This is a genomic window from Pseudomonas sp. FYR_7, from assembly GCF_043106155.1.
GTDB classification, from domain to species: domain Bacteria; phylum Pseudomonadota; class Gammaproteobacteria; order Pseudomonadales; family Pseudomonadaceae; genus Aquipseudomonas; species Aquipseudomonas parafulva_B.
Genome location: NZ_JBICMI010000014.1, coordinates 57672 through 105049 on the forward strand (window position 1 = coordinate 57672; position 47378 = coordinate 105049).

The window sequence follows — 47378 nt, forward strand, 5'->3', positions numbered from 1 at the left end:
CAACTTCACCTGCCCGCTGTGCGGGTTCGAAGACGACATCAACGGTTTTTTGTTCCTGCAACCCTGCGCCTTCTCCAACCTGGGCTTCATCTTCAACAACTGGGGCGATGCCGGGTTCACCCAGGCCTTCATCGACAGCTTCGCCGACTGGCTGGACCAACCAGTGGCCGTGGTGCAGGTCCGGCTCGCCTGACGAGGGCTGAGCAGGGCTTTGGTGCGCAGGGCGGCAACGGCCACTTGTAACTTCAGGCTTGATTTACATTGAGTGGCAGGGCACGCATGAGTATAATGGCGCGCTTCCATTTTTCCCGCCCGGGAGCCCCCGCGATGTTGCGTATCAGCCAAGAAGCCCTGACCTTCGACGATATTCTCCTTGTACCTGGTTATTCCGAGGTACTGCCCAATGAAGTCAGTCTCAAGACCCGTTTGACCCGTGGCATCGAGCTGAACATCCCGCTGGTCTCCGCTGCCATGGACACCGTCACCGAAGCGCGCCTGGCCATCGCCATGGCCCAGGAAGGCGGCATCGGCATCATCCACAAGAACATGACCATCGAGCAGCAGGCCGGCGAAGTACGCAAGGTCAAGAAGTTCGAGGCTGGCGTGGTCAAGGACCCGATCACCATCGAGGCCGACGCCACCGTGCGCGACCTGTTCGACCTGACGCGCCTGAACAACATTTCCGGCGTGCCCGTGCTGGAAAACGGTGACCTGGTCGGTATCGTGACCTCCCGCGACGTGCGCTTCGAAAGCCGCCTGGACGCCAAGGTCCGCGAAGTGATGACGCCCAAGGAACGCCTGGTCACCGTCCGCGAGGGCGCGGACAAGAACGAGGTGCGCGAGCTGCTGCACAAGCACCGCCTCGAGAAAGTGCTGATCGTCGACGAGCACTTCAGCCTCAAGGGCATGATGACCGTCAAGGACATCGAGAAGGCCAAGGCCTACCCACTGGCCAGCAAGGACGACCAGGGTCGTCTGCGCGTTGGCGCAGCGGTCGGCACCGGCAAGGACACCGGCGAGCGTGTTGCCGCCCTGGTAGCCGCTGGCGTTGACGTGGTCGTGGTCGACACCGCTCACGGGCACTCCAAAGGCGTGATCGAGCGCGTGCGCTGGGTCAAGCAAACCTACCCGCAGGTGCAGGTGATTGGCGGCAACATCGCCACCGGCGCTGCTGCCAAGGCCTTGGCCGAGGCGGGCGCTGATGCGGTCAAGGTCGGTATCGGCCCTGGCTCGATCTGCACCACCCGTATCGTAGCCGGCGTCGGCGTGCCGCAGATCAGCGCCATCGCCAACGTCGCCGCTGCCCTGGAAGGCACCGGTGTGCCACTGATCGCCGACGGCGGTATCCGCTTCTCTGGTGACCTGTCCAAGGCCATCGTCGCCGGTGCCAGTTGCGTGATGATGGGTTCGATGTTCGCCGGTACCGAAGAAGCCCCGGGCGAAGTCGAACTGTTCCAGGGCCGCTCCTACAAGGCCTACCGTGGCATGGGTTCGCTGGGCGCCATGGCGCAGTCGCAAGGCTCCTCCGACCGTTACTTCCAGGACTCCTCGGCCGGTGCCGAGAAGCTGGTCCCCGAAGGTATCGAAGGCCGTGTGCCGTACAAAGGCGCACTGGCTGCGATCATTCACCAGCTGATGGGCGGCCTGCGTTCGTCCATGGGCTACACCGGCAGTGCCACCATCGACGAGATGCGCACCAAGCCGGAGTTCGTGCGCATCACGGGCGCCGGCATGGCCGAATCCCACGTTCACGACGTGCAAATCACCAAAGAAGCCCCCAACTACCGGGTTGGCTGATAGCTCAGCGGTAAGCTCCAGACGGTGGCTGCGTTCGCGCGGCCACTGCGTTTTCCCCGATCAACTTGCAGCTTGCAGCTTCAAGCTCGCAGCTGAATCAGAGATTCCCCATGGCCCTCGATATTCACGCTCACCGGATCCTCATCCTCGATTTCGGCTCCCAGTACACCCAGCTGATCGCCCGCCGCGTGCGCGAGATCGGCGTGTATTGCGAACTGCACCCGTTCGACATGGACGATGAAGCGATCCGCGAATTCAACCCGCGCGGCATCATCCTCGCCGGTGGCCCCGAGTCGGTTCACGAAGCCAACAGCCCCCGTGCACCCCAGGCCGTGTTCGACCTGAATGTGCCTGTGCTGGGCATCTGCTACGGCATGCAGACCATGTCCGAACAGATGGGCGGCAAGGTCGAAGGGTCTGACCTGCGTGAGTTCGGTTATGCCCGCGTGGACGTGGTCGGCAAGAGCCGCCTGCTCGACGGCATCGAGGACCATATCGACGCCGACGGCGTACTGGGCCTGGACGTGTGGATGAGCCACGGTGACAAGGTCACCCAACTGCCGACCGGTTTCCACGTACTGGCCAGCACCCCGAGCTGCCCGATCGCCGGCATGTTCGATGACACCCGCGGCTACTACGGCGTGCAGTTCCACCCGGAAGTGACCCACACCAAGCAGGGCGGTCGCATCCTGTCCCGTTTCGTGCAGGACATCTGCGGCTGTGAAGCCCTGTGGACCCCGTCCAACATCGTCGAGGACGCCATCGCCCAGGTGCGTGAGCAAGTGGGTTCGGCCAACGTCCTGCTGGGCCTCTCCGGCGGCGTGGACAGCTCGGTGGTCGCGGCCCTCTTGCACCGGGCCATCGGCGACCAGCTGACCTGCGTCTTCGTCGACAACGGCCTGCTGCGCCTGCACGAGGGTGACCAGGTGATGGCCATGTTCAAGGAGAACATGGGCGTTAAGGTGATCCGTGCCGACGCTGAAAAGCAGTTCCTCGACAACCTGGCCGGCGAAGCCGACCCGGAGAAGAAGCGCAAGATCATCGGCCGCACCTTCATCGACATCTTCGATGCCGAGGCCAGCAAGCTGCCGAACATCCAGTTCCTCGCCCAGGGCACCATCTACCCGGACGTGATCGAATCGGCCGGCGCCAAGAGCGGCAAGGCCCACGTGATCAAGTCCCACCACAACGTCGGTGGCCTGCCGGAGGAAATGAACCTCAAGCTGGTCGAACCGCTGCGTGAATTGTTCAAGGACGAAGTGCGCAAGATCGGTCTGGAGCTCGGCCTGCCTTACGACATGGTCTACCGCCACCCGTTCCCAGGCCCGGGCCTGGGTGTGCGCATCCTGGGTGAAGTGAAGAAAGAGTACGCCGACATCCTGCGTCGCGCGGACCACATCTTCATCGAAGAACTGCGCAAGGCTGATTGGTACCACAAGACCAGCCAGGCCTTCGTGGTGTTCCAGCCGGTCAAGTCGGTTGGCGTCGTGGGCGACGGCCGTCGCTATGCATGGGTTGTGGCCCTGCGTGCTGTCGAGACCGTGGACTTCATGACCGCTCGTTGGGCTCATCTGCCTTACGAACTGCTGGAAACCGTCAGTGGCCGGATCATCAACGAGATTGACGGTATCTCGCGGGTGACCTACGACGTGTCGAGCAAGCCGCCGGCAACGATTGAGTGGGAGTGAGCCTACGCCCGCTATGGGGCCTGCGCTAACTAACAGAAACGCCCGCTAAGTTGCGGGCGTTTTGCATTCGTCACCGCCCTAAATTGGCACATGCGTGTAAAGGCTGCCCAACACGGTCGCAGCCTCAAGGCTAAGATGCGAGGCATTTTTTGAATCTATTGGTGAAACCACCAGGTCGGATCAGGCTGGGCTAGCTGATGGGCAAGCGCCGCACACGCAATAGGCAGCTCGGTGTATCTTGCCTTCCAGTGCGCTACCGTAAGGGCAGAAGATAATCGAACCGTTTGGGGTACTAAAGTCATGAGCCACAAGCTGGACATCTATGGCGTATCCATAGTAAAGAGGCCTAAAGTTAAAGCTATCAAGAAGCTGGACTTGGGTGGCGACTTGGGTAAGCAGATCGTTTATTCAGAAACCAAACTCGTTCTCAGGACTCACAAGAAGACCTTTCAGAAGTTGGCTGATATGTAATGGAATTGATCTTCTTTCCATTTGAGCGTGTTATTGAAATAAATACTCAAATCTTGACTGCCGAGCCCGACATGAAGGGGGGCGGTGAATATTCCGATTTTGCAAGGCGCGCTGGCAAGAATCGATAATGCTATCGCTTATAATGGCCTTGACGATGTGTTTGAAATTGCCGCCAAGTACACTGCCAGCATCGCGCAAGGCCACGCACTGCCTGATGCGAACAAGCGCACCGGGCTTGCAGTCGGCTTGGAGTACCTTTCGCTCAACGCTTGGTAGGAGCAAGGACCTCTTCTTCAACGTCTTCGTCGACAGCTTCGGAGGCGTTTTCGGCCTCGTTGAAAAGGGCCAATTGTGGCGTTGCTGGATCAGCTGTTTGCTCGGACTTGCCCAAACAATCACTGGCGCAGCAGCGCGTTTTCCTCCTCGAGAAAACCGACCCGCGACTGCATCTTCGCAAGCATTTGCTTGAGTAGTTGAGGGTCGTCAGGGAGGTTTTCGGGCACGGAATCCATGCCCTGGATTATACCAAATCAGGTCACAAAGCGCGGCGTCAAAACCTGATGAGGACGGTTACGCCAAAGGTCAAAACCGTCGAGCATCCAGTTGAGCTCCTGGACGGTCAGGACAATCGCCTCGTCCGTCACCTCAGGCGATGTTTTGAATCGTTCGGACTCCAGGCGCTTGAGCCAAAGGCAGAAGCCGTTGCGTTCCCAATACAGAATTTTCACGCAATTACGTGACTTGTTGAGGAAGACAAAAAGCACCGGGTCGAATACTGCAACCTTGATGTCCAGCTCAACCAGTGCAGCCAGGCCGTCAATGGATTTTCGGAAGTCGACAGGCTTGGGGTACAGATACACTTTTTCGACTTTTGCGTCGGGTCGCATCATGACTACTGGGCTCCTGAGAAATCGGGAGCACAGCATCGGGCATCAGTTGGGCGCTTTGAATGGGGGCTTCATGGAGCGCTTACGGTCAAGCAATGCTGGATTGGCGTCAGTACGAGATTGCGAATTACGTGCCAAATTGCCAAGGCTTTTCGATCAGCAAGGATTATGATGGAAACTCTGGGAGCTCGGTCGGTGAAGGATCATTGATGGATCACCTCAGAGGATTTTCTGTCGACTTTCTGTTAACTGGGCCTGCCCCGTGAAAACGGACGACAAGAAGCGATACTTACATCGCTCTCATGGAGGTTGTCAGGTACGGGCTTTAATTTCCGGGTATTGGACAAGTATCTGAACTGAGAGTACGTCCTCATGAGCTAATGCGAGCGCCTTTGCTTCGATTGTGACTGCTCAAAAAAAGCCCGCCTAACGGCGGGCTCAAAACGAAGAGGACAATTGGGCTGGCATAGTTGCTGGCCTTGATGGCTCAGAGCTTCAGCTCATCAAGGACGCTGAGCACAGCTTCGTGTGCGATGCTGATGATGCGATCCACTTCCTGCTCGGTCGTGACCAGGGGAGGAGCAAAGCCCAGGATCTCACCGTGAGGCATGGCACGAGCAATCAGGTTGCGATCACGGGCTGCTTTCGAAATCCGTGCACCAACCTTGAGGGCTGGGTCGAATCGCTTCTTGGTAGCTGGATCAGCTACGAATTCAATGGCGGCCATCATGCCTACACCGCGCACTTCGCCGACGATTGGCAGCGAGGAGAAGGTTTCCTGCATCGACTTTTGGAAATACTGACCAACCTTGTCGACGTGAGCTGGAATGTTTTCGCCCTCGACGATATCGAGCACCGCGTTTGCTGCCGCGACACCGATAGGGTGGCCAGAGTAGGTGTAACCGTGGGAGAACGCACCTACACGATCAGCGCCTTCTTCCATCACTTTGTACACCTTCTCACCAACAATCGAAGCCGACAGCGGTGCGTAGGCAGAAGTCAGCCCTTTCGCTACAGTAATCAGGTCAGGCTCGATACCGTACTTGTCGCAGCCAAACATGGCACCAGTACGACCAAATCCGGTAATTACTTCGTCAGCGATCAGCAGGATGTCGTACTTTTTCAGCACAGGCTGAACAGCAGCCCAGTAGCCTTCTGGCGGAGGGGTAATACCGCCGGTTCCGAGCACAGGCTCAGCAATGAATGCGCCGATGGTGTCTGGGCCTTCGCGCAGGATGAGCTCTTCGAGTTCACGTGCACGGCGGGCAGAGAATTCCAGCTCAGTCTCACCTAGCTCGGCGCCCCAGTAGTAGTGAGGAGCACCAGTACGCAGGATCCCTGCAATCGGCAGATCCATGTGGTCATGGTAGAAGGACATGCCGGTCATGGAACCAGAAACTACCGAGCAACCGTGATAGCCGCGCTCACGAGCAATGATTTTCTTCTTGTTCGGCTTACCGCGCAGATTGTTGTAGTACCAGACCAGTTTGGCTTGGGTCTCGTTGGCATCCGAACCGGACATGCCGTAGAAGACCTTGCTCATGTTGCCCGGAGCCATCTTCACCAGGCGGTCAGAAAGGCGAGCGAGCTCTTCCGTGGTATGCGCAGCGTAGGTGTGATAGTACGCCAGCTTGTGGGCTTGTTTGGAGATCGCCTCGGCGACTTCGGTACGGCCATAGCCGACGTTCATGCAGTACAGGCCAGCGAAACCATCGATGTACTCACGGCCAGTCGCGTCGGTGATAGTGATCCCTTTCGCGGTTTCGATGATTGTTGGATCACCTGCCTTGCCAGAGGCAAAGTCTTTAAGCTGGGTGAATGGGTGAAGCACTGCACCGCGATCTTGTTGGGAGATCAAATCTTGCTTTTGCTTATCCATGTTTCAATCCTCTTGTGATATTTACAGACCGCCGATGCAGACGTATTTCAGTTCCATGTACTCAGCCAATCCGTGCTTCGAGCCTTCACGGCCCAAGCCCGATTGCTTCCAACCGCCAAACGGAATTGGCGCGCCTGTGAACTTCGGAGTGTTGAGTGCGACCATGCCGTACTCGAGTCGGTCAGAAACTCGGCAGGCACGACGAAGGTCGTTGGTGTACACGTAGGCAGCGAGGCCGAACTCGGTGTTGTTGGCCCTGGTCACTACTTCATCTTCGGAATCGAAGGGCAGGATTGCCGCCACGGGGCCGAAGGTCTCTTCGAAAGCGATGTCCATTTTGTCCGTGACGTCAGCCAGAACAGTCGGAAGGACGAAGCTGCTACCCAAGTGATTGTCGATACCGCCGCAGGTGAGTTTTGCACCCAGCGAGAGAGCATTCGAAATCTGCTCTCGGCACTTGTTGGCAACCGTTACCCTAGTCATTGGGCCGATATCGACGCCCTCTTCAAGGCCATGGCCAACGCGTAACTTCTCGGTGGCCTTGGTGAATTCCTCTACGAATTGACCGTAGATGTTGCGATGCACATAGATGCGATTCGCGCCCAGGCAATCTTGACCTGAGGTTGCGAACTTGGCGCCAATGCAGCCTTCGACAGCCTCAGCAATCGAGGCATCATCGAAGACAATGAACGGAGCATGGCCACCCAGTTCAAGGGATACTTTCTTGACCGTATCCGCAGACTGACGCAGCAGAATCCGACCAACCTCTGTGGAACCGGTGAAACTGAACGCACGGACTGCGGAGGCGGCCAAGAGACGAGCCGACATCTTCGGTGCACCCCCGGTCAGCACCTGGAACACACCACCAGGAATACCAGCATCTTCAGCCAACCGGGCGAGAGCCAGGGCGGACAGCGGAGTTTCAGGCGCCGGCTTGACGATCATCGGGCATCCAGCCGCCAGTGCTGCAGCAGCCTTGCGGGTGATCATGGCGCTGGGGAAGTTCCAGGGCGTGATGGCCACGGTTACACCAATCGGCTGCAGCTTAGTGACCAACTGGCTGTTCGGGAGATGACTTGGAATTGTCTCGCCGTAGCAACGCTCACCTTCTGCCGCAAACCACTCGACAAAGTTCGCGCCGTAATTGATCTCTCCGCGTGATTCGCTGAGCGGCTTACCTTGCTCGCAGGTCATGATGACCGCCAAATCTTCTTGGTTCTCACGCATCAGTGCTGCCCATTTACGAAGGACTGCACCACGCTGTGCCGGCAAGGTGTTCCGCCAACCATCGAAGGCACGCGAAGCGGCTTCGACGGCCAGATCTACCCAGGACTCGTCGCAATGGGCTACCTGCGCGATCACCTGGTCATTAGCTGGATCCGTGACGTCGAGCGAGCCCTCGCCAGTAACCCAGCGCCCATCAATGTAAGCCCGAGTTTCAAGCAGGTCATTTCGACGAAGCTTATTGAGGGCGGAGGGCGCAAGATCTTTCATTTTTATATGCCTCGAAGAGATAAAGCTGATGTTCGATGAGGATCATTCTATGTCTGGCTTGACGCTGGAAATATGAGTAATCCAGCCCGCGTGCGCAGTAATACTGTGATGTTTTCACAGTTGCGCAGCTTTCCTGCGTCATTTATCAGAGATGCGATTTCAGGTCTGTAGGTGCATAAGAAATGATTGGAACAAAACCAATTAGGTGTAGAAAAACAAAAAAGGCTGCACTTGGCAGCCTTGTTGAAGGGGCAGATGTTTAAGAGATTTTCTCAGCCAGAACTGCGATTGTGTCACCGCACTGCACAAGCCCCGGGAAGTGACGGCAGGCAAGAAGGCCGTCACGTTGGGCCTTGTATTCGGTAGGTGCCACACCTGTTCTTGTGACGTCGTACACTCGAGCAATCACATCGCCTTTGGAGACCTGATCGCCCAGATTGAAGCAGTATTCAATGAGCCCGGCATGCTCGCTTGCAATGAAGCAATTGTCGTCAGGCATATCCAAGAAGATGCTGTCCTGTGCAATATCAAGATCACCCATGACCGCCCCTGCATGAACCAGGAAATTTCGTACCCCGCGCTCTGCAATTTTAATAGTGGTGGAGCTGGCTGTACCCCCACCACCAAGCTCGGTAGTCACAAAGATTTTGCCGGCTTCTTCGACAGCCGTATCAAACATGCCCACGCTATCGATTTCCAGCATTTTCATGCTGTAGGGAGCCGCGAAAGCATCCATTGCCCGTTCGCCTTTCTGCTGTTGCAGCTTGTCCGGCAGAATATGAACAGCGGCAAATGGAATGAAGTCCAGAGTCTTGCCGCCAGAGTGGATATCAAGGACGTAATCCGCCAATGGCAACAAGTGTCGCTGGATATAATCAGCAATTTTTTCCGTAACTGTCCCGTCAGCCTTACCTGGGAAGGTACGATTCATATTCCCGCGATCAATCGGAGAGGTTCTGGAGGCGTTTTTAAAAGCAGGATAGTTCATGAAGGGCAAAATAATGATTCGCCCTCTGACTGTTTCGATGTCCAGTTGATTGGCCAGCTTGGTGAGTGCAATCGGGCCTTCATACTCGTCGCCATGATTGCCGCCAGTGAGGAGCACAGTCGGGCCGATCCCGTTTTTCATGACGGTGATAGGAATCATGATCGCACCCCACGCAGAGTCATCACGTGAGTAAGGCAGCTTCAAGAACCCGTGTGACACCCCTTGTTGGTCGAAATCGATAGTTGGCTTGATGGGACTAGGTTTCATTGCATATTCCTTATTTGTTTGTCGTTCAAGTAGGCTAAGGCTCAGCGCAGCGGCTATGACTCGACCCAACAGGTGTAACCAGTGCGTAGGGGTGGTGCACTACTAGCATTGGCATTTAGCTTTGTTGGCTGACGTATCTGATGTACACTCAGCTAACGCAACTGACACATTTTCATCAGGTATTAGTAGGGGTGAGAAACTCATGGAGCTTGATAGGATTGACTTACGAATTTTAAGTGCCTTGCAAGTCAACAATAGGCTCACCTCTGAAGAGCTTGGTGATTTGGTCGGTTTATCTTCCACGGCGTGCCAGCGCAGGCTTAAGCGCCTGCGCAGTGAAGGGGTCATCGAGAGCGACGTCTCCATTATCAACCCTAAAGCGGTTGGAAGACATGTCACCATGCTGGTGCTGGTCACTTTGGAACGAGAGCGCTCAGACATTATCGATAAGTTCAAGCAGGCCATTAAAAATACTCCTGAGGTCATGAGCGGATCCTATGTCACGGGTGATGCTGACTTTGTACTCCTCGTAACCTCAAAGGATATGGAGGACTACGAGAACTTCACCCGAAGGTTCTTCTACGAAAACAATGACATCAAGAGTTTCAAAACAATGGTCGTGATGGATCGGGTAAAGGCCGGATTCACACTTCCAATTGATGATGCTTAGCACCTCTTGGCTCTTCAGGAGGGCTACTCCTGAAGAGCTAGCAGAAATCCTTAATTTGCCTCTCTAACGGCGCTCAGAAAACTGCGGGTACGCTCTTCCTGGGGGGTCTCGAACAGTTGGCCTGGAGCACCTTGTTCATGAATTCGACCCTTGTAGAAGAAGCAAACGCGATCCGCAAACTCCCGAGCAAAGCCCATTTGGTGAGTAACCATAAGCATGGTCAGCTTATGCTCGCTTCCAAGTCGACGGATGACGTTAAGGACTTCACCGCAGAGTTCCGGGTCGAGCGCCGAGGTGACCTCGTCGAAAAGCATGACCTTTGGTCTCATAGCTAGGGCCCGTGCTATCGCGACCCGCTGCTGCTGGCCACCAGACAGTTGCGAAGGGTAATGATCGAGCTTGGCACCCAGTCCAACCATTTCCAGCAACTGCACGGCGCGATCCCTGGCTTCGGCTGGTTTTACACCCAGGACATGGACGGGGGCCTCAGTGACATTTTGCAGCGCAGTACGGTGGGGAAAGAGGTTGAACCCTTGGAATACCATTCCTATTTTGCCCCGGACAGCACGCACGTGCTTCGCGTCGGCTGGAACCAGCTTTCCATTCCTTCCTTGCATGTGAGTCAGCGACTCGCCTTCGACCAGAATGCTCCCCTCATCGATTCCCTCGAGGGTCATCAGCACTCGGAGCAACGTCGATTTACCTGATCCGCTGGGGCCAATGATGGCGACTTTTTCGCCTGCCGAAACATCCAGTTCCAGGCCGTCCAAAACAGTGAAGTTGCCATATCGCTTAGTTACGCTGCGGAAGCTAACCATGGGCTTGCCAATGGCCGGGGACGAAATGGCGCCTGAACTGACACCTGTCAAAATTTCGCTTGGAGCTATCTGAATGTTGGAAACTGGAGAGGTGGTCATTATTTTTGCTCCAAGCGCGCTTCAACGCGGCGTACCAAATAAGCCAGAACAATACTCAGAACAAGGAAGAACACGCCTACCATGGTGATGGGCTCAAGATATCGGAACGTCTCAGAGCCGATGTTCTTTGCTTGCTGCATGATCTCAACGACAGTGATAGCTGAAAGCACAGGTGTATCTTTCAGCATCGCAACCAGGTAGTTCCCAACCGGTGGCAAAATCGGACGGAGAGCTTGGGGTAAAATGATGTTTCGATAGGCAAGCGAAGGACTCATGTTGAGTGCTGTCACTGCTTCCCATTGGCCTCGCGGAACCGCATCAAGGCCGCTTCGATATACCTCTGCCAGATAGCAGGCGTAGTGTAGACCAATGCCTAACACGCCTACTTGCATTGCTGTCAGGCTAACGCCGTAGTTAGGCAGAACGTAATAAAGAAAATAAACTTGGATCAGTAAAGGTGTACTGCGGATAAATTCGATCACCCCACCTATTGGCCAAGAGATCCATATTCTTGCGCTGCGTCTGCCAATGGCGAGGAACAGTCCAAGAACGATAGCGATTGCAAAGCCCAGCAACGTGACGCCGATTGTGTTAAGAGCTGCCCGGAACAATTCGGGCATGAGCTGTATCGCATAGTTCCAGTCGAAGAAATTCATCACAGGCTCCCTTGGACACGACCACGGGCCAGATGTCGCTCTAAACGCCGCATTGCCATGTTAATCGCTTGGGCCATTACGAAGTACACGAGCAGCGCTAGGGCGAAGACCTTGAGAGTCTCGAATGTAGCCTGATCGAGTTGGCGCGCCCTGAAGCTCAAATCTGCAAGCGTTATAAGGGAAACAAGGGATGTGTTTTTCAACAGCTCGATCAGCAGATTAGTTCCAGGCCCCATCGCTGCGAGCAGGGCTTGCGGCAAAATGATGCGACGAAAGCGTGTGAATGGGCCAAAGTTAAGTGCTGTGCAAGCTTCATATTGACCTTTAGCTACCGAATTAATCGCGCCGCGCATTATCTCTGCACCATAAGCGCCAATATGTAGCCCAAGGCCAACGATTGCGACGGTGTAGGGGCTCAGCTCGAGATTGAATGGAGGAAGCGGAAGGACGAAGAAGAGCCAGAACAATTGAACGAGCAGCGACGTACCCCGAAAGATCTCAATGTAGACGACGCAAAACCAGCGGAGCGGTCTCCATGTCGACATTTTGCCGAGTGCCGCCAGGGTCGCTGCAACGATGGCCAGGAGAGATCCGAAGAAGGTGACCTGCAGGGTAACCCATGCGCCCTGGAGCATAAGTGGTAGTAAATCTGCCATTTGACTCTACCTCACGTTAAATCAGCCAAGGGCGCGGCAGTGGGTTTGACGCGCCGATTTGGATGCAGTGTTACTGCCCGCAGAGCTCCGCAGCTGTTTTCGTAGTGAGGTTGCTCTTGTCGAATCCGAATGGCGCCACTGTTTTCAGGTGTTCTTCACTACCGAGCCATTTCTTGAGCTGGGCATTGACCTGGTCACGAAGCTCCTTGTCTTCCGGTCTGAAGGCCAAGGCACCGTAGCCGATATGGGAAGGGTCATCTTTGAAGTCGGTCATGGCCTCTACCGAATCACCGCCTTTGGCCGCGAGCCCTTTCATCGTGAGCTGTGTGCCTACAGCAGCATCTGCCCGCTTGGCACGAACTGCCTGCAGCTGAGCCGTGGTATCTGGAACCTGGAGGATTTGTTCGTCTTTCACGCCAGAGTCACGGGCGTACTGGAGCTCCACGGTGCCCGCCATAATGGCCAGCTTCACTTCTGGGTTCTTTGCGACATCTTCGTAGCTGAACAGCTCCTTGGGATTGCCTTTCGGCACCAGGAGCGCGTCAGGGAGCTGGTAGTGAGGGTCGGTGAACAAGACCTGCTTGCAGCGGGCTGGAGTGATGTACATGCCGGCTGCGATAGCATCGAAACGACCAGCTCGCAGGCCAGGAATCAGCGATCCCCATTCGGTGAGTACACCATTGACGTCCTTGATCCCCAACTGCTTGAAAATCGCGGTGGCGATTTCAGGCGACTCGCCCGTGACTTTTCCATCGGTTCCGGTATAGGCGAAAGGCGTTTCGTTGGCATAGCCAATCCGAACACTGCCCTGCTCTTTGAGAGAGTCGAGGGTTGTAGCTGCGTGTGCGGATACGGCGATGCTCGCAATGGCACACGCCAGGGTCAGGCGTTGAGCGACTGTGGAAAGCGAAGTGACCAAGTTCATCAAAAATCTCCCTCTATTGTAATTGGCCCGCGTGGCGCGGAGTTTTGGGCAGATAGAAGATCACGCTGCAGCGCCGCTATTTTTGGAATTGATAGCGGTAGCTTGAAGAAGACCCAAGCCTTCCTCGGAAGCGTGAGATGAGCATACAAAAGGCTTTCCGTGACGAGCATTGCACTAGGACAATTGATCTCGATATGTTGTAACGTCCATGCTGTAGGCCGTGGCTTAGGAGCAAGCATTGCGATGATGGAAAAATGGCGGGAAGCGGTTGAGCACGCCCGTGGCGGCGAGTCCAAGTACAAGATTCTTGTCCAAGCGATCAGCTCGGACATCGAGCAGCATAAGCTGGCGGATGATCAGCGCCTGCCACCTCAACGGCAGGTTGCCGATGCCTTGGGGATCAGTGTCCAAACCGTGACAAACGCCTACAAGGAACTCGAGCGCCAAGGGCTAGTAAGGTGCGAAGTGGGTCGCGGGAGTTTCGTTTCTCGGCGAATGAGTGACCGTGTAGCAAGCTACATTCTCGATGCTCCCGAGCGCGCACTCGTCGATCTATCCACCGCCCGAATCATTCACACCCCAGAGCATGACAGGTACTGGCGAGAAACATGCGCCGAGCTTGCTAATGAGGTCGATCAAAGCTGGATCCGACTGTGCCGACCTGTAGCGGGCTTCGATGCTCATCGTGATGCCGCCTGCCATTGGCTTGGGCGTCTTGGCTTGCCAGGGCTGGCTCGAGAAGATGTGTTGATCACAAATGGGGCGGCCCACGGGCTATTCCTGGCGCTGGCCTCCCTTGCAGGCCCTGATGACCTGGTGCTCTGTGAAGGCATGACCGATCACGGTGTCATTGGGAACTCTCAAGTCCTCGGCTTCAATCTGAAAGGCCTAGACACTGATCGTGACGGGATTGATCCCGAGCACTTTGAGGACATCTGCGGCAACGAGCGCGTTACGGCCCTGGTATGCACGCCGAACCTTAATAACCCGACCAGCGCGTTGATGCCCAATAGCCGTAGGAAAGAGATAGCCTCCATCGCTCGTCGCTTCGGTGTCCACATTATTGAGGATGACGTCTACGGCCCCCTGCTTAACCAATACGAAGGCCCTCCAATCAGCTCATATGCCCCCGAGCTCTCGTTTTACTGCACCAGCATGACGAAGTCAGTTCTGACTGGGCTACGAATCGGGTTCCTTAAAGTACCTAAACGACTGGCGCTGCGAACAGAAAGCATCCTTCGCGTGACGAGCTGGATGGCAGCCCCCATGCTTGCCGAGGTTGCCGCACGGTGGATTATGGATGGGAGGGCCGACACATTGATCCAACTGCAGCGAAGGCTCCTAGAGACACGCCAGAAGCTGGTAGCAGACGAGATGGGGGACTACCTCTATTGCCATCGCCCTCATTCGTTAAACGCTTGGCTGAATGTGCCAACACATTGGGATGTTTCCAGCCTGGTGCGCACACTACGACAACAGCATATTGCGGTTACGTCACCGGAGCCGTTCACCGTTCGGGGGGTGACCCCAGCACGCGGCATCCGGCTTTGCATCGGCGCTGAAACGAGTGAAAGCGAGCTATCCCAGGCCCTGAAAACCATGCGGATGACTTTTGAACAATACCCAGGAGTCCATGACTTCTGACCGTTTGACGCAAATCTGAAAAAACGCCACCGGATTGACCTAGTACATTCATTATGACAATCAGCGGCTCGTAGACTCCGAAAAAACAATCGTTCGGTGGTCTACCATGCCGGCAGTGACAGTTCGAGAGGCCCTCATCGCCCGGGATCGCACTAAGCACCTGGTGCGCGAAACGCGAATGGAGCTCTCTCCAAGCCTCTCCGACTTCATGAAAGTGCCCGTGTACCTCAAGCTGGAATGCCACCAGGCGACTGGTAGCTTCAAACTGAGAGGGGCCACGAACGCGATTGCGGGCCTTACCTCTCAACAGCGTGCTCTGGGAGTAGTAACCGCTTCAACGGGCAATCATGGTCGTGCCCTTTCCTATGCCGCAGCTGCCGCCGGCGTTCGCGCTACCGTGTGCCTTTCAAGGCTTGTCCCATCCAACAAGGTGGCTGCGATTCGTGCGCTGGGCGCCGCCGTGCAGGTGGTTGGTAACTCTCAAGACGATGCTCAGTTCGAAGCTGCCCGTCTTGCTCAAGAAGAGGGCCTTACCTTCATACCTCCTTTCGATCACCAGGACGTAATTGCAGGCCAAGCCACTTTGGGTCTGGAGATCGCTGAGCAACTCCCTTCCGTTTCGCAGGTACTCATACCGCTTTCGGGTGGAGGGCTTTTCTCCGGCGTGTCCTTGGCGCTCAAAGCACTACTTCCTCAGGTGAAAACCCATGGTGTGAGCATGAGGCTTGGCGCAGCAATGGCACAGAGCCTCGAGGCTGGAAAGCCCGTGAATGTTGAGGAAGTAGCCACGCTGGCCGACTCGCTCGGTGGCGGAATTGGTCTGCGAAACCAATACACATTTGAACTTACCCGTCGATTCATCGACCGAGTGATTTTGCTCAATGAAGACTCAATCGCGGATGCGATGCTCCATGCCTACTTAGAAGAACAGCTCGTCATTGAGGGAGCGGGAGCGGTAGGTATCGCAGCTCTGCTTACCAGGCAGGTTGAAGCTCAAGGGCCAATCGTGATCGTCGTGAGCGGTGGGAATGTCGACATGGCTCAACACCAACGCATCATCCTGGAAGCTGTGCGCGACCGCCGCCCAGCACGTGCTTAAAGAGGTGCCATGTGAGCGAAGTCCTTCTGCTTAACCAACGCGAAATCCGTGAGTGCGTAACACTCGATACAGACAGTATCGATGTAGTGGAAAACGCATTTGCATCGCTGGCCAGAGGCAAAGTGGTCATGCCGCCAATCCTCCGGTTAGACATCTCCGAGCACAATGGCGAGGTGGACGTCAAAACCGCTTACCTGCCAGACCTTGATAATTTCGCTATCAAGGTCAGTCCAGGCTTCTTCAACAATCCTGGTCTAGGCCTACCAAGTTTGAACGGCATGATGATGCTGCTCTCTGGACGCACTGGACTTCTCCAGGCGCTCCTACTCGACAACGGATACCTCACTGCCGTTAGGACAGCAGCTGCTGGGGCTGTGGCTGCACGTTGGCTCGCCCGCCAGGACAGTGAAGAGGTTGCCCTTCTTGGTGCAGGAGAACAGGCCGAGCTTCAACTCAAAGCGCTCCTTCTTGTGCGGGATATCAAGCGAGTTCGGGTATGGGCTAGGAGTTCCGCAAAAGCGCAGCAACTGACCTTGCAGCTATCGAGCCTCTACGGCCTGGAAGCCACTGCCGCAGAGTCGGTCGATGAAGCAATGTCGAGCGCTGACATTGCAGTCACCTGCACGCCAAGCAATCAACCAATTTTACATCGCAGGCACTTGCGGCCCGGTCTCCATATCACGGCTATGGGGGCAGACACTGAACACAAAAACGAGGTTGCTCCTGAGGTAATAGCAGCAGTCGATCACTACGTTGCGGATCGAGTCAGCCAGACGGCAACACTTGGAGAGCTCCATCACGCGATCAACGCTGGTGTTGCACAAGACCTTCGTGTGTACGCCGAACTGGGTCAGGTGATCCTTGGAGATCGCGTCGGAAGGTTGACTCCAACCGACGTAACTCTTTGCGATCTCACCGGCACAGGCGTTCAGGACACAGCGATTGCGAACCTGGCTTTTTCCAGAGCAATCAGCACAGGCAAAGGCTTGCTCTACAACAACTGAATCACCAGGCAACACAATAAAACCATACCCCAATCATGAGGGATCGATCATGTCTGAAATTGTTGTGAACCTTCCGTTTACACGGGAGGAGTACGCCCAGCGTATCGCCAAAGTTCGTGCAGAAATGCAGGCTAGGAACATTGAGCTGCTGCTGGTTACTGACCCTTCGAACATGGCTTGGCTGACCGGCTACGACGGTTGGTCGTTCTACGTCCACCAGTGCGTACTGCTGGCCATGGAAGGTGAGCCTGTTTGGTATGGCCGCAACCAAGACGCTAACGGCGCTCGACGTACTGTCTTCATGAAGCAAGACAACATTGTCGGCTACCCCGATATCTACGTTCAGTCGACTGAACGGCACCCAATGGACTACCTCTGCAAAGAGGTGATCCAGGCGCGTGGCTGGGATTCGCTCACTATCGGCGTTGAGCTGGACAACTACTACTTCAGCGCTGCGGCATACCTGGCACTGCAGCAGCATCTGCCCAAGGCCAAGTTCGTCAACGCGAACGCGCTCGTAAACTGGCAGCGTGCGGTGAAGTCCCAGCAAGAAATTTCCTACATGCGTGTGGCTGCTCGAATCGTCGAAAAGATGCATGACCGCATCTTGGAACGCATTGAGCCCGGCATGCGGAAGAACGAGCTGGTTGCTGACATCTATGCCAGTGGCATTCTCGGTGTCGATGGCTATGGCGGGGACTACCCGGCCATCGTGCCGCTGCTTCCTACCGGAGCAGACGCTAGCGCCCCACACCTGACCTGGGATGACTCTCCATTCAAGGTCGGCGCCGGCACCTTCTTCGAAATCGCCGGCTGCTACAAGCGCTATCACTGCCCGCTGTCCCGAACTGTTTACCTGGGCAAGCCACCGCAGCATTTCATCGACGGCGAGAAAGCAGTCGTCGAAGGTATCGCTGCCGGCCTCGAGGCCGCCAAGCCTGGCAACACCACTGGTGATATCGCACGTGCCTTCTTCGGCGTGCTTGAGAAGTTCGATATCCACAAGGACAGCCGTTGCGGTTACCCAATCGGTATCAGCTATCCACCAGATTGGGGCGAGCGCACCATGAGCCTGCGCCCGAGCGACAACAGCGTGCTCAAACCTGGTATGACCTTCCACTTCATGCCTGGCCTATGGATGGATGATTGGGGGCTCGAGATTACCGAGAGCATCCTGATCACTGATACTGGGGTCGAGACGTTCTGCTCGACTCCTCGCAAGCTCTTCGTCAAGGACTGACGAAAAGTTTGCAAGTCGCTGGAGTTATAGTGTCACGGCTATCTTCAGCGACAATGTGATGGTGCCTTAAAGCACCATCACTCCAGCCACTCCTTTGTTTTACAAAAAAAGCACGCAGCCTTGAAGAGGTCGAAAGTTGATTGTTCCCCAGGGAGCGAGTCAACCTGTGCCTAACGCCTGAAACTTATCAAGGACGACGCTGAATAGAAGTAATACCCCCGACTGGGCTGGTGGCGTAGACCTCCTGCTCAAGCGCTAAAAGACAGATAACAAAAAAAGGTGACAACATGCCCTACAGCGACTTCTTGCATAACTGCCAACTATTATCGAAATCAAAAATCGGCTTCGCGATAAAGCGCAGATCAGCAGTTGGTCATTTGGCCATGTGCATTCAAGCCTGACTAGCCAGTTCGTCTTACCTAAGAAAAGTGGTAAATTATGTCTATTAGTACGCATCCAGCTTCAACCATTTCTTCGAGCACAATAAAAAGCTCGAACATGAGCATGCCTCGCAAAGCCGTGGTCGCAGCTGCATTAGGCAACGCGACGGAATGGTTCGATTACGGAATCTATGCTTACGGGCTCACCTTCATCTCAGCCGCCTTGTTTCCTGGCTCTCAATCTGAAGCCCTTTACTTCGGCCTGGCAACATTCGCTATCTCGTTCCTCATTCGACCCCTTGGCGGGATGTTTTGGGGGCCGCTAGGTGACCGAATTGGCCGCAAGCGTGTGCTAGCCATGACTGTCCTAATGATGTCTGTAGCAACATTTATTATTGGCATCCTGCCTACTTATCAATCGGTAGGTTGGATAGCACCTGTAGCGCTTATCGCGCTGAGGCTCATCCAAGGTTTCTCAACTGGCGGTGAGTACGGTGGAGCAGCTACTTTTCTAGCGGAATACGCGCCTGACAAGCGGCGAGGTTTTTACGGTAGCTTCCTGGAGTTTGGCTCCCTCGCAGGTTTTTCACTCGGTGCTTTGGTGACCTTGAGCGTATCGGTCGTCATTGGAGATGCCGCCATGTACGAGTGGGGGTGGCGCGTTCCATTCCTGATCGCAGCTCCTCTGGGCGTCATCGCGGTCTATTTGCGCACCAGGATCGAAGACACCCCTGTGTTTCTAGAGCTCGAAAAGAAGATGGCAAGCGAGCCTGTTCGACCGAAGACTTCTATTGCTGAAATTTTTGGGAAATGCAAAAAGGCAGCATTGTCGCTAGGGGTTTTGGTAGCAGCACTGAACATAACTTATTATATCCTGCTGGCATACATGCCGACCTACATGCACAAAGAAGTTGGGGCGAGCGAGAACATGTCATTGCTTGCGCCTCTGGTTGGAATGTTGGCCATGATGATGTTCATACCATTTGCGGGGCGAATCTCAGATGTGGTTGGCTTCAAAAAGATGTGGTACTTCTCGCTAATAGGTCTTTTCATTTTAGCGATCCCCATGTTCAAGCTCATGTCCACAGGGCTGACGGGATCGATGATAGGATTTGCAGTGCTGGGAGCGTTCTTTGTTCCTCAACTTGCCACCATTTCCGCCATGTTTCCGGCAATGTTCCCAACGCAAATCCGGTACGCGGCGCTGGCCATTGTCTACAATATTTCGGCCTCTATTTTTGGCGGAACAACACCACTGGTATGCGATCAAATTATTAAATTCCTCGGTTCACCTGACGCACCTGCCTACTACATCATGATTGCATCAGCACTTGGGATTATTGCGTTGTTCTTTGTGATCGAGACTAAAGGTTGCTCGATTCGCGGGGATGGAATCCCTGGGGCAAAATAACCTAATAGGCAGATGGTATAGAGCCTGGGTGCAAATCAGCACCCAGGCTGTCGCGAAGCTACAATCCTCCGGGCAAACCGACCGGCTACGTCCATCTAAGCAGCAGCGCTTTACCCTTCCTTTTTATTCTTATCTCACCGCTTGGCATCTGGCCCTGATATCAGTGTCTTCGTTATCTCTTGCCCTTAATCGAAGCCGTGCGGTTTAACGCAGTTTACCAACGAGAAAATCCAAAAGCGCGCAGGAATTGAGCGTTAGTGCCCTCTTTTTCGCGTCATAACGCAGCATTTCATCAATCATGTAGTTGCCGGCAACACAAACCACTGGATTGGCGAAAAAGCATCCGAAAGTTTGCTTATGTTCTTCAGCGATTTTAAGATTTTTAGCTGAGCTACGTTACTTATTCAGCGAAATTCACTTCTGGTATCTAGTTACACTGGCCGCATCGCGCACTGCGAGAAGAACAAAGAATTTCTAAATTACGAGGTGCCTGGAAATGCGTGTACTGATACTCGGTAGCGGCGTCGTCGGAACTGTCAGTGCCTACTACCTCGCGCGAGAGGGTTTTGAAGTCGTCGTGGTAGATCGCCAGGACGGCCCCGGGATGGAAACAAGCTTCGCAAACGCAGGGCAGGTCTCTCCGGGGTATGCCTCACCTTGGGCCGCACCTGGAGTGCCATTGAAGGCCATTAAATGGATGCTTCAGCAACACGCACCTTTAGCGATCAAGCCTACGTCTAGCCTGGATCAGTATCGTTGGATGATCCAGATGTTGCGCAACTGTAATCCGGCAAGCTATGCAGTCAACAAAGAGCGGATGGTTCGGATTTCCGAATATAGCCGAGACTGCCTGGATGAACTCAGGGCTGAGACTGGTATATCTTACGATGCTCGCCAGCTCGGAACTACGCAACTGTTCCGCACTCAAGCTCAAGTAGATAATGCTGCTAAGGATATAGCTATCCTGAAACAGTCAGGCGTGCCTTTCGAGTTACTTGATCGCGACGGAATTGCTAAAGCTGAGCCGGCGCTCGCAAGTGTGCGCGATAAGTTGGCAGGGGCTCTTCGCCTACCAAATGATCAGACCGGTGACTGCCAGATGTTTACGCGGAAGCTGGCAAAAATGGCTGAAGAGCTTGGCGTAGAATTTCGTTTTGGATGCAATATTGATCGCCTCGAGTGTTCTGGAGATATCATTTCCGGCGTATGGATCAATGGGAAACTCGAAGTAGCCGACCAGTATGTGCTGGCACTGGGAAGTTACAGCCCCCAGATGTTGAAGCCACTGGGCATCCAGGCACCTATTTACCCGCTGAAGGGATACTCACTTACGATTCCCATCACGGATGCAAGTATGGCTCCGTCATCCACCATTCTTGATGAAACCTACAAGGTTGCTATCACACGCTTCGATGATCGAATCCGTGTTGGTGGCATGGCTGAAATCGCAGGCTTCGATCTGTCACTGAACGCTCGCCGCCGAGACACGCTTGAGCTTGTTGTAGGCGACCTTTATCCAAAAGGTGGGGATCTCACCAAAGCTACGTTTTGGACAGGGCTACGCCCAGCAACACCTGACGGAACTCCAATTGTTGGTAAAACAAAATACCGCAACCTGTTCCTCAATACCGGCCACGGGACTCTAGGCTGGACGATGTCTTGCGGCTCAGGTCGGTTGTTGGTCGATTTGATGGCAGGAAAAAAGCCAAAGATCAGCGCCAAAGGCCTTGATATCTCCCGTTACTCCAACCAAAAGGAAGCCCATAATCATGGCAATCCAGCGGCTGCACTCTAATAAGCGCCTGAGCAACACCGTTATTCACAACGGCATCGTCTATCTCGCAGGCCAGCTGGCGAACAACCACGATGCCGACATTCGCACTCAAACTGCCGAGACCCTGGCGAACATCGACAGGCTTCTTGAAGAGGCCGGTAGTCACAAGTCGAAAATCCTCACAGTGACTATCTATCTGAAAGACATCACCACCGACTTCGCTGCCATGAACGAGGTTTGGGAAGAGTGGGTCGCGGAAGGTCAGGCTCCTGCGCGAGCTTGCGTTGAGGCGGCTATGTTCAAGCCAAGCCTGCTCGTTGAGATGTCCGTAATAGCCGCAATCGCCTGACGCTTTCAAGCGTACCCGGCAAGCCGCCTAGCCTGCCTGGCAACAGGTCAGCGCCGCTCGCCGGGCATCGCTAAATCGATCCAGGAACAAACTCATGAACCACGTGCTAGCCGAAATTAAAGAGTCGAACGAGAGCTCATCGCGGTCAGTCGCAACATCCACAGACAAGATTGCTAATGGCTAGCAGTTCATCACATGCCTTGAAGCCATGATTTAATCCTCGGTTGGTGAGGCTGGTGTCTCCAATATCCGTTGGTAAAAACCCAGATCCAGCCACTGACCGAACTTGAATGCAGCCTGCTTGATCACCCCAGCCTCAACGAAACCGAGCCGCTCATGCAGTACGATGCTGCCTCGGTTGGTGGTATCGATCCCTCGTAAGCGCTCCATAAAACCCACGGCTTCAAAGTGGATGGCGCGTTCAGCTAGGCAATGCCGGCGAGCAGTTCCAAGGCAACAGGGCTTCGTAATCTTCGACCGATGAAGCCGCCGGCAGGCGCTCAAGTGCGTGGCGCAGCCACGCATAGGGCTCTTGGCCGTTGGCTTTGGCAGTCTCGACCAAGCTGTAAAGTTGAGCGCTGGCCGTCGCGCCCTTGGGGGCACTGCCCGGTACGATCTAGCAAAAAATGCCCTGAAGCCCGCGTAATTGCGGGCTTTTGGCTTTTTGGGTCTGGCAAGTACAGGCAATGTTTCCCAGCATCAGCATGATTTTTTGGCATGGTGCGGGTACCAGCTGGATCCGGCGTAATCAAGACGCTCAGTTAGAGAAAACCGCTGACCACCTGTCACCGAACAACGCGATAGCCAAGCCTGCGAGCATCACCACCGCCCCAGCCAACTTGATGGGAGACACTGGCCTTTCCAATGCCCCCATCAAGCCGAAATGATCGATGACCAGTGATGAAACGATTTGCCCGGCGATAGCGAGGCCGAGCAGGGCGGACAGGCCTATCTTCGGTGCAAGCACCACATAGCTAAGCAGCGCACTCGCCCCCAGCAAACCGCCCAGCAGGCTCCACAGGGGCTGGGCAGGAATCGCGGCCAGTGAGGCCGCTATTCCTCCGCGCATCAATGCGTAAATGCACAGGCACACTGCGCCGGCAGTGAACGAGAACAGTGCCGCCGCAACGGAGTCTCCACCTACACCTTTAGCGAGCTGGCCGTTGAGTGTGGTCTGCAGCGTAATGCCGAGCCCCGCAGCGATGGCCAACACATAGTAGGCTACGTTCATCTCGTGCCCTCTTAGTTGGCTGAGTCGAACGGGAGGAACGTCTCGGCAAACATATCCGGCGCATAGCCTGCTGCAGCGAATAGATGCTCACGTGACTCATCGATCGCCGCACGCAGCCTCTCACTGTCCACACCCAATACCTTGCCGTCGCGTTTGACGATTCGCCCGCCAATCATGACCGTATCGACATTGCTGCGCTCGGCGGCATGTACCACGGTGCCGAAGGCATTACCTACAGGATAGAGGTTGATGTCCTGTGCGTTGATCAGGATCAGGTCTGCCTGTTTGCCCGCAACCAGGCTACCGACTTTGTCCTGCAAGCCGGCACAGAAGGCGCCGTCGATAGTCGCGGATTTGAGCAGACTGTGGGCGGGCAGCGTCACCACCGGATGATGGTCCTCACCGCAGCAACGCTGCTGGTGCATGCCCATGACACGTTGCAGGTAGAACGCCACCCGCATTTCCATGAACATGTCGCCGCTGTAGGAGGTTTCGTTGTCAACACTCAGTCCCGGGCTGATGCCGTGACGCTGGGCCGACTGCATGGCGAACATTCCATCTTCAATGCCGTAATGGGCATCTGAGCGTGGGCATACGTTGACTCGCACCCCAGCTTCGCGAAGGATTTCCCAGCCGGCGTCCGGCAGCGCGGTGCAGTGGTTGAAGATGTTATCGGATCGCAGCAGACCTTTACGATGCAATTCTGGCAATTGCGCCGCCATGTCCCCACCAAAAAACTCGGTGATGATCGGCAGCCCCAGGCGCCTGGCTTCAGCCCACAGCTCAGGTTCCAGCTGCGCCATCACCGCCAGCGAAAGCAACGGGTTATCACCGTGCTTGATGTATTTTTCCTGCAAACGCTCCAGGTTGCCCGGCCAGTGGGCTTTATCCCACTCACCCGCCACCGGCGCCCCGGAGGCATGTACCGCGCGTATACCTGCATCAAGCAGCGCCTCGACGGCGGCGTCGGAGTGTGCACCGGTGCGGCTGTTATGCGAGTTGTCCACCAAGGTCGTGATGCCGGCATCGATGCACCCTAACGCACTCAGCAAGTTGCCGATGTACATGTCCGCCGGGCGATAGTATTTGGCGAACGAGAAGTGAGTGGCGTTGCAGTAGTCCTCCAATGTGGCTGCGTTGGGATTGATCCGGCGCAGTTGCCCTTCCCACGAGTGGCGGTGCGTGTCGACCATGCCGGGCATGGCGATCATGCCGGATGCATTGATCACCATAGCGTCGCCATCTTCGAGATGTTCACCAATGGCCTTGATGGTGCTGCCTTCGATGAGAATGTCGCCGCGTACCAGATTGCCGATGTCGCCATCCATACTCAGTACAGTGGCGCCTTGGATGAGTGTGCGGGCAACCGGTGCGGTCTGCGCCTGTACGATGCCGCGATTGTATTCAGCCATTGAGGTACACCTCTTCAAATGTGATTGCAAGAAATGTACGCAAGGCAACACTGCGGGAAAAAGATGGATAAACTGTTTTTATTATTCAATTTGGACGAATAATAAGGCTGTCCCTGATCACTGTTTGAGGTTATTAACCGTCGTGGATCGAATTCAGGCGATGCAGATTTTCGTACGCGTAGCGCAAGCGGGAAGCTTTACCCAAGCGGCGCAGACGCTCTCCTTACCCGCTTCGACTGTGACCAGCAGTGTCAAGAACCTGGAAAAGTACTTGCAGGTGCGTCTGCTCAACCGAACAACGCGGCGGGTCAGCCTTACCCCTGAAGGCGCACAATATCTGGCGCAATGCCGGGAGATTCTTGAACTGATCGAACACACGGAGAGCAGCCTGGCGGATTCCGTAAAACGGCCGCAGGGGCGTTTGCGCGTCGACATGCCTGATGGCGTTGCGCACTCCATTGTCATGCCGAACCTGCGCGACTTTTATCGGCGCTATCCGGATATCTATCTGATGATCGGCGTGAACGATCGACAGGTTGATCTGCTTCAGGAGGGTATCGATTGCGTTATTCGTACAGGTGAGCTCCATGACTCAACCTTGGTCGCGCGCCCACTTGGCCGATTTCGTTGGGTGACCTGTGCGTCAGCCGCCTACCTCAAGGAAAACGGCATCCCGCAAACACCCCATGACTTATCGCACCACCGAGCTATTCACTACTTTTCGAGCGGCGCGAAACACGCAGGTGAAATGCGCTTCGCACGCGATACGGAAAAGATCTCGGTTTTGGTAAGCGGTACGGCCGCCGTCAACGAGACCGGGCTCTACATCAAAATGTGCCTTGATGGGTTCGGGTTGATTCAGCTCGCCGAGAACGTGGTGAGCGAGCATCTGCAGCAAGGGCGGTTGATTGAAGTGCTCGCCGATTGGCAGCCGGCTCCGGTGCAGGTGAGCCTGCTATACCCACACCAGCGATTTCTTTCGCCCGCTGTGAGTTCGTTCGCTGATTGGATAGGTGGGCTGATCGGAAACAAATGAGTGATTGCCCCTTCACAGTACCCTGAGTCCTGCAGTCGTCTTGCCGAGTTGCTGCTTTGCCCGCTATGGGAGGCTCGAGCTACGGTCTCGAGAACGTATTCTGAATCTGCCGGGCTCAGGCAGATGACATGCAGTGGTCGGTGCCGGCAGTTAGCTTCATTGGCAGCGGTAGTTTGTCCGAGCCCTATTCAGAATGGAAGGGCCGCTTGGCGACCCTGTTCACGTATACCTGGCAGCGCCTGAGCACTGCGCGGTAGGCTAGCGCCCTTAACGCCTGACGGTCAGGCCCTAGGCCCTAACGACCACCTCGACTCAACCCGCCCAGCCGCGCCGAAATCGACTGCATCCCCTTGCCCAATTCCCTGAGCACACTTGCATCCCGGGCACCTTCCTCGCTGGCTGCATGGATCCGTACCGCCAGCTCGTTGATTTCCTGTGTCACGTGGCTCTGCTCCTGGGCGGCGACGGCGATCTGCTGGGCGCGCTGGACGATGTCGTCGAAACTGCCCACTGTGGTGCCCAGGGTAGTGGCCACGCCCACGGCTTGCTGCACCGACTCGCGGGTGCGCTGCGCGCCGTTCTGCATGGTGGTGACGGCAGCGTTCGATGCCTCGCGTAACTGAGTGATCATTTCCTGGATTTCGTTGGCAGACGTCTGCGTGCGGCCGGCAAGGGTGCGCACCTCATCGGCTACTACGGCAAAGCCGCGACCTTGTTCGCCAGCGCGTGCGGCCTCGATGGCAGCGTTGAGCGCCAAGAGGTTGGTCTGCTGGGAGATCGACTTGATCACCTCCAGCACGCCGCCTACGCGTTCGATGTCTTCGCCCAGCTGGGTGATCGCTGTGGCCGCGCCCGAGATGTCGGTCGCCAGGCTTTCGATGGATTCACCGTTGCGGTTGACCTGGTCCTGACTCTTCTGCGCTTCGACCAACGAGCTGCGGGCTGTGTCCGAGCAGTCCGTGGTGTTGCGCGCGACCTCATTGGCGCTGGCCGACATTTCGGTGATGGCGGTAGCGAGCAGGGTATTGTCCACCCGTTGCGCCTCCGCCCGATCGGCCAGGCCGGTGGACAGTTGCGCCAGCTCGTTGGCTCGCTCTTCCAGTGACACCGACTCCTCGGCAATGTGACGGAGCATGGCCTGCAGAGAGCCTGCATACTGGTTGACGGCCGTGCGCAGCGCGCCCAGTTCGTCATTGCGCATAACCTCCAGTTGAGCACCCGCCTGGCCGCCTTGACCCAGGTTCTCGATTTGCGCCGTGGTTTCCTCTATCTGGGTGAGCAGCCGTTTGCCAGCCAGCCATGCCAGCCCCAGCAAAACGGCCAGCAATGGCAGCAGGAACAGCAGGATCTGGCCAGTGAGCTTGTTCGCCAGGCCGACCACACGGGCCTCGGGGGTGACCAGACCAATGCGCCAGCCCGTACCTTCCATGGTGGCCAAGGTGACGTAGGCCGGCCCATCGAGGCGCGCATCGTTATCCAGGTAGAGGGTGGTGGTGCCAGCCGGCTTGCTCGTCAGGCTATCGGCCACTGGCTTGAACCACGGTTGTTCCTGGCTCAGGCCGGCAAGGGTCTGCAAGCCCTTGGCGCTCTTTGCATCAGGGAAGAACAGCAAATTACCGGACGCGTCCACCGCAAAGGCGTAGCCACCGGTGACATTGCCGTTGGCTTTGAGGAAGGCGGCAAGACCGTCGAGCTTCAGGTCAATGGTGGCGACCCCGGCAAACGCGCCCTGGGCGTGGTAGGGCACGCTGCAGGTCGTCATGGCTACGCCGCTGACCGGGTCCTGATACCCGTCCGACCAGACACAGCGACCCAATGGCGCGGCTTTGGCGCCGGTGTACCACGACTCAGCCTGATACGGCGCCGTTTGCGCAGCGTTGTACTCGTCCGAGTAATCCAACCCGTTGCTGGCGTTGCGTGCCCAGAAGAAACTGCGGCGTTCGGTACCGGCAACGAAGCCGTTGGGCTCTGGCCACAGCCCGCCGCCTGCGATGGCGGTATCACCTTGGCTGTCGATCACATTAGGCAGGTTGGCCTTGATCAGGTTTTCATCGTGGGGCAGGGTCTCGGCCAGGTGCGCCATGGCCGTCGTGGTGCCCTCGATGCGGTTCACCTGCATGGCCAGCTGGCGGGTGATGGCGCTGGCCGACTGTTCCGCCGCCTCGGTGCCGGCTGCCACCAACTCAGGTTTGCCGCCCAGGGTCATGACCGAATAGATCGCCAAGGCGGTGAGTGCCAGCAACGTCAGGATTCCCAGGGTCATGCGCCCGGAGATGCGATTGGGAAGTAGCGACATGCTGAAGCTCCACAAAATTTAGGTTGGCTCTCAATGATTACGGCAGCCCAGCCCGATAGTTGAGGTGCTACATCATGTTTCGCATGAGCGGACGACCGATGGTGACAAAAAGGCGATGAATCGAGGGGGAATCAGCCAAATCCGCGCACACCTCCTGATGTGCATCAAGCATCGTCATCCTCTCAAACGATAAACGCTGTCCCGGCCGTCTTCCGTCAATGGCGTATTGAGCATCCCTCCTGCCATCGGCAAACCCTGCGCCCACCCCGCAGCCAATACCTGCACGTCCCGCGCTGGGTCGCACGCACTGACCCTCGCATCACGCAACCGACACGTTTCGGCGTCCGTCGCGAACAAGGCACGTGCAAAGCCCCGGCCCTGTTCCGAAAGCCGTGCGGTTTTAGGGGCGCGCGTCCTGGTAAATACCTCAAAGGCCTCGGTGGGTTCGTTGCCGGCACCGGCCAGGCAGCGAGCCAGGTGCCAGGCGTCTTCCAGGGCCTGGCAAGCGCCTTGCCCGGAGGTGGGCAATGGCGCATGCGCAGCGTCGCCGATCAACAGCACGTTCGCGCGGCTCCACGTGTGCAGCGGTTCCAGGTCGTGGACCGCGATGCGCCGGATGGCCTGTTCGGAGGTTGCCCGAATGATGCGTGAAACGGGCTCGGGCCATTGGGCGAACCTGTGCTCGACCTGCGCCCAATCATCGGCTCGGCCAGCCCCTTCGTTCAACGGGCATGCTTGCGCTGCGGCCCAATACACCAGGTCCGGTCGAACTGCCACCGCACCAAAGCGCTGCCCCGTTCCCCAGTAATCCTGGATCGACACATCGTCCACCAGCGCCCCCGACCCTTGTGCCACGCCGATCCAGTTCACGAACCCTTGATAGCGCGGGGTATTGTCACCCGCGACGAACTGACGCGTCACCGAGGCCATGCGTCCGTCTGCACCGATCAGCACCTCCGGGCAGATGCGTGTACCCGTCTCGAAGCGGGCCACCGCCTTGCCCTGGGCATCTAGGTCGATGGCCATTGCCTGGTGCCCGAATTCGACTGCAATCCCCATCCATCGTGCATGGGCGAGCAACACGTCCTGCAAATCCCGGCGCAGCACCGTAACGGTGGGGTAGCCCATGGTTCGGTCCAGCAGTTCGATGTCCAGGCCTCCCAACGCATTGCCGGCTGCATCGTACCGGCGCATGGCAAGGGGCCGGCCGCCAACGGCCTGGATGTCCTGCAACACGCCGAGCTGCTCCAGCACAAAGCTGGCATTGGGCCAAAGCGTCACACCGGCGCCTCCGGCTGCTGGCATCCTACGGCGCTCAAAGACCCGCGGGCTGAAGCCCTGCTTGCGCAACGCCAACGCTGCGCTCAGCCCTGCAATGCCTGCACCCACTATCGCAATGTCCACGTTCCAGCCCTCCTTGTTCATCCGCTGCCCCGCGCCAGGTCACTGGACGCCTGGGGCAAAGGACCATCGTAGATTTCCCCTTCCCAGATCACTAGCGTGCAAAAATGGGACGTTTTCATACCTCAGGTGGGATAGTCAGTGCGCAATGAGCTCGATCTGAATGCGGTCCGTGTCTATGCAGCGGTGGTGGATGAGCAGAGCTTTGTCGGCGCCTCGCGTGCGCTGGCCATGCCGTCTTCCAATGTCAGTCGCCATGTCGCTTCACTGGAGCGACAGCTCGGTACGCGCCTGCTTGAGCGCAGCACCCGGCATCTGCGCATGACCGAAGCGGGGCGGCTGTTGTACGCGCGAGCCAAGCCCTTGCTCGACGCCTTGCACTGCACCCAGGAAGAACTCGGTGCTGTACAGCGCGAGCTGCGAGGGCCACTGAAGCTGTGCATGCCAGGTGAGGCCCCGAGGCTATTGGCGCCCATCCTGGCCGAATTCTGCAGCCTGCACCCTGGCATTGAGCTTGAGTGCGATACCCGGGTGACTGGGCTGGAAGTGCTGCGTGAGGACGTGGACCTGTGCATCCTCTTTCACCGTGGCCGCCAGGAAGACAGCGAGTTCATCACCTGCCAGCTCGCCTGCTTACCGAGCATCGTGGTCGCTGCCCCGTCTCTGCTCGCGCGCACGGGTATCCCGCAGCACGTGCGAGCGTTGAAGTCGCTGCCTTGCATCACCACGCTCAGCGCGCTCGGAGGTCAGCCCTGGCAGTTTCAGGGCGCCAGGGGCGAAACGGTCAAGGTGCCGGTGCGCAGCCGTTACCGCGTCAACAGCGGTGAGTTGGCCGTGGCAGGCGCGCGGGAGGGGATAGGCTTTGCGATTGTGGCGGCTCATCCCTGCCAGGAGGATCTGACGGCTGGCCGGTTGCAGGAGGTGGTGCTGGACCTGTGCCCGGCACCCTTGCAGTTGCTGGCGGCTTACAGCCACCGCCATTCAGTGACGGCGCGGGTGCGAGCCCTGCTGGCGTTCATTCAGGAGCGGTTGGAGGCGTTGCACAGCTCGCCAAGCGGTTCTACCAGCGCTTGATCAAGGCTGGACGCGCGGTTACATCGGCAGGCTGTCACGGCCCAAAGCGCGGCCAGTCAGATCGCCTGCACCCTGGCCAATTGCTCGGCCTCAAGCCACGCCCCGATCGCGTTGGGGCGCATGGGCTTGGAGAACAGGTAGCCTTGTGCCAAGGTGCAGCCCAGGGTTTTCAAAGTGGTGAGTTCTGCTGCGGTTTCCACGCCCTCGACGATGCATTCCAGTTGCATGTCCTGGCACAGCGCAATCAGCGACTTGACGATTTTCAAGCTGGCCGGGTTGAGCTGGATGCCGGTAACGAAGGTGCGGTCCACCTTCAGCTTGGTCAGCGACAACGCATGGATCTGGCTGAGGCTGGAGTAACCGGTGCCAAAGTCGTCCAGGGAAATGCCGCAGCCCAGCTCACGCAGGCGGCTGATGGCGCGCTGGGCCTGCGGCAGGTCCTGAATGGCCGCGGTTTCGGTGATTTCCAGGTCCAGGCACGTGGGGTCGAACCGGCTGCTCTTGATCAGCTCGACGATCTGCTGGGCGGCCTCTTCCGAGCCACAGTCATGGGTGGAGAGGTTGAAGGACAGGCGCATGCCTGCTGGCCAACTGGCAGCCGTGTCCAGTGCCTTGGTCAGCAGAGGCAGGGTGAGACGATTGATCATGCCGATGCGCTCGGCGATCGGGATGAAGTCACTGGGTGGCACATTACCCAATTCTGGGTTTTTCCAGCGCGCCAGTGCCTCGAACGCAACGGTTCGCTCGCTGCGGACATCCACGATGGGTTGGAACACCATGTGAAACTCGCGATCCAGGTCCGCCCTGCGCAGGGCCTGCTCGGTCAGCCCTTGTCGATTGAGTTGCTGGCGATGGGCAGCGCTGAACAGGCACGCCGTGCCAGGGCGATGACGCTTGCTCTGGTACAGCGCGTAGTCGGCATATTCGTACGCTTGCGTGGCTGACGAAGCCTGATCTGGAAAGGTGGCGATGCCCAGCGACGCGCTGATCTGAATGGGGATGTCCACCAGCACGAACGGCTCGCGCATGCGCGTGCAAAGCTTCTCGCCAAAGGCACGTAGCTGCTCGTCATCCAGGGCCTGGGTGATGATCAGGCCGAACTCGTCGCCCCCCAGCCGGCTCAGGTGCACACCCTGGTCGAGCATCTCGGTGAGGCGCTGACCGACCTGATACAGCAACCTGTCGCCCACACTGTGGCCATACAGGTCGTTGACTGGCTTGAAGCCATCCAGGTCTATCAGCCCGACGGCCAGGCGAGTGTCCTGCTCGCCGGCATGGGTCAATAGCGTGTCGAGGCGGGAGAAGAACTGCCGGCGATTGGCAAGCCCGGTCAGGCTATCCAGGTTTGCCAATTGCAGGTTTTCCTCGCTGAGCCTGGCCGTCTGCGCCTGCATGTTCACCAGCCGGGTGAAATCGGTGTATTGCGCCTTGAGGATGACCAGCATGGCGATCGATACCAGCAGCACATCGAGCGCGGTGGCAATGAACGTGATGATGGAAGTGGAGGCGAAAAACACCACGAACGCCGTGTTGACCACGGCGGTCGTGGCCAAGGCCGCTGGCAACAGGTGCATCATGCAGAAAATGCAGCCGATCACGGTGATGGCCATGTAGAAAGCGACATGCGCCTGGGTGTAGCTGTCGCCATAGGGGAACAGCGCCAGCGACCAGGCCGTGAAGGCAACGGCAACGAAGGGTGCGAGCGTGTTGGTGCGCCTGAGTGCCGTGACCATCTGGGCCGGGCTGCGCACGCGCCTGCGGGTACGTATCCACTCCACGCCTCGGACCAGGCCGAACAACGTCATGATCATCGGGCAGTACACCACCAGCCAGCGCGGCGCCACCGTGAAGTGGGTGCCCGCCAGCATCAGCGTGTTGATCAGCAGGATGAAGTACATCATGGGCAGCTGGCGCGACAGCGCGATGTATTGCGCCTTGACCAGGTCGGGGTTGTCCTTGGGTACGGACATCAAAGCTCGCACGCCGAGCAGTGTTTTTTTCATCAGGCGACGCTCTGAAAATACAACCAGATAAATAACCGAACGGATTGCCTTTTTCAGCTCGAACCGAGCAGGACAGAACGCTGCTCTCACGGACCGTATCGGCCGAGCTTCTGGTTGCTGCAATCGTTCAGACTGGTGGCACTTTGATTTCGTTCCCGCCTGGCAACGCCACGGTGAGCAGCGCCGGTCATTCCGTGCCGGGGGTGTGCCCGAAATAGGCCTTGTAGGCATGGCAGAAGTTCGCCGGGTTGGCATAGCCGACGTGATAGGCGATCTGCGAAATCTGCCATTTGCGCTCCAGTACCAGGATGCGCGCAAGCTCAAGGCGCTGTTGGCGAATGTACTGCAGGATCGAACAGCCAAACTGCTGGCTGAAGGCTCGGCGCAGCGTGGTCTCGCTCACCTTCAGCTGCTTGGCCAGGGCGGCGACGGACGGCGGGGCAGTGGGGCTGGTGTCCAGCAGCCGACGCGTTTCCAGGGCCAGGTCACGGCGGCCACCGTCTTGCTGCGGCTCAGGTGTCAGGGCCTGGCCTGACAGATGGCTGGCCAGCTCCAGTACGATCCCCAGGCTCAGGCTTTCATAGTGCAGGCGGCGCAAGCTACCGCTGTAGGGTGAGCGATAGAGCTGCTGGAACAGGCGGCTGAGCGAGGGACACTGGGGCAACTGGTCGAAGTGCATGCCATCGGCCAGCAATGCCAGCAACGGATGAAACTGCGGATCGTCCTGGGCCAGCTCGCGCAATGCGTCACCGGCAATGCGCACGCCGGCCATGCGCGCATGGCTGTCGACCGGCAACTGGTCCTGGGCTTCAAGGCTCTCGCTCAGGCCAAGCACGTGCAGCCGACCGGTATCGTACTGGTTCAGCCTGCCATCGACCTTGTGCTGCCAGGCGCCGTCGAACACCTGCACGATGCACAGGCTCTCGGGCAGCACCTTGTCGATGCGCAGGGGCTCTGGAAAGTGCAGGTGGCAATCGAAGTACTGCAGGCCCTGGCGCACGGTCTGTGCCCGATAATGCCCCGTGGCACTGCCCATGACATGGGCGGCACGCGCATCCAGCACGCCTGCCTGGGCCAGGGAGCCAGGGCTGTCGAAACAGAAGGCGGTATCCAGGTAGGGGGTTAGCGATTGCATGCAGACTCGGTTTCTCGGTGGGGCAGCGTCGGCCGGAAATGGTAACGCGCGCACATTTTCGACAACAGTCGTTGTGACCAACACGCTGTTTGTTGTGATGAACGGGCAACTGGGTTGGCAGCCTGCCTATTGAGTCCTTCAATACGCGTTTTGTTGCAGATCAGGAAACAAAATCATGCTCGCTTATCGGAAATGGGCTGCCTTGCTGGTTGCCGTGTTCACCCTGTGTATCGGTCAGGCCCAGGCCGAAGACCGCCCGGACGTAGCCAAGAACGTCGTCGCGTACTTGGGCACCGAAGGGGTCAAGGTATGGACGCTGCGCATTGGCGAGCGCGCCGCCAACGAGGCGCTGGTGCAGGTGGAAGGCGTCGATCACGACTGGGATATGCGCATCCAGAAAATGCACGTCGAGAAGACCGCCAAGGATACCCGCTACTGGACCGACGTCGATGGCAAGAAATTCGTCGTGCTGATCGTCCAGGGCATGTGGGGGGGCGAGCTGTACCTGCCAGGCGAGGCGCAGCCGCGTCAGGTCGGCTACTCAGAAGGTCTGTCGCACCAAGGCAATGCCGAGGCGTTTCTGACCGATTACCTGGCTGCCAAGAAATAACCGAGGGGTATCGATCATGAGTGAACATACCGATCCATTGGCCGACTTGTCCGGGTCGCTGGGCAATGACTACGACCAGTCGCGCACGGCCCAGCGCGAGCATGTCATTGCCGAGCTTCGGCAAGTGATTGAACGTGTGCCGGAGCAGAGCGAGTTCACCAACTCTCGTCGTTATCGCGTGTGGGGGCCAGTATTGCTGGTCGGTGCCCTGATTCTGTTCGGAATCGGCATCAGCATGCAGCGCACCGGGCCGATCGTGGCCACCGCCTTCATTGTGCTCATCGCCGCTGCCGTGACCTGGCAGCACCGCAACGCCGGTACCCAGGTGTTCATGCGCCTGACGCGCCGACAACTGTTCGTCGACACGTTGGACGCGCCGGTGGACTTGGCGCAGGTGCAGGATATCTCGGTCAAGGATGAAGGGCTGGTGAAGGTGCAGACGCTGGAGATGAGCAGCGATGCCGTACTGCCTACCCACCGAGTGGTGAAGCTGCAGTTCTTCGGTAACCAGGCCATGGTGCTGAAGAAGCCGCGCCCCCAGGTTCGCATCATGTCGGCGGGGCTTGCGCAAAACGGGCGCAAGCTGTCCAACGAAGAAGTGCTGGCCGTACTGACGGCCTACTGCGATGCCGCCCACGCCCAGCGTCAGCTTGAGCTGCTGCAGGCCAATGGATAATACCGGCGCCAATGCCGACCTGACCTACCTGCAGGTAAATGCCGTCGGCCCCGATGAGTCGTTCGAGCTGCATGAACACTCGCTGGGCAAGACACTTTCGTGTGCAGTCATCGGGTTGGTGGCGATTGGGCTCGGTGGCTGGCTCGCGAGCCTGCCCATGCTCTTCGGTCCGCAGACCGCCAGCACAGTGAAGGTGCTGCTGTGGGCATTCGGCGCAGGGTTGGTCGGCATCGGGCTGGTGGCCCTGGTCAGTGCCTGGGCGCTGTACCAGCGCCATGGGCGGTGCGCACTGGCGGTGACCCGTGACACGGTCGCTTTCGCCAACGCCTTGGCCCCAGTGCCATGGGAAGCGTTCGAAGGCTTCGATGTCGAACAGCGGCGGCTCAGTACGCACCTGGTGTTCAGCCTCGCCGCGTTCGGCGCCGCGCCTGTCCTCAAGGCCCCAGGTTTCAAGGCGCTCGCAGCACCTGATGCTCAGCTGATCGCCGGTGGCCTGCGGCTCAAGGTGTGGGCCTGCAACTTCACCCGGGCGGGGCGCAGGCTCGCGCTGGCAGAGCTGGTGGACGTACTCTACCCCTACCTGCAGGCAGCACAGGCCAGGCGCACCTTGGCACAATTGTTCCCGGCCGTGGCTCGCCAAGGCGATGCCTTGCGGCGGGCTGCGCCATGAGCAACGAGGCCATACGGCTGTTCAGGCGCGTAGGCTGGGGCTTGGCCCTGCTGTTGTTGCCGCTGCTGGTGCTGGGGTGGAGCCAGGTGCAACTCTGGCGCGTCGAGGTGGCCCAGGCGCAGGCACAGGCGATACGCCAGTGGCTAGATGCGCCAAGCGACACGCTTTTGCAGGCCCTGCCCAAGGCCGAGCGTAACCCCTACATCCCCCAAGCAGACCGACGTGAGCGGCTTCAACGTGAGCTTGACCGTTATGAGGCGGGCCTTGGCGGGCAGTCTCTGCGCAAGGTCCTGGCCGTCACGAGCGGGCTGCTGGCGGTTCTGGCCTTGCTGACTGCGGTCGGGACATGGCTCAGGCTCAGGCTGGACGCCTGGCGGGCGCTGCGCTCAATTGAGTTCTTGCAGCGGCACATGACCCGGCGTTGGCGTGCCCTGGGCAAGTGGCTGGTACTGCATCTGGGCTTGCTGGCTGCTGCGTTGAGCCTGGCCTTGCTGTACGAGCTGAGCGTTGCGACCAGCCGGGTGGCGGAGGGTGGGTTGACGGTGCTGTTCATCGTGCTGCCGCTGGCCTCGTGCGTGCTGGTCTGCCTGCAACTGGCCAGGCGGTTGCATCGACGCTGGCCGCTGGTGCTCGATCAGAGCACATCCTTTCTGGGCAGGGCGCTTGATCGGGACAGTGCACCCGGCATATGGCGCTGGGTCGAAGGCCTGGCGGCGCAGCTTCAGGCACCGGTCCCCGACAACATCGTGGTCGGGCTCGACCAGGGCTTTTTCGTCACCAGCGTGCCGATTCTGCTTCAGCCTGCCGGCTTGCCGCTGACGGGCCGCACGCTGTATTTGCCGCTGCCCTACCTGGGCATACTCAGCCAGGCGGAAGCTGGCGCGGTCATTGGACACGAACTGGGTCATTTCCGGCATCAGGACACCGAACGCGCGAGCCAGACCAACGCACAGTTCAGCATGATGCTTGCCCATTTCTCGGCACTGGTCGGCCACGACGAGCCCGCGCCCTGGACGCAGCGCCCAACGCTGTGGATGGCCTGGCAGTTCCTGCACCATTTCCAGCGTGCGGTGCTGCATTGGGGGCGGTCGCAGGAGCTGCTGGCGGACCAGGCAGGCGCTGCAGTCGGCGGGCAACGGCTGTTCGCACAGACCCTGCTGCGCATCATTGCGCTGCAGCCTGCGGTCGATACGGTGCTGGCGACGTGTGGTGGGCAAGGCGTCGACCGAGCCCTGCCTGGCTACCTCGAGCGTCACCCGTTGCAGGTCGGTGACGAGGTGCTGAGTGCCGTCATGGCGCACCCGTTCGACACTCACCCTGCAGCCGCTTCCCGCCTGCAGGCATTGAATGTGGCGCCCGACCCGCCGCTGCTGGGCGCCGCTACCCGGGCGCCGGGCGTCGAGGAACGTCACTGGTTCGGCCAACTGTGCAAAGCGCCGCACGCACAAGCCGATTGAGCGCTTCAGGGCACATCGGGCGATCATTCACTTAATCTTTCCCATTTGCAGGTGTATCGTATTCGCCCTTCCTCATCAGCGCCCGCTGGTGAACTGTTTGTGCCGAACACGAGGTACCCGCTGCGATGTCCTTCACCCGTCGACAAATGCTCAAGGGCCTGACCGGCCTGGTTGTGGTTGGCCTGGGCGCGGGGGGCGCCGCGCGGTACTGGCTGGGCAAGGTCGAAGATGACAATGCCGGCCATGACTACGAGCTGATCGCAGCGCCGCTGGACGTCGAACTGGTCCCTGGACATACAACCGAAGCCTGGGCGTTCGGGCCCAGTGCCCCGGGGACCGAGCTGCGCGTGCGGCAGGGCACCTGGTTGCGCGTGCGCTTCATCAACCACCTGCCGATCGAAACCACCATCCACTGGCATGGCATCCGCCTGCCGCTGGAAATGGATGGCGTGCCGTATGTGTCGCAGTTGCCGGTCAAGCCAGGGGAGTATTTCGACTACAAGTTCCGGGTGCCCGATGCTGGCAGCTACTGGTACCACCCCCATGTCAGCAGCTCCGAGGAGCTGGGCCGGGGCCTGGTTGGCCCGCTGATCGTCGAGGAGCGCGAACCTACCGGTTTCAAGCATGAGCGCACGCTCAACCTCAAGACCTGGCATGTGGACGAGCAGGGGGGCTGGATGCCGTTCAGCATCCCGCGCGAGGCGGCGCGCAATGGCACCGCAGGGCGGCTGATCACCATCAACGGCCAGGCCGATGCCGTGACCGAGCTACCGGCAGGGCAGGTGGTGCGCGTGCGCTTGCTGAACCTGGACAACACCTGGACGTACCGCATCAACCTCAAGGGCAACTGCGAAGCGCGGATCTACGCGCTCGATGGCAACCCCGTCACCCCCCGGCCATTGGAAGATGACTACTGGCTGGGGCCTGGCATGCGCATTTGCCTGGCGATCCGCATTCCCAACGCCGGTGAAGAGATTTCCCTGCGCGACGGCTTCGTGCGGCTGGGCACCCTGCGCGCGGTGGCCAACCCGGATGCGCCCAGCGACTGGCCAGCGGCGCTGCCGCCCAACCCCATCGCCGAGCCGGACCTGGAAAACGCCGAAAAGCTCAACTTCAACTTCGAGTGGGCAGGCAAGGTGTCGGTCGGCACCGACCAGGGCAAGCCGCCGAGCCTGTGGCAGATCAACGGCCAGGCCTGGGACATCACCGACAAAACCTGCGCAGATCGCCCGATCGCAACGCTGACCAGGGGCAAGAGCTACATTTTCGAATTGAAGAACATGACCCAGTACCAGCACCCCATCCACTTGCACGGCATGAGCTTCAAAGTGATTGGTTCCAACCGGCATGACATCAAGGAGCCGTGGTTCACCGACACCTATCTGCTGGGCAAGAACGAGCGCGCCCAGGTTGCGCTGGTCGCCGATAACCCGGGCACCTGGATGTTCCACTGCCACGTCATCGACCACATGGAAACCGGCCTGATGGCCGCGATCGCGGTGGTCTGATGCGACCGCAGATCATCGACCGCAGCCACGACCAGACCTACATGCGCATGGCGTTGGCATTGGCCGCCGAGGGCGCACAGCTGGGGGAAGTACCGGTGGGCGCCGTGCTGGTGCAGGACGGCCAGGTCATCGGCCAGGGCTTCAACCGCCCGATCACCGACAGCGACCCCAGTGCCCATGCCGAGATGGTGGCGATCCGCGCCGCAGCTCGCGCGGTCGGCAACTACCGCCTGCCTGGCAGCACGCTGTACGTGACCCTGGAGCCGTGCAGCATGTGCGCCGGGTTGATCGTGCATGCGCGGGTGATGCGCGTGGTTTTCGGCGCACTGGAACCCAAGGCGGGGATCGTGCAGAGCCAGGGCCAGTTCTTCGGGCAGGGCTTTCTGAACCACCGTGTGCTGGTGGAGGGTGGCGTGATGGCCGAGGCGTGCGGGCAAGTGCTCAGTGACTTCTTCAGGGCTCGCCGGTCCAAGCCGTGACGTGACCGGCTACAGCGGCGGTGACTGCTCTGCCGGTTTAGCCTTGTTCACACCCGGGACATGCAGGTTGCCCTCTGCCACCTGGCCTTCGAGCTGAGGCTGGGTAACCCAGGTGAGAATGTCGTAGTAGCGGCGGATGTTGGCGACAAAGTGCACCGGTTCGCCGCCCCGTGCATAGCCGTACTTGGTCTGGCGGTACCATTGCTTCTGCGCCAGGCGCGGCAGCATCTTCTTCACATCCAGCCACTTGTTGGGGTTGAGCTTCTCGCGCTTGGCCAGGGTGCGCGCGTCTTCCAGGTGGCCGCTGCCGACGTTGTAGGCGGCCAGCGCGAACCAGGTGCGGTCGGGCTCCTGGATGCTGTCGTCCAGCTCGGCCTTGATCTTCATGAAGTACTTGGCGCCACCCTTGATGCTTTGCTTGGGGTCCAGGCGGTTGGAGACGCCCATGGCCTGTGCGGTGCGCTGGGTCAGCATCATCAGGCCGCGCACGCCGGTCTTGGAGGTGACTTCCGGCTGCCACATGGACTCCTGGTAGCCGATGGCGGCCAACAGGCGCCAGTCCACCTGCTCGACCTTGGCATAGCTCTTGAAATGCTTCTCGTACTTGGGCAAACGTTGCTGCAGGTGCTGGGCGAAGGTGTAGGCGCCCACATAGCCCAGTACATCGACATGCCCGTAATAACGGTCCTTCAGGCGCTGCAGGGTGCCGTTCTTCTGGGACTTGTCGAGGAATTCGTTCACCTCGTTCAGCAGGCTGTTGTCCTCGCCTGCGGCGACAGCCCAGCGCTGGTCGCGGGACTCGCCCAGGTCGAAGGCCACGCGCACGTTGGGGAAGTACACCTGGTTCATGGCCAGTTCGTTGGAATCCACCAGGGTGAGGTCGATCTGCCCCTCGTCGACCATGCGCAGCAAGTCCACCACTTCCACGGCATCGGATTCTTCGTATTGCAGGCCCGGGTACTGTTTTTTCAGCTCGGCCAGTTGATCGGCGTGGCTGCTGCCCTTGAGCACCATGATCTTCTTGCCGACCAGGCCTTGGGCGTTGGTCGGGCGCGAGCGGCCATTGCGGTAGATGACCTGAGGCGTCACCTCCAAGTAGGGGTGTGAAAACTTCGCCTGGGCCTGGCGCCGTTCGCTGCTGACAAGGCCGGCGGCTGCCAGCACCGGGCCGGACGGCTTGCCAAGGTCGTCAAACAGCTCGTCGAGGTTGTCGGCGGTCTCGATTTCCAGCTTCACGCCCAGGTCGTCGGCAAAATGCTTGACCAGTTCGTACTCGAAGCCGGTCTCACCGTTGCGATCCTGGAAATAAGTGGCCGGGCTGTTGCGGGTGATCACGCGCAGCACGCCGTCCTCCTTCACGCGCTCGAGGGTACTGGGTTTTTCAACGCAGCCACCAAGCAGCAGAAAGAGTCCGGTTGCGAAAAGCCATCTGGCGCAACGCTGGCGCAAAGCAGTGTGGGTGAACATAGGTTGCAGTATACGCAAAGGACTGGCCGTGCCATATCTCGACAACGGTTAGCTTGTCTGATAGCGCTTTTCAGGCGTTTGCTGTCTGATCGTGCCGTCCAGCGCTGTGTGCCAAGCCCGGTTGATGGGGTAAACCCTGTAACAGAGCACTCGGACCTCATTGTGCAAAGCCTGGACGGAGGTTGCCTGTGGGGCTGTATCAGCGTCTGGGCAAGGTGCATGAACCCCCGGAAATTTTGACCCGCAGGTCCGGTTCCGCCGCCCGGCAGCCCTGCGCTACAGCGGGTGCCGCAAGCCAACGAATTAGGCTAGAATGCACGGCCTCCAAGCACACCCCTTCTGAGGCTGTCCCGACGATGTTGATCCTGCGCGGCGCTCCTGCCCTTTCTGCCTTTCGCCACGGTAAGTTACTCGAGCAACTGAGCCAGAAAGTCCCCGCTGTTACTGGTTTGTATGCCGAATTTGCCCACTTTGCCGATACCGACGGCGAGTTGACCGCCGACCAGCAGCAGGTGCTGGGCCGTCTGCTCAAGTACGGCCCGAGCGTACCGGTACAGGAGCCCGCCGGTCGCCTGTTCCTGGTCGTGCCGCGCCTGGGCACTATTTCGCCCTGGGCCAGCAAGGCCAGCGACATCGCCCACAACTGCGGCCTGCAGTCGATCCAGCGCCTGGAGCGCGGTATTGCGTACTACGTTGCCGGTGACCTCAGCGACGCCGATGCCGAGCAGGTGTCGGCGCAGTTGCACGACCGCATGACCCAGCGCGTGCTGGGCCAGCTGGAGCAGGCCGCCGACATGTTCAGCCACGCCCAGCCAAGGCCCATGACGTCGGTGGACATCCTTGCCGGCGGCCGCGACGCCCTGGCCCAGGCCAACATCGACCTGGGCCTGGCACTGGCCGAGGACGAAGTGGACTACCTGGTCACCGCGTTCCAGGGCCTCAAGCGCAACCCCAACGACATCGAACTGATGATGTTCGCCCAGGCCAACTCCGAGCACTGTCGCCACAAGATCTTCAACGCCAGTTGGGACATCGACGGCCAGGCGCAGGACAAGAGCCTGTTCGGCATGATCAAGAACACCTACCAGATGCACAGCGAAGGTGTGCTGTCGGCGTACAAGGACAACGCTTCGGTCATCGTCGGCAACGTTGCAGGTCGTTTCTACCCGAATCCTGAAACCCGCCAGTACGGTGCGGTGCAGGAGCCGGTACACATCCTGATGAAGGTGGAAACCCACAACCACCCGACCGCCATCGCACCTTTCTCCGGTGCCTCGACCGGTTCGGGCGGCGAAATCCGTGACGAAGGTGCCACCGGCCGCGGCGCCAAGCCCAAGGCCGGCCTGACCGGCTTCACCGTGTCCAACCTGCGCATCCCAGGCTTCGAGCAGCCCTGGGAGCAGGCCTACGGCAAGCCTGAGCGCATCGTGGACGCCCTCGACATCATGATCGAAGGCCCGCTGGGCGGCGCGGCCTTCAACAACGAGTTCGGGCGTCCGGCCCTGACCGGCTACTTCCGTACCTTCGAGCAGTCCATCAACACCCCGCACGGTGAAGAAGTGCGCGGCTACCACAAGCCGATCATGCTCGCCGGCGGCATGGGCAACATCCGTGAAGACCACGTGCAGAAGGGCGAGATCACCGTCGGCGCCAAGCTGATCGTGCTCGGCGGCCCGGCCATGCTGATCGGCCTGGGCGGCGGCGCTGCCTCGTCGGTAGCCACCGGTGCCAGCTCGGCTGACCTGGACTTCGCCTCGGTACAGCGCGAAAACCCGGAGATGGAGCGCCGTTGCCAGGAAGTCATCGACCGCTGCTGGCAGCTGGGCGACGCCAACCCGATCGCCTTCATCCACGATGTCGGCGCCGGCGGCATCTCCAACGCCTTCCCGGAACTGGTCAACGACGGTGGCCGCGGTGGTCGCTTCGAGCTGCGCAATGTGCCCAACGACGAGCCGGGCATGGCCCCGCACGAAATCTGGAGCAACGAATCGCAGGAGCGTTACGTGCTGGCCGTCAGCGCTGTCGACTTCGAGCGCTTCAAGGCCATCTGCGAGCGTGAGCGCTGCCCGTTCGCCGTGGTCGGCGAAGCCACCGAAGAACAGCACCTGACCGTCACCGACAGCCACTTCGACAACACTCCGGTCGACATGCCGCTCGACGTGTTGCTGGGCAAGCCGCCACGCATGCACCGCTCGGTCACCCGCGAAGCCGAGCTGGGCGATGATTTCGACCCGAGCGAGCTGGACCTGGACACCGCTGTACAGCGCGTGCTGAGCCACCCGGCCGTGGCCAGCAAGAGCTTCCTGATCACCATCGGCGACCGCACCATCACCGGCCTGGTCGCCCGCGACCAGATGGTCGGCCCTTGGCAGGTACCGGTGGCCGACTGCGCCGTCACCGCCACCAGCTTCGATGTCTACACCGGCGAAGCCATGGCCATGGGCGAGCGTACTCCGCTGGCACTGCTGGATGCCCCGGCATCCGGGCGCATGGCCATCGGCGAAACCATCACCAACCTGGCCGCTTCGCACATCGACAAGCTGTCCGACATCAAGCTGTCGGCCAACTGGATGTCCGCTGCCGGCCACCCAGGTGAAGACGCGCGCCTGTACGACACCGTCAAGGCTGTCGGCATGGAGCTGTGCCCTGAGCTGGGCATCACCATCCCGGTCGGCAAAGACTCGATGTCGATGAAGACCAAGTGGAGCGAAGAGGGCATCGAGAAGAGCGTCACCTCGCCGATGTCGCTGATCATCACAGGCTTCGCCCCGGTCACTGACATCCGCAAGACCCTGACCCCGCAACTGCGCATGGACAAGGGCGAGACCGACCTCATCCTGATCGACCTGGGCCGTGGCAAGAACCGTATGGGTGCCTCGATCCTGGCCCAGACCTACGGCAAGATCGCAGCCCAGGCGCCGGACGTCGACGACGCCGAAGACCTCAAGGCGTTCTTCGCCGTGATCCAGGGTCTTAACGCCGACGGTCACTTGCTGGCCTACCACGACCGTTCCGATGGCGGCCTGGTCACCACCGTGCTGGAAATGGCCTTCGCTGGCCACTGCGGCCTGGACTTGCACCTCGATCCGCTGACCGACAGCAAGGCCGACATCCCGGCGATCCTCTTCAACGAAGAGCTGGGCGCGGTCATCCAGGTGCGCCAGGACGCTACCCCGGACGTACTGGTCCAGTTCAGCGCCGCAGGCCTGGGTGAGCAGTGCGTGGCGGTGATCGGCAAGCCGGTCAACAACGCCGAAATCTCCATCAGCCTGAACGGCGAAGTGCTGTTCGATGACGACCGCCGCATGCTGCAGCGCCAGTGGGCTGAAACCAGTTACCAGATCCAGCGCCTGCGCGACAACGCCGATTGCGCCGATCAGGAATTCGACCTGCTGCTCGAAGAAGACAACCCAGGGCTGTCGGTCAAGCTTGGCTTCGATGTCAACGATGACATCGCCGCGCCCTACATCAAGAAGGGCGTGCGTCCGCAAGTGGCCATCCTGCGCGAGCAGGGCGTCAACGGCCAGGTCGAAATGGCGGCTGCCTTCGACCGTGCCGGGTTCGCGGCCATCGACGTGCACATGAGCGACATTCTTGCCGGTCGCGTGGACTTCGAGGCCTTCAAGGGCCTGGTCGCCTGTGGCGGTTTCTCCTACGGCGACGTGTTGGGTGCCGGCGAGGGCTGGGCCAAGTCAGCCCTGTTCAACAGCCGTGCGCGTGATGCCTTCCAGGCGTTCTTCGAGCGCAACGACAGCTTCGCCCTGGGCGTGTGCAACGGTTGCCAGATGATGTCCAATCTGCATGAGCTGATCCCGGGTACCGAGTACTGGCCGCACTTCGTGCGTAACCGCTCCGAGCAGTTCGAGGCGCGGGTGGCCATGGTCGAGGTGCAGAAGTCCAACTCGATCTTCCTGCAGGGCATGGCCGGTTCGCGCATGCCGATCGCCATCGCCCACGGCGAGGGCCATGCCGAGTTCGCCAGTGAAGAGGCCTTGCTGGAGGCTGATGTGTCCGGTTGCGTGGCGCTGCGTTACGTGGACAACCACGGCAAGGCCACCGAGGCCTACCCGGCCAACCCCAACGGCTCGCCTCGCGGTATCACCGGGCTCACCAGCCGCGACGGCCGCGTGACCATCATGATGCCGCACCCGGAGCGTGTGTTCCGTGCCGTACAGAACTCGTGGCGCCCGGATGAGTGGCAGGAAGATGCGGCGTTGATGCGCATGTTCCGTAATGCGCGGGTGTGGGTGAACTAAGGCGTGTACAAGCTCGCCTTCTTTGTTCCTGCCAGCCATGTTGAGGTGGTCAAGGCTGCTGTGTTCGCCGCGGGTGGTGGGCACATGGGTGATTATGACCACTGCGCCTGGCAGACCTTGGGCCAGGGCCAGTTTCGTCCGTTGGACGGCAGCCAGCCGTATCTCGGGCAAACCGGTCAGGTCGAGGTGGTGGAAGAGTGGAAGGTGGAGCTGGTGGTGGCTGACGATCTAGTTGCCCAGGTCGTCGCAGCGCTCAGGCAAAGCCACCCGTACGAGACGCCAGCCTACGAGGTTTGGCGGCTCGCCGAGTTCTAGAGCGTAGCAAGGGTGCTCGCGGCGGTTCGACGCCTCGACACGCCCGCTCCCACTCGTATTTCACAGGTCCTGAACCTTGTGAGATCGCGTACCCCCTGCAGGAGCCTTGTGCCGCGAATGGGCAGCAAAGCGGCCCCTGTACGCTGGACGATCAGGCAGTCCCGATCTCCCCGCCATCATTGCGCTGAATCACCACCGTCGAAGCCCGCCGTCTCACCTTGGCCGCAGCCGGGGTAGCATCTGTAGCCTTGTCGGTATATGGCCAGTTCCCCGGGTGGTGAATGTTGACGAACAGCGTCTTGTTGTCCGGGGTAATGGCAATCCCGGTCACCTCGCAATCATTCGGCCCGACCAAGAAGCGGCGCAGGTCCACCTGGTTTTGCGTATTCATCGGCATTCGCTTGTCGCTGGCTGCTACCAGGGAAGCAGTATGATTTCACTCGAACTGTCGTGGAAGTGTTTTTGCTGAGCGATGCGTTCTTGGACGAAGCGCGTCCCAAGACTACGTCACTGCGCTAATCTGCTTGACAGCGCCACTGGATTGTTAAATTAAGTTTAGTGACGGATATAGTCATAAGGATCAGGTTGAATAGGTGTAACTCGAACCTCCCCGATAGTGTCTCTGATAAGTCTTCTTTCAAGGTAACTATGGGTTGCCAGCTGGACGGCAACGCCGAGAGTAAGTGTGTTCGTCGCTTGATAGGTTAAAAGATTAGCTGCGGCTGCAATGGCTGCATTTTCTGCGCGGTTAATTATTAGGCTGGATAGGGGTTCTAGTACTTCGGCACTGTTAATAATCCTATTTCCAACACCTGCGATAAACTCGACGTCACCGATATCTACAGATACATGATATGAGTCCGGTGCTGGTGTGTGCCCGGCTCTATGCAGGATAAGTGTTAAATTTGGGCTCTGAGTGCGTTCGCCGCCGATACGTAGCTGTGCTCTATCCACAGAAATAGTTGGACGTTGACCAACAAGCCAATTTACTCCGCGCTTGATCCATTCCCACATTTTTCCACTAGGGTCATGCCGGTTGATGGGATCGTTCTGGCAATAGCAGTAGCCGTTAGGCCCGCCTTTACCGAATGGAGACATAGTGTCAGCCTGGAGAAATCGCCTCGATCTGCTACTGTAGAGTCGGCGTCCATTGCCGAGAACATAACAGTCCAGCATTGTATCGAGCCGCTGCCCGCTGAACGTAACAAGATGTGTTGATGGGGCTGCGTGCAGAAAACCATAGGGTGAAAAGTTCTGTTGAGTGCCTGCAGGAATACCGCGCAATGCGGTGTTTGAATTGTCAGATTGCAAGAGTTGACTGCTTGTTGTTATTGCATCTGATTCTGCTAATGCAATGCCATTGGCCCAGAGCAGGCGACGTGGGCTGTCACTTACTTCGCAAGCCAGTTTAGGGCCTTGGAAGAAAAATTTTTTCTTTTTTGTCGGGAGCACTGTCGAACGCATATACGTAGCCCGTGGCGAAGTATGTGACTGGATGATTTACTACTGGCTCGCCTACGTCTACTAGCAGATTTATCAGGTGGTTTGACTGCTTCCAATGGAACTGCAGTTTCGAGGGGAAATGAAAGGGAGGCGCTCGCGAAGAATCCAACGCGGTGTATATGGCATCGGCTGTGTCGGTGTTCGCGGGCTGGCCCGCTTGTATGGTTAGACTTGAAGGGGTGGTGGGACGCTAAAGCCGATTCTGACTGTCAGCAGCAGTACAGACTGTGGGAGACATCGCCCCACCCCTTCAAGCCCTAGAACCATAACGTGAGGAGCCACCCATGGCAATGCAGGTAGATCGGTTAATCGTGGGTGTAGATGTCGCAAAAGCGGAGCTGGTTATTCATCACGACGACCGCGATGAAATTATCAAGATTAAAAACGCTAAGCCAGAAATCAAGAAGTGGCTCAAACAGCAAGCGGCCCACACGGCGATCGCCGTTGAGGCTACCAATGTCTACCACTTGGACTTGGTTGAACTAGCCCACGGGATGGGTTTTCAGGTTTATGTCGTCGACGGATTCCAGTTAAGCAACTACAGAAAAGGTGTCGGGGGACGTGTAAAAACTGATCCATCTGATGCTCGACTACTATCCCGTTTCCTTAGGAACGAAGGTAACGAACTCCGGCCCTGGAGCCCTCCGCCGGCC

39 protein-coding genes and 4 pseudogenes (1 of these 43 only partly in view) are annotated in these 47378 nt (G+C 58.6%); 23 read left to right on the plus strand and 20 right to left on the minus strand.

What is annotated here, in order from left to right; translation table 11 throughout:
• The 4 genes from ACF8R3_RS03395 to ACF8R3_RS03410 form a co-directional block, all read left to right on the plus strand.
• Positions 1–193, plus strand: the 3' portion of a protein-coding gene (locus tag ACF8R3_RS03395; RefSeq protein WP_078479025.1) for a sugar ABC transporter ATPase. Its footprint begins 359 nt before the window's first position; the window shows 193 of its 552 coding nt (coding positions 360–552); the start codon falls outside the window, past its left edge; the stop codon is at positions 191–193.
• A 134-nt stretch (positions 194–327) separates the two neighbouring features.
• Positions 328–1797 (plus strand): IMP dehydrogenase, encoded by a 1470-nt coding sequence (guaB, locus tag ACF8R3_RS03400; RefSeq protein WP_058604466.1) that lies wholly within the window; start codon positions 328–330, stop codon positions 1795–1797.
• Positions 1798–1907: 110 nt separating this feature from the next.
• On the plus strand, positions 1908–3485 hold the full coding sequence (guaA, locus tag ACF8R3_RS03405) for a glutamine-hydrolyzing GMP synthase (RefSeq protein ID WP_058604467.1): 1578 nt from the start codon (positions 1908–1910) through the stop codon (positions 3483–3485).
• Positions 3486–4112: 627 nt separating this feature from the next.
• Positions 4113–4232, plus strand: a complete 120-nt coding sequence (locus tag ACF8R3_RS03410) for a Fic family protein (protein WP_392474892.1) — start codon at positions 4113–4115, stop codon at positions 4230–4232.
• Here the strand turns inward: ACF8R3_RS03410 and ACF8R3_RS03415 are convergent.
• From ACF8R3_RS03415 to doeB, 5 genes and pseudogenes are all read right to left on the minus strand, one after another.
• Positions 4222–4468 (minus strand): annotated as a pseudogene (locus ACF8R3_RS03415) (IS66 family transposase); the annotation flags it as partial. The gene ACF8R3_RS03410 and the pseudogene ACF8R3_RS03415 sit on opposite strands and share 11 nt — an antisense overlap.
• Before the next feature lie 18 nt (positions 4469–4486).
• Positions 4487–4846 (minus strand): IS66 family insertion sequence element accessory protein TnpB, encoded by a 360-nt coding sequence (gene tnpB, locus ACF8R3_RS03420; RefSeq protein ID WP_392474887.1) that lies wholly within the window; start codon positions 4844–4846, stop codon positions 4487–4489.
• 484 nt (positions 4847–5330) lie between these two features.
• On the minus strand, positions 5331–6722 hold the full coding sequence (locus ACF8R3_RS03425) for an aspartate aminotransferase family protein (protein WP_196186710.1): 1392 nt from the start codon (positions 6720–6722) through the stop codon (positions 5331–5333).
• Positions 6723–6743: 21 nt separating this feature from the next.
• Positions 6744–8216 carry an NAD-dependent succinate-semialdehyde dehydrogenase gene (locus tag ACF8R3_RS03430; RefSeq protein WP_196186711.1) on the minus strand — a complete coding sequence of 491 codons (1473 nt, stop codon included), beginning with the start codon at positions 8214–8216 and terminating at the stop codon, positions 6744–6746.
• A 259-nt stretch (positions 8217–8475) separates the two neighbouring features.
• Positions 8476–9471 (minus strand): N(2)-acetyl-L-2,4-diaminobutanoate deacetylase DoeB, encoded by a 996-nt coding sequence (gene doeB / locus ACF8R3_RS03435; protein WP_196186712.1) that lies wholly within the window; start codon positions 9469–9471, stop codon positions 8476–8478.
• A 202-nt stretch (positions 9472–9673) separates the two neighbouring features.
• Between doeB and ACF8R3_RS03440 the strand changes: the two genes are divergently transcribed.
• Positions 9674–10141, plus strand: coding sequence for an Lrp/AsnC family transcriptional regulator (locus ACF8R3_RS03440; protein WP_038408833.1), 468 nt, complete (start codon positions 9674–9676; stop codon positions 10139–10141).
• A gap of 50 nt (positions 10142–10191) precedes the next feature.
• Here ACF8R3_RS03440 and ehuA read toward each other — a convergent pair whose 3' ends face one another.
• From ehuA to ehuB, 4 genes are all read right to left on the minus strand, one after another.
• Positions 10192–10959 carry an ectoine/hydroxyectoine ABC transporter ATP-binding protein EhuA gene (ehuA, locus tag ACF8R3_RS03445; protein ID WP_010955133.1) on the minus strand — a complete coding sequence of 256 codons (768 nt, stop codon included), beginning with the start codon at positions 10957–10959 and terminating at the stop codon, positions 10192–10194.
• Positions 10960–11057: 98 nt separating this feature from the next.
• Positions 11058–11714: an ectoine/hydroxyectoine ABC transporter permease subunit EhuD gene (gene ehuD / locus ACF8R3_RS03450; protein ID WP_392474888.1), complete on the minus strand. Its 657-nt coding sequence runs from the start codon at positions 11712–11714 to the stop codon at positions 11058–11060.
• Positions 11714–12370 carry an ectoine/hydroxyectoine ABC transporter permease subunit EhuC gene (ehuC, locus tag ACF8R3_RS03455; protein ID WP_392514963.1) on the minus strand — a complete coding sequence of 219 codons (657 nt, stop codon included), beginning with the start codon at positions 12368–12370 and terminating at the stop codon, positions 11714–11716. Before ehuC ends, ehuD begins: the two co-directional genes overlap by 1 nt.
• Before the next feature lie 70 nt (positions 12371–12440).
• Positions 12441–13295 carry an ectoine/hydroxyectoine ABC transporter substrate-binding protein EhuB gene (gene ehuB, locus ACF8R3_RS03460; RefSeq protein ID WP_392514965.1) on the minus strand — a complete coding sequence of 285 codons (855 nt, stop codon included), beginning with the start codon at positions 13293–13295 and terminating at the stop codon, positions 12441–12443.
• Between the two features lie 246 nt (positions 13296–13541).
• On the opposite strand from ehuB, the gene ACF8R3_RS03465 reads away from it, so the two are divergent.
• The 7 genes from ACF8R3_RS03465 (at position 13542) to ACF8R3_RS03495 (ending at position 22196) form a co-directional block, all read left to right on the plus strand.
• Positions 13542–14939: a PLP-dependent aminotransferase family protein gene (locus ACF8R3_RS03465; RefSeq protein WP_196186720.1), complete on the plus strand. Its 1398-nt coding sequence runs from the start codon at positions 13542–13544 to the stop codon at positions 14937–14939.
• Between the two features lie 106 nt (positions 14940–15045).
• Positions 15046–16038 (plus strand): hydroxyectoine utilization dehydratase EutB, encoded by a 993-nt coding sequence (gene eutB, locus ACF8R3_RS03470; protein ID WP_392514967.1) that lies wholly within the window; start codon positions 15046–15048, stop codon positions 16036–16038.
• Positions 16039–16049: 11 nt separating this feature from the next.
• Positions 16050–17042, plus strand: a complete 993-nt coding sequence (gene eutC, locus ACF8R3_RS03475; RefSeq protein ID WP_392514968.1) for an ectoine utilization protein EutC — start codon at positions 16050–16052, stop codon at positions 17040–17042.
• Between the two features lie 49 nt (positions 17043–17091).
• Positions 17092–18282: an ectoine hydrolase DoeA gene (gene doeA, locus ACF8R3_RS03480; RefSeq protein WP_023048454.1), complete on the plus strand. Its 1191-nt coding sequence runs from the start codon at positions 17092–17094 to the stop codon at positions 18280–18282.
• Between the two features lie 498 nt (positions 18283–18780).
• Positions 18781–20073 (plus strand): MFS transporter, encoded by a 1293-nt coding sequence (locus tag ACF8R3_RS03485; protein ID WP_392474890.1) that lies wholly within the window; start codon positions 18781–18783, stop codon positions 20071–20073.
• A 496-nt stretch (positions 20074–20569) separates the two neighbouring features.
• Positions 20570–21868: a D-amino acid dehydrogenase gene (locus ACF8R3_RS03490; protein ID WP_196186718.1), complete on the plus strand. Its 1299-nt coding sequence runs from the start codon at positions 20570–20572 to the stop codon at positions 21866–21868.
• A complete protein-coding gene (locus tag ACF8R3_RS03495) occupies positions 21843–22196 on the plus strand; it encodes a RidA family protein (protein ID WP_103462949.1) in 354 nt (117 codons plus the stop codon). The genes ACF8R3_RS03490 and ACF8R3_RS03495 overlap by 26 nt, the downstream gene beginning before the upstream one ends.
• A gap of 421 nt (positions 22197–22617) precedes the next feature.
• Here ACF8R3_RS03495 and ACF8R3_RS03500 read toward each other — a convergent pair.
• The 3 genes and pseudogenes from ACF8R3_RS03500 to ACF8R3_RS03510 all read right to left on the minus strand — a co-directional run.
• Positions 22618–22794: pseudogene (locus ACF8R3_RS03500) on the minus strand (transposase domain-containing protein); the annotation flags it as partial.
• A gap of 159 nt (positions 22795–22953) precedes the next feature.
• A complete protein-coding gene (locus tag ACF8R3_RS03505; RefSeq protein WP_196142826.1) occupies positions 22954–23427 on the minus strand; it encodes a DMT family transporter in 474 nt (157 codons plus the stop codon).
• Between the two features lie 11 nt (positions 23428–23438).
• The gene (locus ACF8R3_RS03510) at positions 23439–24839 is read right to left on the minus strand and encodes an amidohydrolase family protein (protein WP_392514971.1); all 1401 of its coding nucleotides are present in this window, start codon (positions 24837–24839) and stop codon (positions 23439–23441) included.
• 142 nt (positions 24840–24981) lie between these two features.
• On the opposite strand from ACF8R3_RS03510, the gene ACF8R3_RS03515 reads away from it, so the two are divergent.
• Positions 24982–25875 carry a LysR family transcriptional regulator gene (locus ACF8R3_RS03515; RefSeq protein ID WP_392514973.1) on the plus strand — a complete coding sequence of 298 codons (894 nt, stop codon included), beginning with the start codon at positions 24982–24984 and terminating at the stop codon, positions 25873–25875.
• 295 nt (positions 25876–26170) lie between these two features.
• On the opposite strand, the gene ACF8R3_RS03520 is transcribed toward ACF8R3_RS03515, so the two are convergent.
• The 3 genes and pseudogenes from ACF8R3_RS03520 to ACF8R3_RS03530 all read right to left on the minus strand — a co-directional run bounded on the left by ACF8R3_RS03520 (position 26171) and on the right by ACF8R3_RS03530 (position 29575).
• On the minus strand, positions 26171–27304 hold the full coding sequence (locus ACF8R3_RS03520) for a methyl-accepting chemotaxis protein (RefSeq protein WP_392514989.1): 1134 nt from the start codon (positions 27302–27304) through the stop codon (positions 26171–26173).
• Positions 27290–28171: pseudogene (locus ACF8R3_RS03525) on the minus strand (cache domain-containing protein); the annotation flags it as partial. The pseudogene ACF8R3_RS03525 and the gene ACF8R3_RS03520, both read right to left, overlap by 15 nt.
• Before the next feature lie 174 nt (positions 28172–28345).
• Entirely contained in the window at positions 28346–29575 is a 1230-nt protein-coding gene (locus tag ACF8R3_RS03530) for an FAD-dependent oxidoreductase (RefSeq protein WP_392514975.1), read from the minus strand.
• A 138-nt stretch (positions 29576–29713) separates the two neighbouring features.
• On the opposite strand from ACF8R3_RS03530, the gene ACF8R3_RS03535 reads away from it, so the two are divergent.
• Positions 29714–30646: a LysR family transcriptional regulator gene (locus ACF8R3_RS03535; RefSeq protein ID WP_182139042.1), complete on the plus strand. Its 933-nt coding sequence runs from the start codon at positions 29714–29716 to the stop codon at positions 30644–30646.
• 56 nt (positions 30647–30702) lie between these two features.
• On the opposite strand, the gene ACF8R3_RS03540 is transcribed toward ACF8R3_RS03535, so the two are convergent.
• Complete coding sequence (locus ACF8R3_RS03540; RefSeq protein ID WP_392514977.1) at positions 30703–32649, minus strand: putative bifunctional diguanylate cyclase/phosphodiesterase; 1947 nt, start codon at positions 32647–32649, stop codon at positions 30703–30705.
• 187 nt (positions 32650–32836) lie between these two features.
• Positions 32837–33784, minus strand: coding sequence for an AraC family transcriptional regulator (locus ACF8R3_RS03545; RefSeq protein ID WP_196127379.1), 948 nt, complete (start codon positions 33782–33784; stop codon positions 32837–32839).
• 175 nt (positions 33785–33959) lie between these two features.
• Between ACF8R3_RS03545 and ACF8R3_RS03550 the strand changes: the two genes are divergently transcribed.
• The 6 genes from ACF8R3_RS03550 to tadA all read left to right on the plus strand — a co-directional run bounded on the left by ACF8R3_RS03550 (position 33960) and on the right by tadA (position 39184).
• Entirely contained in the window at positions 33960–34394 is a 435-nt protein-coding gene (locus tag ACF8R3_RS03550; RefSeq protein WP_392514979.1) for a hypothetical protein, read from the plus strand.
• Between the two features lie 16 nt (positions 34395–34410).
• Positions 34411–35070 (plus strand): hypothetical protein, encoded by a 660-nt coding sequence (locus ACF8R3_RS03555; RefSeq protein WP_392514980.1) that lies wholly within the window; start codon positions 34411–34413, stop codon positions 35068–35070.
• Positions 35063–35740 (plus strand): hypothetical protein, encoded by a 678-nt coding sequence (locus ACF8R3_RS03560; RefSeq protein ID WP_058604474.1) that lies wholly within the window; start codon positions 35063–35065, stop codon positions 35738–35740. The genes ACF8R3_RS03555 and ACF8R3_RS03560 overlap by 8 nt, the downstream gene beginning before the upstream one ends.
• On the plus strand, positions 35737–37197 hold the full coding sequence (locus ACF8R3_RS03565; protein WP_392514982.1) for a M48 family metallopeptidase: 1461 nt from the start codon (positions 35737–35739) through the stop codon (positions 37195–37197). Before ACF8R3_RS03560 ends, ACF8R3_RS03565 begins: the two co-directional genes overlap by 4 nt.
• Before the next feature lie 125 nt (positions 37198–37322).
• The gene (locus ACF8R3_RS03570; RefSeq protein WP_058638582.1) at positions 37323–38705 is read left to right on the plus strand and encodes a multicopper oxidase family protein; all 1383 of its coding nucleotides are present in this window, start codon (positions 37323–37325) and stop codon (positions 38703–38705) included.
• Positions 38705–39184 carry a tRNA adenosine(34) deaminase TadA gene (gene tadA, locus ACF8R3_RS03575; RefSeq protein WP_100852136.1) on the plus strand — a complete coding sequence of 160 codons (480 nt, stop codon included), beginning with the start codon at positions 38705–38707 and terminating at the stop codon, positions 39182–39184. The genes ACF8R3_RS03570 and tadA overlap by 1 nt, the downstream gene beginning before the upstream one ends.
• 9 nt (positions 39185–39193) lie before the next feature.
• Here tadA and mltF read toward each other — a convergent pair whose 3' ends face one another.
• A complete protein-coding gene (mltF, locus tag ACF8R3_RS03580) occupies positions 39194–40651 on the minus strand; it encodes a membrane-bound lytic murein transglycosylase MltF (protein ID WP_058604478.1) in 1458 nt (485 codons plus the stop codon).
• 356 nt (positions 40652–41007) lie between these two features.
• On the opposite strand from mltF, the gene purL reads away from it, so the two are divergent.
• Positions 41008–44907, plus strand: coding sequence for a phosphoribosylformylglycinamidine synthase (gene purL, locus ACF8R3_RS03585; RefSeq protein ID WP_196186635.1), 3900 nt, complete (start codon positions 41008–41010; stop codon positions 44905–44907).
• A gap of 3 nt (positions 44908–44910) precedes the next feature.
• The gene (locus ACF8R3_RS03590; protein ID WP_197844831.1) at positions 44911–45222 is read left to right on the plus strand and encodes an NGG1p interacting factor NIF3; all 312 of its coding nucleotides are present in this window, start codon (positions 44911–44913) and stop codon (positions 45220–45222) included.
• Positions 45223–45373: 151 nt separating this feature from the next.
• Here the strand turns inward: ACF8R3_RS03590 and ACF8R3_RS03595 are convergent.
• Together ACF8R3_RS03595 and ACF8R3_RS03600 are read right to left on the minus strand one after the other, a co-directional pair.
• Positions 45374–45643 (minus strand): annotated as a pseudogene (locus ACF8R3_RS03595) (alkaline phosphatase PhoX); the annotation flags it as partial.
• A gap of 134 nt (positions 45644–45777) precedes the next feature.
• Complete coding sequence (locus ACF8R3_RS03600) at positions 45778–46686, minus strand: RHS repeat-associated core domain-containing protein (RefSeq protein ID WP_392514985.1); 909 nt, start codon at positions 46684–46686, stop codon at positions 45778–45780.
• A 323-nt stretch (positions 46687–47009) separates the two neighbouring features.
• Between ACF8R3_RS03600 and ACF8R3_RS03605 the strand changes: the two genes are divergently transcribed.
• A partial coding sequence (locus ACF8R3_RS03605; RefSeq protein WP_392514987.1) for a transposase occupies positions 47010–47378 on the plus strand: 369 nt, incomplete at its 3' end.

Coding starts and splice junctions, on each gene's coding strand:
- ehuB (WP_392514965.1), bottom strand. CDS start 13,295: ATGAACTTGGTCACTTCGCTTTCCACAGTCGCTCAACGCCTGACCCTG.
- ACF8R3_RS03545 (WP_196127379.1), bottom strand. CDS start 33,784: ATGCAATCGCTAACCCCCTACCTGGATACCGCCTTCTGTTTCGACAGC.
- ACF8R3_RS03550 (WP_392514979.1), top strand. CDS start 33,960: ATGCTCGCTTATCGGAAATGGGCTGCCTTGCTGGTTGCCGTGTTCACC.
- ACF8R3_RS03565 (WP_392514982.1), top strand. CDS start 35,737: ATGAGCAACGAGGCCATACGGCTGTTCAGGCGCGTAGGCTGGGGCTTG.
- ACF8R3_RS03560 (WP_058604474.1), top strand. CDS start 35,063: ATGGATAATACCGGCGCCAATGCCGACCTGACCTACCTGCAGGTAAAT.
- guaB (WP_058604466.1), top strand. CDS start 328: ATGTTGCGTATCAGCCAAGAAGCCCTGACCTTCGACGATATTCTCCTT.
- ACF8R3_RS03485 (WP_392474890.1), top strand. CDS start 18,781: ATGAGCATGCCTCGCAAAGCCGTGGTCGCAGCTGCATTAGGCAACGCG.
- ehuD (WP_392474888.1), bottom strand. CDS start 11,714: ATGAATTTCTTCGACTGGAACTATGCGATACAGCTCATGCCCGAATTG.
- ACF8R3_RS03490 (WP_196186718.1), top strand. CDS start 20,570: ATGCGTGTACTGATACTCGGTAGCGGCGTCGTCGGAACTGTCAGTGCC.
- ACF8R3_RS03555 (WP_392514980.1), top strand. CDS start 34,411: ATGAGTGAACATACCGATCCATTGGCCGACTTGTCCGGGTCGCTGGGC.
- ehuC (WP_392514963.1), bottom strand. CDS start 12,370: ATGGCAGATTTACTACCACTTATGCTCCAGGGCGCATGGGTTACCCTG.
- ACF8R3_RS03520 (WP_392514989.1), bottom strand. CDS start 27,304: ATGGAAGGTACGGGCTGGCGCATTGGTCTGGTCACCCCCGAGGCCCGT.
- ACF8R3_RS03540 (WP_392514977.1), bottom strand. CDS start 32,649: ATGAAAAAAACACTGCTCGGCGTGCGAGCTTTGATGTCCGTACCCAAG.
- mltF (WP_058604478.1), bottom strand. CDS start 40,651: ATGTTCACCCACACTGCTTTGCGCCAGCGTTGCGCCAGATGGCTTTTC.
- ACF8R3_RS03600 (WP_392514985.1), bottom strand. CDS start 46,686: ATGCGTTCGACAGTGCTCCCGACAAAAAAGAAAAAATTTTTCTTCCAA.
- doeB (WP_196186712.1), bottom strand. CDS start 9,471: ATGAAACCTAGTCCCATCAAGCCAACTATCGATTTCGACCAACAAGGG.
- doeA (WP_023048454.1), top strand. CDS start 17,092: ATGTCTGAAATTGTTGTGAACCTTCCGTTTACACGGGAGGAGTACGCC.
- ACF8R3_RS03440 (WP_038408833.1), top strand. CDS start 9,674: ATGGAGCTTGATAGGATTGACTTACGAATTTTAAGTGCCTTGCAAGTC.
- guaA (WP_058604467.1), top strand. CDS start 1,908: ATGGCCCTCGATATTCACGCTCACCGGATCCTCATCCTCGATTTCGGC.
- tadA (WP_100852136.1), top strand. CDS start 38,705: ATGCGACCGCAGATCATCGACCGCAGCCACGACCAGACCTACATGCGC.
- ACF8R3_RS03570 (WP_058638582.1), top strand. CDS start 37,323: ATGTCCTTCACCCGTCGACAAATGCTCAAGGGCCTGACCGGCCTGGTT.
- eutB (WP_392514967.1), top strand. CDS start 15,046: ATGCCGGCAGTGACAGTTCGAGAGGCCCTCATCGCCCGGGATCGCACT.
- ACF8R3_RS03510 (WP_392514971.1), bottom strand. CDS start 24,839: ATGGCTGAATACAATCGCGGCATCGTACAGGCGCAGACCGCACCGGTT.
- ACF8R3_RS03425 (WP_196186710.1), bottom strand. CDS start 6,722: ATGGATAAGCAAAAGCAAGATTTGATCTCCCAACAAGATCGCGGTGCA.
- ACF8R3_RS03505 (WP_196142826.1), bottom strand. CDS start 23,427: ATGAACGTAGCCTACTATGTGTTGGCCATCGCTGCGGGGCTCGGCATT.
- ACF8R3_RS03495 (WP_103462949.1), top strand. CDS start 21,843: ATGGCAATCCAGCGGCTGCACTCTAATAAGCGCCTGAGCAACACCGTT.
- purL (WP_196186635.1), top strand. CDS start 41,008: ATGTTGATCCTGCGCGGCGCTCCTGCCCTTTCTGCCTTTCGCCACGGT.
- ehuA (WP_010955133.1), bottom strand. CDS start 10,959: ATGGTTAGCTTCCGCAGCGTAACTAAGCGATATGGCAACTTCACTGTT.
- tnpB (WP_392474887.1), bottom strand. CDS start 4,846: ATGATGCGACCCGACGCAAAAGTCGAAAAAGTGTATCTGTACCCCAAG.
- ACF8R3_RS03430 (WP_196186711.1), bottom strand. CDS start 8,216: ATGAAAGATCTTGCGCCCTCCGCCCTCAATAAGCTTCGTCGAAATGAC.
- ACF8R3_RS03465 (WP_196186720.1), top strand. CDS start 13,542: ATGGAAAAATGGCGGGAAGCGGTTGAGCACGCCCGTGGCGGCGAGTCC.